The organism is Desulfuromonas versatilis, from assembly GCF_019704135.1.
Lineage (GTDB): Bacteria > Desulfobacterota > Desulfuromonadia > Desulfuromonadales > NIT-T3 > Desulfuromonas_A > Desulfuromonas_A versatilis.
Window position 1 is genome coordinate 798,487 of sequence record NZ_AP024355.1, and the last position, 56,410, is coordinate 854,896.

Consider the following 56,410-nt stretch of genomic DNA (forward strand, 5'->3'; position numbering starts at 1 on the left):
GATCGCACCGTGGTGCTGGGCGACGGCAAGCCCGGCGAGCTGACCCAGAAGCTCTACGATACCCTCACCGGCATCCAGTACGGGCGGATCCCCGACAAGCACGGCTGGGTGCAGACGATCTGATTCCTCTTGCAGGCCAGTAGCTCTAATGGCTAGAGCGCCGGTCTCCAAAACCGGATGTTGGGGGTTCGAGTCCCTCCTGGCCTGCCAGATTCACTAAAAAGCCCCCGCGGGTTGATCCCGCGGGGGCTTTTTTTCGCCTCAACTTCCATCAGGCCTGCCAAATTAATGGGCAGTTGTTCCGCAGAAAATTCTCGCCTCGGCTTTAAGTTGTTGAAAATACGTGGAACAGTCCTTGGTACGCCTCTTGCCATGTACAGCTCGTTGGATAATGAATCCTTCCATTCGAGATAACCAACGAAGCTTATGCATGGAGGTGCAACGATGCACGGCGTCTTTCGGACTATTCTGCCTGCGGTTTTTCTTCTGCTGATCTCTGCCCCGGTTCTGGCCCAGGAGGGCCCCGATACCGGCGACACCGCCTGGATGCTGGTCTCCTCGGCCCTGGTGCTGGTCATGCTGCCTGGCCTGGCCCTGTTCTACGGGGGGATGGTCCGTTCGAAAAACGTCCTCTCCACCACCATGCACACCTTCGCCGCCATGGCGATCATGGGGGTGCAGTGGGTTGTCCTCGGTTATTCGCTGACCTTCGGCGGGGAGGGCGCGTTTATCGGCGGGTTCTCCAACCTGCTGCTTAACGGCATCACCCCCGAGTCCCTTACGGGGACCATTCCCACCTACGTGTTCGTCATGTTCCAGGGGATGTTCGCCATCATCACCCCCGCGCTGATTTCGGGGGCCATCGCCGAGCGCATGAAGTTTTCCACCTACTGCGTGTTCATCCTGCTCTGGGGCACCCTGGTCTACGATCCCATCGCCCACTGGGTGTGGGGGCCCGGCGGCTGGCTGCTCAAGGACGGCGCCCTCGATTTCGCCGGGGGGACCGTGGTTCACTTCTCCTCCGGTATTACCGCCCTGGTGCTGGCCCTGGTGATCGGCAAGCGCAAGGGGTATCCCACCGAGAGAATGCTCCCCCACAACCTGCCGATGACCCTGCTCGGCGCGGGCCTGCTCTGGTTCGGCTGGTTCGGTTTCAACGCCGGCAGCGCCCTGTCGGCCGGCGGCAGCGCCGCCCTGGCCTTTACCACCACCCAGACCGCCGCCGCCGCGGGGGCGCTCTCCTGGCTCGCCGCCGAGTGGCTGCATGCCGGCAAGCCGAGCGCCCTGGGCGCCGCCTCGGGGGTGGTGGCCGGCCTGGTGGTGATCACCCCCGCCGCGGGCTTCGTGACCCCGGCCTGGGCCCTGGTCATGGGCCTGACCGCCGGTTTCGTCTGCTACGGCGGGGTGCTGCTCAAGCACAAGCTGCGCTACGACGATTCCCTCGACGCCTTCGGGGTGCACGGTATCGGCGGCGCCTGGGGGGCGGTGGCCACCGGCATTTTTGCCACGGTGGGGGCGAGCGGCCTGATCGCCGGCAATTTCCATCAGCTCTGGGTGCAGGTGGTCGGTTTGATCGCGGCCGGAGCCTACGCGGTGGTGGTCACCCTGGGGTTGCTGTTCGTGCTCAAGGTGACCATGGGCTTACGGGTGGAGCTGGAAGACGAGGTGAAGGGTCTGGACCAGACGGCCCACTCGGAGACCGGCTACACCTTTTGATCGTTGAATTCCGGTGCGATCGGGCGGCGCCCAGCTGGGCGCCGCCTTTTTTGTGTAGGTAAAGTACTTCAGCTGAGTAGACTCGTTGCATGGATGAGGTCGTGGGCAGGTTGTCCGGCCCTCGGCCTTGGGGCGAGGTGGCGCTGACCAATTATTTTAAAATACTGAATTGATTGATCAATTTCTTGTTGCTTTGAGTTGTGGAATGCAGCCCTGTGGATGTGGCCCGGGTGTTGCATATGAGTTTTGGCTGGTCCAATTTTGAGAAACTCGAAGGTACCTTGAACACTCTGCTTCCCGGGAGGTAAATGGCCATGTGTCGTATCGGAGCCATCAAGAGTCTGAATTATGTTCACCCGAGTCAGGCCCTGCTGCTGATGCAGTCGCAGCAGAAGGGGCATGACAACTCGGGTTTCGCCATGGTCATGCACGACCTGGGCGGAATATTCGAAAGCTACAAGCATCTGCCGACCCTTTCGCTGGCCTGCACCGACGAGGGGCTGAAGGTCGCCGAGGACATCCTGCATGCCGCCGGCTTCTCCCGCGTGCTGCAGTGGGTTCCCGAGACCAACGATCAGCCGGGGCTGGACATCAACGCCATGCCCAACTACGTGTTCGAGACCTTCGACTACCCCAAGCACTACCGCAAGGCCGAGCAGAAGGAGAAGGAAGAGCTGCTGCTCGACATGCGCCTGAAGCTGCGCCGGGCCCTGGAGAAGGACGAAATGGGCTTCGTCTATTCCTTCTGGCCCGACGTGGTCACCCTCAAGGAGATCGGCGACCCGCGGGACATCGGCACCTACTTCAACCTCTGGGAGCCGGACAACAAGTTCACCGCGCGGGTGATCACCGCCCAGTGCCGGCAGAACACCAACTACGACATCGTCCGCTACGCAGCCCACCCCTTCTTCCTGCAGGGGTACACGGCGCTGGCCAACGGCGAGAACACCTTCTACCTGAAAAACGTCGAGGCCCAGCGCAAGATGCACCGCGGCTACATCGGCTTCGAGTCCGACTCCCAGTGCTTTCTCTACACCCTGCACTACGTCCACCGCGAGCTGGGCTGGCCGCTGCGCTACTACAAGCACGTGATCACCCCGCTGCCCTTCGAGGACATCGAGCGGCGCGAGGACAAGGACCAGCTGCTGGCGATCCGCCAGTCTCTGGCCCACCTGGAAATCAACGGTCCCAACACCATCATCGGGGTGCTGCCCGACAACACCCTGTTCACCTGCTGCGACGCCAAGAAGCTGCGGCCGGTGGTGGTGGGGCGCTCGGCGGACACCGTGGTCATCTCCTCGGAGGTCTGCGGCATCAACGAAGTGCTCCCCGACCGTGACTGGGAGACGGACATCTATCCCCACGAGCGGGAGATCGTGGCGGTCGACAGCAATCTGGAGGTGCAGAGATGGAGACAATGAAAGTTCAGAACGTAACCCCCAACGACCTGCCCTGGAAGATCCGCTACGACGCCAGCCGCTGCACCCTGTGCGGCTCCTGCGTGGCCGCCTGCTCCTTTCGCGCCATCGAGCCGAAGGTCGAGCGGCGCCGCATGGTCTTCTCCGAGAGCGAGTTCCCGGAGCCCAAGCAGCGTTTTTCCGCGGTGCCGGTGATCCGCCAGGCTCACTCGATCAAGAACTACTGCCGCGGCTGCGGCATTTGCGAAAAGGTCTGCCCCAACGACGCCATCGGCCCGCAGCGCAACATCGACACCCGGCACCCCATCGTCACCCGCTGCCTGGGCGGCGATTCCATCAAGCGCGGCGGCCGCAAGAACCTCGAGGCGACCACCCGCACCCTGGACAAGCTACGGGTGGGGCGCATCTCGCAGATGACCGACCCGAGCCTCGACGCCCAGCGTCACACTTTCGACCTGCTGGCCCCCTTCGGCCGCATCCTGCCGCCGAAGAAGCTCCCCTTCGGGGTCGGCCCGGAAGGGCTGCTGGAGTCCAAAGACCAGGCTCCGCCGGTGCGCTGGATCTACCCGGTGATCATCGGCGACATGTCCATCGGCGCCCTCTCCTGGCGCATGTGGGAAGCGGTCGCCATGGCCACCGCCTACCTCAACGAGGAATGCGGCCTGCCGGTGCGCATGTGCTCGGGCGAGGGCGGCATGCCGGTGCGCCTGCTCAAGAGTCGCTACCTCAAGTACATGATCCTGCAGATCGCCTCGGGGCACTTCGGCTGGAACCGCATCGCCAAGGCGATGCCCCACATGACCGAGGACCCCGCCGGGGTGCTGATCAAGATCGGCCAGGGCGCCAAGCCCGGTGACGGCGGCCTGCTCATGGCGCAGAAGGTGGCCGAGCACATCCAGTCGATCCGCGGCGTGCCCAAGGCCGACCTGCTCAGCCCCCCCAACCACCAGGGGCTCTATTCCATCGAGGAGAGCGTGCAGAAGATGTTCCTCTCCTTCAACGCGGCCTTCAAATTCCGCGTCCCCGTCGCCATCAAGGTGGCGGCCAGCGCCACCAGCGTCAGCGTCTTCAACAACCTGGTGCGCGACCCCTACAACATCGTCGGCGGCTTCTTCCTCGACGGCATCGACGGCGGCACCGGGGCGGCTCATGAGGTCAGCCTCGACCACACCGGCCACCCCATCGTCAGCAAGCTGCGCGACTGCTACCTGGCCGCCGTCACCCAGGGGCGCCAGGGGCAGATTCCGCTGTGGGCGGCCGGCGGTCTCGGCAAGACCGGCGACCTGGCGGCCGACGCCTTCAAGATGATGTGCCTGGGCGCCAACGGCGTCTTCACCGGCAAGCTGATCCTGCAGATGGCCGGCTGCGTCGGCAACGACATGGGCCGCTGCAACGCCTGCAACACCGGCCTCTGCCCGGTGGGCATCACCACCCAGGAGCCGGCCCTGGTGCACCGTCTGGATCCGGAGAAAGTGGCGCAGAACATCGTCAACTACTTCCTCGCCATGGACCAGGAGTTCAAGAAGCTGATGGCCCCCATCGGCAACTCGTCGCTCCCCGTCGGGCGCTCCGACGCCCTGATCTCCACGGACAAGGCCGTGGCCGAGCGGCTCCAGATCCAGTACGTATGTTAAAGGCCGTGAGGGGTAAGGCGTGAGGGGTGAGGCGTAAAGGCCTTTCCCTCCTCACTCCTCCCTCCTCACTCCTCACAGGAGATGACTATGCCAGCCCAGATTGTTGGTTTTGAAGATAAGAAGCGTATTTCCACCCAGAAGCTGCTGCTGCAGATCTATCGCGCGCTGGAGCAGGGCGAGACCGAGTTCGAGGTGCTCTCCTCGGGTCACCACGACATCGGCGGCCCGCTCTGGACCGCCGACGGCACCCCGCTGAAGTTCCGGGTCAAGAACCCCGGCCAGCGCGTCGGCGCCTTCGGCCTCGACGGCACCGAGATTGTCGTCGAAGGCTCGGCTCCGGCCGACGCCGGCTGGCTCAACGCCGGCGCGACCCTGGTCATCAAGGGCGACGGCGGCGACACCACCGCCCACTGTGCGGCCAGCGGCAACATCTACGTCGCCGGGCGGGTCGGCACCCGCTCGGGCTCGCTGATGAAGCACGACCCGGCCTACGAGCCCCCCCAGTTCTGGGTGCTGAAGAACACCGGCTCCTTCTCCTTCGAGTTCATGGGCGGCGGCATCGCCGTGGTCTGCGGCTATGGCCGCGAGGAACTCGATTCGGTGCTCGGCGATCGCAGCTGCGTCGGCATGGTCGGCGGCACCATCTACGTGCGCGGCCCGGTCAGCGGTCTCTCCGACGAGGTCTGGCTGCTCGATCTCGATGACGCCGACCGCCAGTTTCTGGCGGAGAACATGCCGGTGTTTCTGGACAAGATCGACCGCTCGGAGATCCTGCCGGCACTCACGGACTTCTCCCAGTGGAAGAAGATCGTCGCCAAGTCCTACGAGGAGCGCAAGGCCTATCACCGCCAGACCATGCGCGAGTTCCGCCAGAGCAAGTGGGTCGAGGGAGGCATTTTCGGCGACGTGGTCCAGGACGACTACACCCTGGTCGCCGGCCTGGTCAACGCCGGAGACGACCGGCTGAAGATCCCCCATTGGCAGGACAAGCGCTTCGGCGCCCCCTGCCAGGTGGCCTGCCCGTCCAACATCCCCACCCAGGACCGCATCAACCTGCTGCGCCAAGGCAAGTACCAGCAGGCCCTCGAGCTGGTGCTCAAGTACTCGCCTTTCCCGGCCAGCGTCTGCGGCGAGGTCTGTCCCAACCTGTGCATGGACGCCTGCAGCCGGCGCTTCATCGACAAGCCGGTGGCGATGAAGGAACTGGGCCGGCTCTCGCTGGATGTCCCCGCGCCCCAGGTCAAGCCGGCCAGCGGCAAGCGCGTGGCGGTCATCGGCGGCGGCCCCGGCGGGCTGTCGGCGGCTTGGCAGCTTAGGCTGCTCGGCCACCAGGTCACCGTCTTCGAGGGCGACAAGGAGGTCGGCGGCAAGCTGCGCCAGGTCATCCCCAGCGAGCGCCTGCCGGAGAACAGCCTCAATTCGGAAATCAAGCGGATCAAGGACCTGGGGGTCGAGATCCAGGTCGACACTCCGGTGGATGCGGCCCTGTTCGAGAAGATCCAGGGTGAATACCAGGCGGTGGTCATCGCCTCGGGCGCCCACAACGCCGTGGTCATCCCCTTCCCGGGGCACGAGCGGCTGGTCAAGGGGCTCGATTTCCTGAAACAGATCAACAACGGCGAGAAACCCAAGGTCGGCGAGCGGGTGGTCGTGCTCGGCGCCGGCAACGCCGGCATGGACGTCTGCCTGGGTGCCTACGCCATGGGCGCCAAAAAGGTCACCGCCATCGACATCCAGCGCCCGGCCGCCTTCAAGAAGGAGATCGACCACGTCAAGGCCCTCGGCGGCGAGGTTCGCTGGCCGGTCTTCACCGAGAAGATCACCGAGGAAGGGCTGTGGACCAAGGATGGCGAGCTGATCGAGGCCGACATGGTGATCATCGCCATCGGCGAGCGCCCCGACCTCTCCTTCGTCCCCCGCGAGTGGCTCACCGACCGCGGCATGATGGACGTTGACGGCTGCGGCCAGGTGGTCAAGGCGCCCGGGGTCTTCTCCATCGGCGACACCATCAAGCCCGGCCTGCTCACCCACGCCATCGGCGGCGGCCAGGAGGCGGCCCTGTACATCGACGACTACCTGGCCGGCAAGCAGCTGGTGCCGGTGCAGAAGCCCGAGATGATCAACCAGAGCTGCCTCTCCAAGGAGCTGTTCAAGCCCCGCAACCGCGGCCGCTTCTGCGTCACCGACGCCAAGGACGAAACCCTGCGCTGCATCAGCTGCGGCACCTGCCGCGACTGCTCCATGTGCCTCGAGTCCTGCCCCGAAGGGGCCATCCGCCGGGTGGAAAAGGCCGACGGCAGCTTCGAATATGTCTCCGATGCCGAAGTCTGCATCGGCTGCGGCATCTGTGCCGGCATCTGCCCCTGCGGCGTTTGGGCCATGGAGCAGGTGGTCTAGGCCAGAGCATATCGGAAATGCTGCACTAACCAATAATCTCCTCCCCCTTCAAGGGGGAGGAGGCGCAACCAAATGGCACATTGAGGCAGTATTGCTGAATAGTTACATACTGCAAGAAAAACGGCGGGCCCGCAAAGGCCCGCCGTTTTTTTTCCGGGAGTTTGCAGGTCTAGCCTGCGGAGGAGGCGGCCTGCAGGTATTTCTCGGCCTGGTCCACCGGCAGAGGGCGCCCCATCAGAAAGCCCTGGCCGAGCCGGCACCCCTCGCTGCAGAGAAAAGCGACCTGGTCCTCGGTTTCCACCCCCTCGGCCACCACTTCCAGGTTCATGCTGCGTCCCAGGGCGATGACCGAGGCGGCGATGGCCGCGTCATTGGGGTCGTGGTTGATGTCGCGGACGAAGGAGCGGTCGATCTTCAATTTCGAGATGGGGAAGCGTTTCAGGTAGTTCAGGGACGAAAAGCCGGTACCGAAATCGTCGATGGCCAGATGGATGCCCCGCTTTTTGAGGTGCGCCAACGACTCGATGGTGGCTTCGACGTTTTCCATGGCGCAGCTCTCGGTAATCTCGAGCTCCAACCACCCCGAATCCAACCCCGATTGGCGCAGCACCTGGTCTACGGTTTCGATGAAGGAACTCTGCCGGAACTGCCGCGGCGAGATGTTGACCGCCATGCGTACGGGGGAAAAGCCCTGCCGTTGCCAGGCCAGGTTCTGCGCGCAGGCGGTGCGCAACACCCACTCGCCGATGGGGACGATGAGCCCGCTGTCCTCGGCCAGGGGGATGAAATCCGCGGGGCTGATCATCGGCTCTCCCGGCGGCTGCCAGCGCAGCAGCGCCTCGAAACCCACCAGGCGCCTGCTGCCTAAATCGAACTGGGGTTGATAGTGCAGCACCAGGTGCCCTTCGTCGATGGCCCGGCGCAGGCGGCCTTCCAGCAGCAGCAGCTCGTGGGTGCGGGCATTCATCTCCGGCCGATAGAACTGGAAGGTGTTGCGTCCGGCATCCTTGGCCCGGTACATGGCCACGTCGGCTGCCTTCATCAAGTCGTCGATGGTTGCGCCATCCTCGGGATGGAGGCTGATCCCGATGCTGGTGGTCAGATACATCTCGTGGTTTTCGATGACCACCGGCGCCGCCAGCTGATCGAGAATCTTGCGGGCGATCCCCGAAACGTCCTGGCCGTCGCGCAGCATCTCCAGAACGATGACGAATTCGTCCCCCCCCATGCGGGCCACCGTATCCGATTCGCGCAGCGACCCGCGGAGACGCCGGGCCACCTCGCACAGCACCCGGTCGCCGATGGCATGCCCCAGGGAATCGTTGATTTTCTTGAAGCGGTCCAGATCCAGAAACAGCAGCGCCACCGAATGCCCGGAACGGCGGGCCTTGGCCATGGCGTGCTCGAGGCGGTCCTGGCAGAGCAGGCGGTTGGGCAGATCGGTCAGCGGGTCGTGATGGGCCAGGTGATCCAGGCGGCTCTGGTTTCGCTGCAGCTGCAGGTTCTTTTCCTCCAACTCGGCGGTGCGCTCGGCAACCCGCTGCTCCAGGCTTTCCAGCAGCTTCATGTTGCCGTAGGCGATGGAGGCTCTCTGGCTGAACAGGGTCAGCAACTCGGCGTCGGTGGCGTCGAAGGGGCGCTGGCGGCGAAAGGCCGAAAGACCGCCGATCACCTGGTCGCCCTGAAACAGGGGGGCGATCAGCCCGGTGGTCACCCCCAACTCCTGGGCCAGTTCCTGCTTTACCCGGCAATCGCCCTGAAGATCCGGGAGGCAGAGGGTCTCACCGTTTTGGAAGACCCAGCCGCACAATCCCCCCTCATGGATGGGGATGCTCTGCCTGCGGACCTTCTCCGCGTGGAGACCGAGCGCCGCCTGGTAGGTGAAGGTTTCGCCGTCGTGGTCACCGATGGGGACCAGGGCCAGGTCGGCATCCACCAGCTCCCGCAGCCCACTGCACAGGGTTTCGAGAAAGGTTGGGCTATCGGCGGCAGCGGCGATCAGCCGCCGGGTGCAGCGGTCGAGCTGCTCGAGTCCGGCCTGATGGCGAAGCCGCTGCTCATCTCTGACATTGCGCTCGGCGATTTCCACCTCGAGGGCGGTACTTTTCTTGCGGATCTCGTGGATGGAAATGTCGGAAATATGAATCACCCCATAAACGAAAAACGCCCCGCCCATGAAAATCGTCCCGGTGACCAGCTCCAGGGGGAGCAGGCCGCCGGTAACCAGGTTACCGACGAACAGCAGGTAGCCGAAAAAAAAGAAGACCATCAACAGAATGATGGTCAGCCATTTGCCGCGCAGGGTGCCGGGAACCGCGCTGCGGATCCCCAGACTGCGGACAATGGAGTAGAGCATGATGGCCGCCCCGGCGAGTATCTGGGTGACGGAGAGGAGGGTGCTTACCGACATGGGGACTCCTGCACAAGGGGCCGTCAAAGGACCGACCCGGAGGGGGTTCTGGTAATTTGTGCAAAATCTGGTCCAGATGCGGGGCAGGAGGTGCGGAAGTTGGGGGGAGCCGTCAGAGGGGGGCAAGCGCGAGGAGTCGAGGTCTGGGGCAAGAAAACGGGGGCAGACCGCTTCGGGCCGCCCCCTGATTAATCACGCCGGCGAGCGCGGCGGCCGGTCAATACTCGAAATCTACCGCCACCACCCCGGATACCGCAGCCTTGATCAGCACCAGGGCCGCCTGGTGGTCGGGATGGACCTGGTAGCGGCCCATGGCCTCGAGGTCGTCGAAGGAGCTGACCAGGCCGAAGTCGTAGGAGCGCTCGGAGCGGACCACGTCGCGGCCGAAGACGAATTCCTTGATCTCGGGGATGGCATCGGGCAGGGCGCCGAGGGCCTCTTCGATGGCGGCGATCTGCGCGTCGCTGGTTTCGGGCTTGAATTTCATGAAGACAAGGTGCTTGAGCATGGGGCTTCTCCTTTGCACGGATGGTCGCCGTTTTCCGGCGGTGGTGGCTGACAAGCGAGGGATGGTCGGACCGCTATAAAAACCATTTCGGGGGAGAAAATGCAAGAACATCCTGGTCAAGGGGGCGTGTGGGGAAGATCATGGCCGGGAGGGGTGTTTCAACTCCATCAGGGCCCGCTCCAATTCGGAGCGGACCTCGTCGACCTGCTCCCGTCTCAACGCCCTGGCGAGGGCCCGCCGGGTGAGCCAGCCGGCGGCGCTTCCGCAGTTGCCGAGGGCCCAGGCGCAAAGCAGGCGGGCGGCCGGTTCGCTTTCGCCGAGTCCGGCCCGCAACTGCTTGATGCGCTCATCGGCCCGGTCGCCCAGCTTGAACAGGGCGTAAACCGAGGCCAGGCGTACCGCGGGGTCGCTGTCCGAGGAGAGGTGTTGCAATCGGGTGAGCACGCTCTGATTGGCGACCTCGATGCGCGCCAGGGCCAGGGCGACCATCTTGCGCACCTCGGCGTTGTAGTCCTGGGCCATGCGCAGCAGATCGGGTACGGCCCGGGAGGCACCGTTGCCCTTGCGGCCGATGGCGGATACGGCGTCGGCCCGGATCGCCGGGTCGTCATGATCGAGGGCCGATACCCAGGCGTCCATGGCCGAGTCGATGGCCGGGTCGATCTTGCGCAAGGCTTCGAGATAGCACTCGGAGAGCGCCCCTTCGGCGCGGTCGAGCAGGTTGGCGATCTTAACCAGGGCGCTGCGCGAGGCCTTGCCGAGGTTGCCCAGGGCCATGGCGGCATAGCCGCGCACGTCGTGGTTCTCTGCGCTCAGGCCACGCAGCAGCACCGGCAGGGCCTGGACGGTCAAGGGCTTGGGCAGTCCCGAATACTTGCCCAGGGCGCCGCATGCCGCGCGGGCCCAGTCATGCCGGCGCAGGTCGAGGCTGGCATCGACGGCGGCGATCAGCACCGGGACCGTATCGGCGGGACAGCAGCCGTGCCAGGCCAGCGCTTCGCTGGCGAGGATCCGCGCCCAGCCGTCGCCGTGGTAAATCAGTTCGCGCAGTGCCTCGCGCCATCCGGGCACCGCCGGGCCCAGCTCGCGCAGCTTCTGCCAGGCGGTAATTCGCTGGTCCCAGTCCTCGCTTTGCCGCAGCTGCCCGATCAGCCCCGCCAGGCGCGGGTCCAGTTCGAGCCGAGCCAATTCCTCCAGTCCGCGCGCCACCAGATCGGCACTTGCCCGCTGCAGGTTGAGGGTGCGAGCCTGGACCATCTCTCCGATCTGTTTGAGTTCAGTCATCTGCCGGCTTTCGGGTGAGGCCGGCCAATTCCCGGCCGGCCTCCTCGATCTGCTCCTCAATGGCCTGGGCCAGCTCCCGCAGCAGGTTGCGGCCGGTGCGCTCGGCCTCGCGGGCGCTGGCCATCAGCACGTGGAGTTCGCTGTTGCGCAACTGGTGCAGGGTCCGCTCGGTATGAGCGAGTTTTCCTCTGAGCCGCTCCCGGGTGCGCTCCAGCCTGGAGATGATGGCGGCCGTGTCCTGGCCGACCACGGTTTCCGGGCTCGATTGCCAATGGCGCAGGATCTCCTCCATCCGCTCGCGATCGCCCCGGGTGAAGGCCTCGTTGAGCTCGGCCATGAGCCGGGTGCGCAAGTCGCGGGAGGTTTCGTCGCAGGCCTTGTCGGGGTGGATCTCCGCGGCGATGTGGCGATAGAGTCTGCGGGTCTCGGCCGGGATCTCCACCTCCGGTTCCGGGGGGAGCGTTTCAGCCCGGAAGCTCTGGTAGCTTCGGGCGGTCTGTTCGGCTGCGGCGCGGGCCCGCTGCGCCCGGCCGCCGAGCCAGGGGTCCCGGGGGGCGAGCCGGGCGCGGGCCTCGGCGATGCGGGCCTTGAGATCGTCGAGCCGGGCGTAGCGGCTGCTGACCTCCTGGTGATAGCGCACCTCGAAGCGGGCCAGGGCCAGGCGCATCTCGCCGAGTTCCTGCTCGCGGCCGGCAAGCGCCTCGGCCAGTGTTGCAACCTGCCGGTGCAGCCGTTCGATATCCGCCTCGTCAGGTGGGGGGGCGACGATCAGTTCGCTGTCCATGACCTTTATCCAGGTTCCGCCCCCAGCTTTCGCGCTGCAGGCTCTGCACCACCTCCAGAGCCTCTTCCACGTGGCGCTCGGCGAACATCATCGAGTTGCAGATGTGGCGCACCACCCCCTGCAGGTCGATGACGTAGGTGACCCGCCCCGGCATGATCCCCAGGGTGCGCGGCACCCCGTAGGCTTTGCGCACCGCCGCCTCCCGGTCGCTGAGCAGGGGGTAGGGGAGGTCGTGTCCGGCGGCGAAGACGCGGTGGCTGTCCCGGGAGTCGCTGCTGATGCCGAGCACCGCGGCACCGCGGTCGAGGAACTGCTGATAAGCGTCGCGGAAGCCGCAGGCTTCCTTGGTGCAGACCGGGGTCTCGTCCTTGGGGTAGAAAAACAGCACCACCACTTGTCGGCCGCGAAACTCCGCCAAAGAAATCAGGCGGCCGTCCTGGGCTTCCAGGGTGAACTCGGGGGCGGTATCGCCGATCTGGATGGGTTTCATGGTGCAGGTCCTTTCGCTCCCGAGGCGGGAGCGCGCCCGGGGATGGTCTGTTATTTCCAAGCCGTTTCCTTTATAGTACCGCAGAATTGCCCAACGCAAAGCCGCCGCCCCGGCCGCGGCGGCGATCATTCCCATGAAGGCCGCGTCATGAACATCCTGATCCTCGAACCGTTTCTCACCGGCTCGCACGCCGCCTGGGCCAGGGAATACGCGGCCCGCAGCAGCCACCGGGTGGAGGTTCTCGGGCTTGCGGGGCACTACTGGAAATGGCGCATGCACGGCGGCGCGGTGACCCTGGCCAGAAAGTTCCTGGAGGCGGATCTGCGCCCCGACCTGCTGCTGGCCACGGACATGCTCGATCTGACCACCTTCCTGGCCCTGACCCGCAAACGCACCGCGGGCCTCCCCACGGCGCTCTATTTCCACGAAAACCAGCTCAGCTATCCCTGGTCGCCGACCGACCGGGATCCCGGGCAGGAGCGCGACATGCACTACTGCTTCATCAACTACGCCAGCGCCCTGGCCGCCGACGCGGTGCTGTTCAACTCCGGCTTCCACCTCGAGTCCTTCCACGGCGAGTTGCCCGGGTTTCTGCAGAGCTTCCCCGACTGCAACGAGGCGCAAAGTTCCGCGGCCATCCGCGCCAAGAGCCAAGTGCTCCCCCTCGGGCTCGACCTGGCCCGGCTGGACGAATTCCGGCCCCCGGAAGCCATGCAGGGGCAAAGGCCGCTGATCCTCTGGAATCACCGCTGGGAATACGACAAGAACCCGGAGGAGTTCTTCCGCGCCCTGTTCCTGCTCGCTGCGCGGGGGCTGGAGTTCGAGGTGGCGGTGCTGGGGGAGTCCTACCGGCGGGCGCCGGCGATTTTTGCCGAAGCCCGGCGGCGGCTCGGCGAGCGGATCGTCCAGTTCGGCTACGCCAGGGATTTTGGCGAGTACGCCGGGTGGCTGTGGCGCGCCGACATTTTGCCGGTCACCTCGATCCACGATTTTTTCGGCGTCAGCGTGGTCCAGGCTATGTACTGCGGCTGCCGGCCGCTGCTGCCGCGGCGGCTGGCCTACCCGGAGCACCTCCCCCCGGCGGAGCAGGGGCTGTGTTTCTACGAGGGATTCGAGGACTTGGTGGCGCGCCTCGAGAAACTGCTCGGCGACGGCTGTCGGAAGCGGGAGTCAGGGACCGGCGCGTATGTCGCCCGCTACGACTGGGGCCGACTGGCGCCGGTTTACGACCGGGTGCTGGCGGGGATCGCCGGCTGCGGCAAAGCGGGGCGGGAGGGGTGAACCGCGCGGCCCAAAGGCCGGGCGGGGGTCAGCTTTTGGCGATCTCTTCGAAGCAGTGGCGCTGGCGGTTTTTGCGGATTTTTTCCGGGTCGAAGATGCGCCCGTTCATGGCGATGTAGACCCCCTCGGGGAGCAGCTGGACGGCAGTGACCGCCGCGGAGATGTTGAAGACCGCATCGGTCTGCCGGAAGATCGCCGGCTGCATCGCGCCGGTCAGTACCACCACTTTGCCCGGGACCCCTTTGAGCACCCTGGCCGTCTCCACCATGGTGTCGGTGCCGTGGGTGACCACGATCAGGCGCTCCTGGGTGGCGGCCACGGCCTCGCGGACCCTCTGCCGGTCGGCGTCATCCAGCTCGAGGCTGTCCTTGCGCAGGAGCGCGGTGACCTCGAAATCGAAGCTTACGTTGGATTCGCGCAATACCTGGGCGATTTGCGGCTCCCCCACCTGGTATTCGCTTTTCTGGTCGAAGTAAATTTTGTCGATGGTGCCGCCGGTGGTGATGATGCGGATTTTCAAGACGTTTCCTCAGTCGGATTAAGTTTGCAAGTTGACGGTGTGCGCATGAGACACCGGCGCGGGCGGACTGTCAACGGTTTTTATATGAGAACCCAGAAGCCAGAATTCAGAATCCAGTAGATAATCTCTGCCTTGTTTCTAGAATTTCTCGTGACTCGTGACTCGTGACTCGTGACTCGTGACTCGTGACTCGTGACTCGTGACTTACGCGCCTGAGTATAGCCGATCCCCGGCAACACCCCAAGCGCTTCCCTGCTATCATTAATTACGGACGTCAGCAACTTTGCCGACCGAGGAGGGTTCCATGGGCGCCGCATTCGTCCTTTTCTTCCTGCTGATCCTGGCCCTGGGAGGGGTGTCCCTCTACCGCGCCGCCAGGTTCACCGCGCCGCCGATTCCCCGGCCCTCCTCGGGGGCCGCCCCGTTGCGGGGGGAGCCCGCGGCGCAGCGCCTTGCCGGGGCCCTGCGCTTTGCCACCCTGTCCGACCGGGATCCGGGGCGGTTGGACGCCGAGCCGTTTCGAAGGTTCCAGGCGTTTCTGGAGAGCAGCTTCCCCCGGGTTTACGCGGCGCTGGAGCTTGAGCGGGTCAACCAGCTCAGCCTGCTCTTCACCTGGCGCGGCAGCGACGAGTCGCAGCTTCCGATCCTGCTCATGGCCCACCAGGACGTGGTGCCGGTGGCGCCGGGGACCGAAGGCGACTGGAGCCATCCCCCCTTTGCTGGAGCGGTTGCCGACGGCTATGTCTGGGGCCGGGGCGCGCTGGACGTCAAATCCGGGCTGATGGGGATCTTCGAGGCGGTGGAGGCCCTGCTGGCGGAAGGGTGGCGGCCGCCGCGCACCGTTTACCTGGCCTTCGGTCACGACGAGGAGGTGGGCGGGGCCCAGGGGGCGGCGAAGATTGCGGCCCTGCTCGGGGCGAGAGGGGTGCGCCTGGCCCTGGTGCTCGACGAGGGGGGCGCGGTGCTCGAGGACGGGCTGCCGGGGGTGCCCGGACCCCTGGCCACGGTGGGGGTGGCCGAGCGCGGCTTCGTCAACCTGGAGCTGACCGCCCGGGGGCGCGGCGGCCACGCCTCGATGCCGGGGAGCGATGCCGCCATCTCCGTACTCAGCCGGGCCCTGGTGCGGCTGGAGCGCCGCCCCTTTGTCGCCGACCCGGGTTTTCTCATCGACACCTACCGCCACCTGGCCGAGCGGCTCACCCCGGGCTACCGGCTGCTGTTCGCCAATCTGCCGCTGCTCGGCCCCCTGGTGACGCAGCGGCTCGGAGCCACCCCCAAGCTCAACGCCGGCTTGCGCACCACCGTCGCTCCGACCATGGTCAGCGGCGGGGTGCAGGCCAACGTCCTGCCCGGGCAGGCCACGGCCAACCTGAATATTCGCATCTTCCCCGGGCAGAGCGTGGCCGGGGTTCTGGAGCGGGTGCGCCGGGTGGTGGCTGACCCGCGGGTGGAGGTGCGCCAGGTCGGGCCGAGCAGCGAGCCTTCGCCGGTATCCGATTCCCGGGGACGGGCCTTCGGGGTGCTCGGGGAAGTCATCCGCCAGGCCAGCGGGGATCCCGATCTGCCCGTCGCTCCCTACCTGGTGGTGGGGGCCACCGATTCCCGCTACTATGCGCCGCTGGCGGAGAACACCTTCCGCTTCCTGCTCAATCGCCTCGGCAACGGGGACTTCCAGCGCATCCACGGCACCGACGAGCGCATCTCGGTGGCGAACTACGCCCAGGTGGTCGCTTTCTATGCCCAGGTGCTGCGCCGCTCAGGGGAATTCTGAGCCGGCTGCGGGAGCGGTTTTTCGGGCTGGATACCTAGCCGGGTTTTTCCTCGAGGGCGCTGACCCTCTTGTACAGCCAGCCCCCCAGGTAAAAGCTGACCCCCAGCACCAGCAGGCAGGCGATCCTCACCAGGGGCGGCGCTCCTGCCAGGTCGTAGAGCAGCACCTTGGCCGCCGAGGCGGCAAACACCAGCAGGGAGGACTGGCCGAGGATCTTGTCCCGCCGCGCCAGGGCCAAAAACAGGCAGGCCAGGGCCAGCAGCCCCCAGCACAGGGAGACGGCCAGCTGGTTGGCAAACAGGTGAACCGCGGCCGCCATGGCGCAGACGTGCCCCCCGTAGACCAGGGCGATGGCCCATCGCTCGTTGAGCCTGGCGCGGCGCACCAGCCAGAAGCCGCCGTAGAGTTCGGCGGCATAGGCGATGACCAGCAGGCCGCTGCCCGGCACCCTGGCGAGGTCGGCCAGCAGCACCACGCGCATCAGGTTGCTGGCGTAGATGAGCCCCACGGCGCCGAGAATCGGCCAGCCCAGGGCGTAGCGCCCCCCGCGGGCCAGGGTGTGCCCGGCGACCACGGCCGCCAGCACCAGCCCCACCCAGGGTTGCCAGCGCAGGGGGACCGACTGCAGGTAGCCCGCGTGCAGCATCACCAGCGCGACATAGCTGCTGAGCAGCAGGCGCCCGCCGCTGCTCTCGCCCCCGAGGCTGCGGCGCACCCCCCAGTAGGCCAGGGCCAGGACCGCCGCGCTGGCCACGGCGATCCACGGGGCCCAGGCGGGCAGGAAGCGGTCCAGCAGGGTGTACTGCAGCACGTAGAAAATCAGCAGCGCCGGCAGATGCGCCAGGGCCGTGTTGCGGTCCAGGGGGGAGGCGCGCCTGATCGAAAAGGCGGTGGTGGCTCCGGCGAAGATGACGAACTGCACGCACTGGAAGCCGAAGGCCTCGACCCAGTGATGCCGGGCCGTTGCCGCCCAGTCGAAGCGCCACACCAGGTCGAAGATGATCAACCCCAGGTAGAGCGCCACCAGGTAAACCAGGCGCCGGCCGACCCAGACCGCGTAGATGCTGAAGACCAGGGCCCAGGCCGAAAAATAGATGGCCAGGTCGAGGATGCTGCCGCGCAGCCCCGCCAGCAGCAGCGGCGCCGAGTAGGAGCCCGCCACCGCGAACAGGGCGTAGAGTTCGCTCTCGAAAAACCGGCACAGCCACAGCGAGCCGAGGCAGACCAGGATGATGGCGCCCGCGGCCAGCGGCACCGGGATCAGCCGGTAGTAGAGGTGCGCTCCGTAGGTGGCCAGAAACAGGATCACCACCCCGCCAGCCGGCAGCAAGCTGGCATAGCCGCGGTCAGCCCGGCGCAGGGCGATGCCGGTGCCGATCAGCCCCAACGCCCCCAGCACCGTCAGGCCGATCTGTCGGGCCGGGGACAGCCAGCCGAGATCGATCCCGAGTTTGACCAGGTAGGCCGCCGCCAGCACCAGCGCCGCCACCCCGCCCCAGCCGAGGATGTTGGTGACCGAAAGTTGGCGGCTCGGCCGCGCCCGGGGGGCGCGCGGCGGGATCGTGGTGCGTTTGGGCGGGTGGGGCCGGCGCCTGCCCGCCAGCGGGGGCTCGTCCAGCGGTTCGAAGACGAAGCCCGGGTCTTCCTCGGCGGGCGGGGCGACCGGCCGGGGCGGGGCGCCGCCGGCCAGCAGCTTCTCCAGGCGCTCGAGCCGGGCTTCGAGGGCCTCCAGGCGCTTGTCCAGATCAGACATCCGAGAAATCCTTTCGGGCCGAAAAGGGTTGAACAGCCTCGCTCGAAAAAACGCCGCGGGTCAGGATCGGTGCTCCAGCGGAGCCGGAGAGGCGGGCGCATGCACCTCCAGCCAGCCTTTGCTGCGCATCAGTTCGATGGCCTCGCGGGGAACGTGCTCCAAGGCAAGCACCTCCGCGGGGGCGATCTCGCCTTTTTCCAGCTGCTCGAGCAGCCGGTGGTGGTATTCGGTGCGGGTCTTGCGCTGGTGGTAGTCGCGGTAGACCAGCGAAGAGCCGAGCACGGCGATGATCCCCATGGTCAGCCAGAAGATCCCGTGCTCGATCTCGACATGGAAGCCCTCCAGGGCGAGCTTGGTGCCGATGAAGAAGATCAGCTGGTAGGCCAGGTCCTCCAGGCGCGGCAGCTTCTCCAGCACCCGCACGAAGAGCCCGGCGGCAAAGCGCAGAAAGATGATGCCGAGCACGCCGCCGATCCAGACCACCGCCAGCTTGTCGGTCATGGCCACGGCGGTGGTGATGCTGTCGATGGAGAAGGCGATGTCGGTCAGCTCCACCACCAGCACCGTGGCCCAGAAGTTGCGGGCCGTGGCCGGCCGGGTCTGGTGGGCGTCCTCTTTCTGGAAGAAGAACATGTGCTTCATCGCCAGGTAGAGCAGGTAGCCGCCGCCGATCAGCTTGAAGAGGACGAACTGCATCAGGTGGGCGGCGAAGAGCAGGGCGATCAGGCGGAAAATAAAGGCGCCGACGATGCCGTAGGTCAGGGCCTTTTTCTGTTGCTCCTTGGGCAGGCTGCGTACCAGGATCGCCAGCACCAGGGCGTTGTCCACCGAAAGGATCCCTTCCAGGGCGGCGAGGGTGGCGATGGTCAGGGCGTCGATGGGGGCGATCAGGCTGAATTCGTGGGCGATGCGGGAAAGCAGGTCGAAGGTCATGGAAAAGGGGCGCTCCGGAAGCGGTTGGGCCGGCCGCGGTGGCCTGCGGCGAGCAGTTGAGAATGTGCCCAGATCATAAGCCAAGCCGAGACTTTTGGAAAGGGCCCTGCCGGGCGGTTGGGTCTCCTCCTTTTATGGCTATGGACTTTTTTCAGGGATTGTCCTATTGTAGAGGTCCACGAAAAAAGCCCCATTCTCGGGGCTTTTCGTCTGCCGTCCAGCCCGGACCGGCGGGATTCCCCCTTCTTTCGACGAGCAGCGAGCCTTGGCGAGCTACCCTAACCAACAGCAGACCCTGAGCGGGGGCTTTGGCCGCTGGCTTGGTGCCCTGCTGGTTCTGTGCCTGCTGGTCAATCCCCTGGGGATTACCGCGCCCAAGCGCTTCTGGCTGCCCGGCGACCTGAACCTGGTCCGCCCGGTGGCCACCTTGGCCACCGCCGCAACCGCGCTGCAGAAAACCTCCTTCGAGCAGCGCCTGCCCTGTGACCCCGAATCGCTGCCACCCATCCTGGCCCTGTGTGTTCCGGCCGCCCCTAGGCAAGTCACCTTCCTGCCCCGCGCCCTCGAGGCCGAACTGCCCGATTCGCTGTTCCTTGCCGAGCCCTGCGCCCCCCGTCCTCCCCCCGTTCGTTTCTCCTGACCCGCTTTACCGCCAACAACTGAACAAAAGCGTCATTTCCCGAGCCCGGCCGAGCCGGCAACCCAGGGAAATGGCCGGTTGTCCCTGGTCGGGACGAGCCTGTCTTCGCCACAGGCCGGCCCCCCCGACCGGGACACTCCCCTCTCTGTCAGGAGATTTTCGCCATGCAGCAATACGCTATACCGTTTTCCCTGGCCTGCGCCGCGGCCGCCATCGGCTACGGGCTGCTATCGGCCCGCTGGATCCTGCGCCTGCCCCACGGCAACGCGCGCATGCAGCAGATCGCTGCCGCCATCCAGGAAGGGGCGGGGGCCTACATGCGGCGCCAGTATTCGATCATCGCCGTGGTCGGCGTGCTGATCTATTTCGCCCTGGCCTTCACCCTGGGCCTCAAGACGGCGGTCGGTTTCGCCGTCGGTGCCGTGCTCTCGGGCCTGGCCGGCTACGTGGGGATGTTCGTTTCGGTGCGGGCCAACGTGCGCACCGCCGAGGCGGCCCGTTCGGGGATGGCCCGGGCCCTGGAGGTCGCCTTTCGCGGCGGGGCGGTCACCGGCATGCTGGTGGTGGGCCTGGGCCTGCTCGCGGTGGCCGGCTACTACTTGGTGCTGCGGATCATGATGCCCGAAGCCGAGATCAAGGAGATCGTCAATCAGCTGGTCGGGCTCGGCTTCGGCGGCTCGCTGATCTCCATCTTCGCCCGCCTGGGGGGCGGCATCTTCACCAAGGGGGCCGACGTGGGCGCCGACCTGGTCGGCAAGGTCGAAAGCGGCATCCCCGAGGACGACCCGCGCAACCCCGCGGTCATCGCCGACAACGTGGGGGACAACGTCGGCGACTGCGCCGGCATGGCCGCCGACCTGTTCGAAACCTACGCGGTGACCCTGATCGCCGCCATGCTGCTGGGGGCCATCACCTTCAATGATCCGGCCGCCGTCGGCTACCCGCTGATCCTGGGTGGCATCTCCATCCTCGCCTCGCTGATCAGCACCTTCTTCGTCCGGCTCGGCCGCGGCGGCCACATCATGCGCGCCCTCTACCAGGGGCTCGTCGCCTCGGGGGTGATCGCCGCCGGCATCTTCTACCTGGTCTCCCTGGCCATGTTTCCCGCCGGACTCGGCGGCTTCAGCGCGATCAGCCTGTTTTTCGCCTCGCTGGTCGGCCTGGCGGTGACCGGGGCCATGTTCTGGATCACCGAGTACTACACCAGCACCGGCTACGGGCCGGTGCGGCAGATCGCCCGGGCTTCGCTGACCGGGCACGCCACCAACATCATCGCCGGGCTTGGGCTGTCGAAAAAATCCACCGCCCTGCCGATCCTGGTGATCTGCGCCGGGATCATCAGCTCCTACGCCTGCGCCGGGGTCTACGGCATCGGCATCGCCGCGGTCTCCATGCTCTCGCTCACCGGCATCGTGGTGGCCATGGACGCCTACGGGCCGATCACCGACAACGCCGGCGGCATCGCCGAGATGGCCCAGCTCGGCAAGGCGGTGCGCGACGTCACCGACCCGCTGGATGCCGTGGGCAACACCACCAAGGCGGTCACCAAGGGCTACGCCATCGGTTCGGCGGGGCTCGCCTCCATCATCCTGTTCACCTCCTACCTGCAGGAGCTGCAGGTCCACTTCGCCGCCATCGGCCAGAGCTTCAGCCTGGCCGACTTCAGCCTGGCCGACCCCAAGATCATCGTCGGGCTGTTCGTCGGCGGCATGCTCCCCTACTACTTTTCCGCCCTGTGCATGGAGGCGGTGGCCAAGACCGGGGGGGCGGTGGTCGAGGAGGTGCGCCGCCAGTTCCGGGAGATCAAGGGGATCATGGAAGGATCGGGCCGGCCCGACTACTCTCAGTGCGTGGACATCGTCACCCGCTCGGCGCTCAAGGAGATGATCCTGCCGGGGCTGATCCCGATCCTCGCGCCGCTTCTGGTCGGCTGGCTGCTCGGCGCCAAGGCCCTGGGCGGGGTCATCGTCGGCTCCATCGTCACCGGCATCTTCGTCGCCATCTCCATGACCACGGGGGGCGGCGCCTGGGACAACGCCAAAAAATACATCGAGGACGGCTTCCACGGAGGCAAGGGCGGCGAGGCCCACAAGGCGGCGGTCACCGGCGACACGGTGGGCGACCCCTACAAGGACACCGCCGGCCCGGCGGTCAACCCGATGATCAAGATCATCAACGTGGTTTCGCTGCTGATCGTTCCACTGCTGGACAGGATGGGCTAGATGAAGGTTCGCATGCTGCAATGCCGGCCGGACGGCGCGTCGGCGAAGGAGGCCTGAGACCATGGAAGCCAGTCCCATGATCATTTTCGCCCTGCTGCTGGGGGCCATGGCCGCCACCGTCCCGGTGTTCATGGCCCTGTTCTTCGCCGGGCTGGCGGGCCTGGTCTGGGCCGCCGGGGTCGATCCCCAGGTGGCGGTGGAAGTGCTCTACCGCAGCATGGACAAGTTCGCCCTGGTGGTGGTGCTGTTTTTCGTGCTCTGCGGCAACATCATGACCACCGGCAGCATCGTGCAGAAGCTGATCCGCACCGCCAACACCCTGGTCGGCTTTCTCCCCGGCGGCCTGGCCATGGCCGGGGTGCTGGCCTGCGGCTTTTTCGGCGCCATCTCCGGCTCGACGGTGGCGACCATGGTGGCGATCGGCGGGGCGATGATCCCAGCGCTGGTCGAGAACGGTTACGACCGCCGCTTCAGCGTCGGGGTCATGACCACCGCGCCGGTGCTGGGGATCATCATCCCGCCGTCGATCTCGATGATCCTCTACGCCATGGTGACCAACGACTCCATCGAGGCGCTGTTTCTCACCGGCTACCTTCCGGGGCTGCTGATTATCCTCGCCATGTCGGCCTATGCCTGGCTGGTCTGCCGGCGCCGGGGGATTGCTGGGCGGCCCCGGCCGACTTTGCCGGAACTGCGCTCGGTACTGCGCGAGAGCGCCTGGGCCCTGTTTCTGCCGGTGCTGATCTGCGGCGGCATCTACTCGGGGCTGTTCACCGCCAACGAGGCGGCGGTGGTGGCCTGCTGCTACGCCTTTTTCGTCGAGATCTGCATCCACAAGGACATGAGGCTGGCCGAGGTGAAAAACGTGGTGGTCTCCTCGGCGGTCACCTCGGCCAGCCTGCTGGTGATCGTGGCCGGCGCCTCGGTGTTCGGCGAATACCTCACCTTTGCCCAGATCCCCGACAAGGTGGCGGGCGCCGTGGTCGGGGGCATCGAAACCCGCTGGGGCTTTCTGCTGGCGGTCAACCTGCTGCTGCTGGTGGTCGGCATGTTCATGGACATCATCTCGGCTACCCTGATCCTGACCCCGATCTTCCTGCCGCTGCTGCAGCAGTACGGCATCGACACCCTGCACTTCGGGTTGCTGATGACCATCAACCTCGGCATCGGTTACTGCACCCCGCCGCTGGGGGTCAGCCTCTACATCGCCAGCGCCGTGGTCGACCGTGACCTGCTCTGGGTCAGCCGCGCGGTGCTCCCCTTCGTGCTGATCCAGATCGGCCTGCTGGCGGTCTACACCTACTGGCCCGACCTGGTGCTGCTGCTGCCGCGGCTGGTCTATGGCCCTGGGGGGTGAGGCCGGCGGGCCTCGGATAGGGGAAGACAGCTAAAACCAGACTCACGCGAAGCCGCGAAGGACGCGAAGGAAAACCGAAAGGGAAAAAAGGGAAATCGGCCGCTGCCGCACCTTTGGCTCGGGTAGTTGCGCCCTTCACGGCTACGGGAATTTATTAGAAAAAGGATGGAGACAGGGCCCATGGCGGTAAATTCAGATCAAGAACGAGCACTGGCGCAGCAGCCCGCCCTTGGCGATCGGCAAAGGCCGGCCGAGGTCGAGGAGCAGATGCCCTTGACCACGCACCTCGAAGAGCTGCGCAAGCGGCTGATCATCGCCGGGGGCAGCTGGCTGGCGGCTTTTTTCGCCAGCTACGGTTTCGCCGAGCCGATGTTCCGCTGGGTGGCCGGGCCGGTGCGGGCGGCCTTGCCCGCGCAGGGTTCGCTGGTGTTTCTCACCGCCACCGAGCCCTTCTTCACCTACCTGAAGCTCGCCGCCCTCGCCGGACTGCTCGCGGCGTTGCCGGTGATCCTCTGGCAGCTCTGGCTGTTCGTGGCCCCCGGGCTCTACGCCCACGAAAAACGCCTCGGCCTGACCTTCGTCGTCTCGGGCTGCTGCTGTTTCGGCGCCGGCGCCTATTTCGGCTTCAGGTACGTCTTCCCCACCATCTTCGCCGTGCTGATCCGCTTTGGCCTGGGGGCCGGCGGGGTGACCCCGATGCTCTCCATGGACGCCTATCTCGGGTTGGCGATCAAGATGCTGCTGGCCTTCGGCGTGGTCTTCGAGCTGCCGGTGGTGATTTCCCTGCTGGCCCGCATGGGAGTGGTCGATCCCCCCTGGCTGCGCCGCAACCGCAAGTACATGCTCATCGTCGCTTTCGTCTTCGGCGCCCTGGTCACGCCCGGGCCCGATGTCATCTCCCAGTGCTCGGTGGCGATCCCCTTCGTGCTGCTCTACGAGGTGGGGATTCTCGGGGCCCGGATCTTCGGCAGAACCAGGCAGGTTCCCGGTGCCGGGTCCGCCGGCCCGGAACAGGCCAGCATCGCTACAGGGGCCTGAGGGCGCAACCTGGTCGATTCCCCTGGAGGACCTCCCGATCCCGCAGACCGTTCCGGGGTGGTAAGCTTGCTTGCACCTCGGAACCTGCCGGTTGTCTTCTGGGAGTTTCCGTGCTTCTTTCCGTCGTCAATATTGGTGATCGGATGGCTGATGCGGTTTTTCGTCGACAACTCCTTCGCCGTCTTTACCTGGTACCGGATACTTTTCGGCGGGGCAGTCGTGGTCGCCTGGTTGGCAGGTGCCTTGGGGTGGAAATGACGTTGCGGGAATTATCAGCGGGCGGGCTTCTGAAAAAATGGCAGTTGAAAAAATATAACAAGGTTATTATAATTTTGCCATGTGGGTGCGGGATCTGGGGCCGGAAAAGCTGGAGATGAAAAATGTGTCCAGTTGCTCTGGTTGGATATCCTGTACGACTGTTCACGAATTATAAACAGGTTTATATTTTCTTCGAGGCTCGGCGGCAGGGTATGTTGTGCGGCTTTTTCCAGCAACTGGGCAGGTGGCGCGGGGGGGCCGTCCCGGTTTCCCTGCTGCTGGTTGCGGCACTGCTGCTGCAGGTTCCCGCGGTGAGCGCCGAAAGGGCTGCCGGCTCCCTGGCGGATCACGCCCTTTCCCTGCTGGAAGATGAGTATCTGGCCCCCTTCGTCAAGCCGACCGGAGGGAATCAGGGTGCAGATGCATGCAGTGATCCGTATCCAGTCCTGCTGCAGACTTTTACCGGCCTGGAGTCCGAATGCCTCGCACCGCGGAGCAAGCCTCCCTGGCCGGAGGCGAGCTTTTCCTATCTCTCCATTGCTCACTTCTCTCCCTTCGCTCCTCGCTCCCCCCCTCTCTGATCCACCTGAACGGCCCTGCTACCGGGTCGGCCCCCTGACCTCCTGATCGATTTCCCGAATTGCGTATGCACCGCCGGTGGCTGCAAAAGGAGCTGTCCCCTGCGTTCCGGGCAGACCATTTCCGTTCGTGCGCCAATATCGGGGGCAGGGATCAGCTGCGAAGGGCCGTGCTCTTGCTTCAATCAAAAAATTGGTCGCATTGGTTTAAAGGGGGTGATGTCAAGCGCCGCCAGCAGACGTGTGCAAAGAGGATCGGTTGTACCGGATTCTGCCCTCCCGGGGTGAAAAAGGGCAGAACAACCAACATTCAGAAAGGAACCCAGACGGCTATGAAAACCAAAAGTTGGGCGGACATCGCCCGGCATCCCAAGTTCGTCGAGCTGCACCGCCGCAAGACCGTATTTCTGTTCGGCTGGTGGGCTTTTTCCACCCTCTTCTATTTCCTTCTCCCCATCGGGGCGGCCTACACCCCGGGGCTTTTCAAGGTCAAGGTCATCGGCAACATCAACTTCGGCTACCTGTTCGCCCTCTCCCAGTTCTTCGTGTCCTGGGGGATCGCCATCTACTACGCCCGGGTGGCCAACCAGAAATTCGACCGGCTGACCCGCGAACTCGTCGACGAATTCAAATAGAGAACGGTGAGGAGAAGACCTATGAAAAGCCTGCTTGCAGCACTCGTCATCACCCTGGTCCAGGGAGGGGCGGCCCTGGCCGCCGAGGCCCCGGCCGCGGCCGCGACCATCAAGGCCAATCCCTACATCACCATACCGTTCTTCCTGGCGATCATCGCCGTCACCCTGTGCGTGGTGGTCTGGTCGGCCCGCCGGACCCACAGCGCCGCTGACTATTACACCGCCGGCGGCGGCATCACCGGCACCCAGAACGGCTGGGCCATCGCCGGAGACTACATGTCGGCGGCCTCGTTTCTGGGGATCTCGGGCCTGATCTCCCTCTACGGCTATGACGGCTTCATGTACTCGGTGGGATGGTTGGTGGCCTACATCACCGTGCTGCTGATCGTCGCCGAGCCCTGCCGCAACGCCGGCAAGTACACCCTGGGCGACATCCTCTCCTTCCGCACCGAGCCCAAACCGGTACGGGCGGTGGCCGCCATTTCCACGGTGGCCGTTTCGACCTTCTACCTGACCGCCCAGATGGTCGGCGCCGGCAAGCTGATGCAGCTGCTGCTGGGGATCAACTACAACGTGGCGATCATCGGGGTCGGCGCGCTGATGGTGGTCTACGTGGTGTTCGGCGGCATGACCGCCACCACCTGGGTGCAGATCATCAAGGCCGGCCTGCTGATGACCGGGGCCACCCTGCTGGCGATCCTGGTGGCGGCCAAAGTCGGGTTCAACCCGCTGCGCTTCTTCGCCGAGATCGCCGGCGACCTCAACATCCAGGAGTGGGTACAGAAGGCGGTGCTCAAACACCCCACCCCCGAGGCGGGCATGGACTACGGCCAGCGCTTCCTCGAGCCGGGGTTGTTCCTGAAAAACCCCCTCGACCAGATCTCCCTGGGGATGGCTCTGGTGCTGGGTACCGCCGGCATGCCCCACATCCTGATGCGTTTCTTCACCGTCCCCACCGCCCAGGCGGCGCGCAAGTCGGTCATCATCGCCATGTTCATCATCGGCTCCTTCTACATCCTGACCACCCTGCTCGGCTTCGGCGCCGCCATCAACCTGAGCCCGCAGGCGGTCTCGGGCGTCGACAAGGGGGGCAACATGGCGGCCATGATGCTTGCCCAGAAGCTCGGCGGCGACGTGGCGCCGAGTCTCGGCGACATCTTCCTCGCCTTCCTCTGCGCGGTGGCCTTCGCCACCATCCTCGCGGTGGTCTCGGGCCTGGTGCTGGCCGCCTCGGCAGCCATCGCCCACGACATCTACGTCAACTTCATCAAGGACGGCCACGCCGACCAGCATGAGCAGGTCATGGCCGCCCGCATCACCTCGTTGTGCGTCGGCACGGTGGCGATCATCATCGGCATCGCCGCCGAGAAGCAGAACGTCGCCCACCTGGTGGCCCTGGCCTTCGCCGTGGCCTCCTCGGGCAACCTCCCGGTGGTGGTGCTGTCGCTGTTCTGGCGCAAGTTCAACACCGCCGGGGTGATCGCCGGCCTGGTGGTCGGCACGGTGGCGGCCATCGGCCTGGTGCTGGTTTCGCCGAACATGACCTATCCGAAGAAAATCGCCGCCGACGCCCAGAAGGTGGTCAGCGTGCTGCAGGAAAAACAGGCTTCCGGGGTCGCCCTGAGCGAGAAGGAACTCAAGGACCTGGACAAGGCGATGGCCGACTATGAGAAGAACAAGGACGGCTCCTCGCTGCTGGGCCTGGACGCGCCGCTGTTCACGCTGAAAAACCCCGGCATCGTCTCCATCCCGCTCGGCTTCATGGCCGCCATCCTCGGTGCCCTGGCCTTCCGCAGCCGCCGCTCGGAGGAGATGTTCGACGAGATCTACGTCCGCCAGAACACCGGCATCGGCATCTCCAAGGCCGTCGATCATTAAGATATCGAGGGGCCCTTTCCCTCGGGTCCGGGGGGGCGTAGGCCTCCACCGACCCAGTGCCGTGGCCCGGGAGTGGTTTCACTCCCGGGCTTTTTTTTCGCCCTGGCCGAGTCCGGCGTCATTCCCCCTGGCGGGGCGCCGGCAGCAATTCCGCCCGGTACAGGTCCAGGACGAACAGGGCCAGGGCCAGGATGAGCGGCCCCAGGACCACGCCGACGAAACCGAAGGCGCCGATGCCGCCGAGAACCCCGATCACCACCACGAGCAAGGGGATCTTCCCCCGGCCGCTGATGAACAGCGGGCGCAGGACGTTGTCCACCGAACTGACCAGGAAGGCGCCCCAGCACAGCAGGAATATGCCGAGGGCGATCTCCCCCCGCAGCAGCAGGTAGCCCGCCCCGGGGAGCCAGAACGGCAGGGTCCCCACCATCGGGATCAGGGCGAAAATGGCCATCAGCACCCCGAACAGCACCGGCGAGGGGAGCCCGCAGATCCAGAAGCCGATGCCGCCCAGGGTGCCCTGGACGACGCAGGTCAGGAACACGCCGTAAATGACCGCCGAAAGGATCCCCTCGACCCGGCGCCCGAGCTGCAGCCGGTCCTCCTCGCGCAGCGGCACCAGCGACCAGAAACGCTGCAGCATCCGGCTTCCGTCCCGGTAGAAAAAGAACAAGGCCATGACCAGGATCATCATCTTGAGCAGAAAGAGGAAGAAGTTCTTGAGGATCTCGGTGGTATACCCGGCCAGAAATCCCATCGCCTTCTGCGCCGCAGGCAGGAGGGCCTTCTCGGGGTCGAGGTCGACCCGGGCCAGCCAGGGCCGCAGCTTCTCCCAGGCGGGAGCGATGGCAGGATGGGCGGTCAGTTGGCCGAGGCCGAGGATCTGCTCCTTGAATTGCCCGGCTTCCAGGTACCGGTACATCTGGGTGACTTCCTGGGTCAACAGCAGCAGGATCATCACCATGGGCACCACCACGGTCAGGACCACCGCGGGGGTCATGAGGCAGGCGGCCAGCAGGTCCCTGCCCCGCAGCCAGGCATGCAGCTTTTTGTAGACGGGACGGGTCAGGATGCCGATCACCGCCGCCCAGGCCAGCACCCGCAGAAAGGGGGCGACAACCTGAAACACCAGGTTGAGGTAGAACAGCAAAAAGGCAAAGGTCAACAGGGCGAAAAACAGCTTGCGTTCCATGATTGCTCCGGGAGTCGGCTAATGTTTGCCTCAATTATTCATTGAAAAATTATTGGCGCAAGGACTATTCCGCCTGCCTGTTACGGGCTGGCCAGGCCAGTCGCCCGGGGGGCTGGAGGGCGCCGCCGGCCAGGCGCAAACTCCGGCTTCCTTTGCAATGGGAGCAAAATTCCAGTATGGTTCCGACAGATTCGTCAGGGAGGCCCTGCCTCCCCCATGAGGAGACAAAGACCATGCTGACCACCTTCATCAACGTCTATCTCAAGATGTTCATGATCCTCACCCCCTTTTTCGTCATGTCGGCCTTTTTGTCCATGACCCGGGACTACAGCCCCGCCGAGCGGCGCAAGACCGCCACCAAGGTCACCGTCGCGGTGGTGGTGACCTGTTTCGTGCTCTACGTCTTCGGCCGCTACATCTTCGATCTGTTCGGCATCACCCTTGACGCCTTCCGCATCGGCGCCGGGGCGGTGCTGTTTCTCTCGGCCATCGGCATGATCCAGGGCAAGGCCAGCGTCTCCCCCGGCGACTCCGAGCAGGAGGTGGCGGTGGTGCCCCTGGCCATCCCCATCACCGTCGGCCCGGGGACCATCGGCGCGCTGCTGGTCATGGGCGCCAGCCTCAAGACCATGCCGGAGAAGATCGTCGCCAGCGCGGCCCTGCTCTGCGCGGTGCTCTCGGTGGGCGGCTTGCTGCGGGTTGCCGGCCGGATGGAGAAGCTGCTCGGCCAGCAGGGGCTGGTGATCCTCACCAAGCTCACCGGTCTGTTCGTCTCGGCCATCGCCGCGCAGATCTTCTTTACCGGGGTAAAGAATTTTCTGGCCTGAGGCCCTCGCTCTTCATGGTCTTGGCGAAGCTGTTGCAGGATTCCGCCCGAGTCGTTATCATTAGGGCCTGGAATATCCGCTGAAACCTTTCAGCCCTGCCACCGACGGATCGCCGATGTACAACGAATATTTCGGTCTTGCCGAAACCCCCTTCTCCATCGCCCCGGACCCCCGCTACCTGTACATGAGCGAAGCGCACCGCGAGGCGCTGGCGCACCTGCTCTACGGGGTGAGCAGTGACGGGGGGTTCGTGCTGCTGACCGGCGAGGTGGGCACCGGCAAGACCACGGTCTGTCGCTGCCTGCTGGAGCAGCTGCCCGAGGATGTCGAGGTCGCCTACGTCATCAACCCCAAGCAGACCTCGGCGGAACTGCTCGCCACCATCTGCGACGACCTCGGCATCGCCTTTCCCGAGGGGAACTCCAGCATCAAGGTCTTCGTCGACCGGATCAACGCTTACCTGCTCGATGCCCATGGCCGCGGCCGCAAGACCGTGCTGGTCATCGACGAGGCGCAGAACCTCAGCCCCGATGTCCTCGAGCAGTTGCGCCTGCTGACCAACCTGGAGACCAGCCAGCGCAAGCTGCTGCAGATCATCCTGCTCGGCCAGCCCGAACTGCTGCAATTGCTGGCGCGGCCGGACCTGCGGCAACTCTCCCAGCGCATCACCGCCCGCTACCACCTCGGCCCCCTCTCCCGCAAGGAGGTGGGCACCTACGTCAACCACCGGCTGGCGGTCGCCGGGCTGCGCAGCCAGCTTTTCCCCCCCGCCACCCTCGACCGCCTGCACAAGCTGACCGGGGGAGTCCCCCGGCTGATCAACGTCCTCTGCGACCGGGCTCTGCTGGGGGCTTACGTCAAGGGGGAGGGCGAAGTCAACCGCCGGACCCTGCGTCAGGCGGCCCGCGAGGTGCTGGGCGAGATGCAGTCCCCCCCGCGTCTGACCCTGCCGGTGCGCTGGCTGGCTGCGGGGGTGATTCTGGTGGCGGCGGTCCTCGGCCTGGCGACCCTCTACTTTCGCCCCGAGCTGCTTTCCGCGGCTCTGAAGCCGGCCCAACAGGGGCCCGCGGCGCCGCTCCCCGAGCCTGCGGCCGACCCGCCCCAGGCCGCCGCCGAAGGCGAGCCGGGGGCCCTGGTCATCGTCGCAGCCGGCGCCGGCGATGCCTCCGAAAAACCGCTTTCCTGGCCGGCCGAGCTTCCCATCGAGCAGAGCAAAACCCTGGCCTTCGAGAGCCTGTTCCAGGCCTGGGGGATGGAATACCAGGGCGCCGACGGCAACGCCTGCGACCATGCCGAAAGCCTGGGGATGCGTTGCCTGCACCGTCGCGGCAGCCTGGGCAGCCTGCGGCAGCTCGACCTGCCGGCGGTGCTGCGGGTGGTCAGTGCCCCGGGCGAGGAGTTTTTCGCCACCCTGGTCTCCCTGCGGGGGGACCGGGCGACGTTCGCCCTGGGGCCGGAGACCCGCGTCGTCTCGGTGCGCGACCTGGAATCGATCTGGTTCGGCGAGTTCTCCCTGCTTTGGCGCGTCCCCGGCAACTATCGCCGCCTGGTCGCCCCCGGTGGCCGGGGCCCGGAGGTGGCCTGGCTCGACGAGCAGCTGGCGCGCATTTACAACCGGGCTCCCGATGCCCGCCGCGATCCGATTCTCGAAGGGCCGCTGCTCGCCGAGCTCAAGGCCTTCCAGCTTCGAGAAGGGCTGGAGCCCGACGGTATCCTGGGAACCAACACCCTGATCCGGCTCAACGCGGCCCTCGACCCGCGGATTCCGAAACTTTTGGCCCCGCGAGAGGAATAGGCAGGCATGTCGTTTATTCTCGATGCATTGAAGAAGTCCGACCGCAAGCGGCAGCGGGCCGGCGTCCCCGACCTGCAGACGGTGCACGCCCCGGTGCCGCCCGGCCGCAGAAAACGTCCGCTCTGGCCCTGGCTGCTGGTGGTTGCGCTGCTGCTCAACGCCGGTCTGGTCGCCTGGTGGCTCGCATCCTCCTCGCAGCGGACCCCGGTCGTCCAGGCGCCGCCGCAGCCGCAGCCCGCCCCCCAGCCGCAACCCGCCGCCACGGCGGCCAGGCCCGCTGCCGAGCCGCCGTCGGCCCCCAGGCCGGCGCCGGCTGCCCCGGCCGCCTCCGTTACTCCGAAGCAGGTGCCCGAAGCGGTCGTCCAGGCCCCTGAAGAGCCCCGGCCCCAGCCGGTTCCCGTCGCGGCGGCGAGCGAACCGCCAGCGGAGGTTTCCCCGCCCGCTCCGGCTCCGCCGCTCCCCGCGGCGCAGCCCGCTGTCGAACCCGAACCTGCCGTCGAGCCCGAGGCCGAACCCGCCGCCCCAACCCCGGTGGTGGCCGAGTCCCGCACCTATGAGTTCGATGCCCTGCCGGCTTCGGTGCGCAGCGGCATCCCCGCGTTGACCCTGTCGGTGCATTTCTACACCCCCCGGGTCAGCGCGCGGATGGTGCGCATCAACGACCGGATTCTGCGCGAAGGCGATGTCCTGAGCAATGGGCTGGTGCTCGAGGAGATCACCCCCGAGGGGGTGATATTCAGCTACCAGGGGTACCGCTTCAGAATTCTCCACCTTTCCAGCGGGCGGGCAAATTATTGAAAATTCCGCTTTCCGGTCACCGCCGGCGGGGCAGGTCGCAACCTGCCCCGTTTTTTTTGCCTTGACTTCTAAGTCAAACGTTCGTTTAAAATTATCGTATGATTGTTTCGACCCAGGTCCGAGGGGAGGGTTCATGAGCCAACCAGATACCAAGCAGCGCATCCTCGATGCCGCCGAAAGCCTGTTCGCCCGCGAGGGGTTCCACAACACCTCATTGCGCGCCATCACCGGGCGGGCCGGGGCCAACCTGGCCGCGGTCAATTACCACTTCGGCAGCAAGGACGCTCTGGCCCAGGCGGTGCTCGAGCGGCGCTTGACCCCGCTCAACGAGGCCCGCCGGGGGGCCCTGGAGCAGGTCCGCCAGCAGGCCCGGGGCGCCGGACGGCCGCCGGGGGTGGAGGAGACCCTGCGCGCCTTCATCGAGCCGACCCTGGCCTTTCGCGAATCGGGCCCGGGCGCCCGGGATTTCATCAGCCTGGTCGGCCGCGCCCTGGGCGAACCGGACGGGGCCTTGCGCAGCCTGTTCATGCAGCTGATGCAGCCCACCTTCCAGGTCTTTTTCGAGGTCATGCGCGAGGCCCTGCCCCAGCAGCCGGCGCCCACGGTCTTCTGGCGCATGGTGTTCGCCCTCGGCTCCATGGGCCAGACCCTGTGCCTGCTCGACAAGCCCCTGCCGCTGCCGCCGGGGATCGAGCCGACCCGCGATTCGCAGACCCTGCTCGGGCTGATGATCCCTTTTCTTGCTGCCGGAATGGAGGCGCCATGCGCTTGACCCTGCCTGCCCTGGCGCTGCTGCTGACCGGCCTGCTGCTGGCCGGCTGCGCGCTGCACCGCCCCGCCGAGATCAGTGCCCCGGCGCCGCTGCCGGAAGCCTTCACCCCGGCGCCCGGGCCCTCCGCCCCGCTCCCCGAGCGCTGGTGGCTCGCCTTCGGCGATCCGCAGCTCGAAGCCCTGGTCGAAGAGGCCCTGGGGGCCAACCTCGATATCGCCCGGGCCCTGGCCCGCCTGGAGCAGGCCGAAGCGGCCGGCCGCGCCGCCGAGGCGGCCCGCTACCCCTTTTTGAACCTGGAGGGGCAGACCAGGCGGGAGATGACCCCGGGGATCCTTGGCGAAGACACCGGCAACAGCTACCGGCTGTCGCTGGCCGCGGGCTTCGAGATCGATCTCTGGCAGAAGCTGAAGAACCGCAGCCTGGCCGCCGAGCTGGAAGGGCTGGCCGCGGCGGGCGAGGTGCAGACCCTGCTGCTGAGCACCTCGGCGCAGCTGGCCGATCTCTATTACCTGGTGGCCGAACAGCGCGCCCAGCTCGAGCTGACCGACCAGACCATCGCCTCCTTCGCCGACACCCTGGAGCGGGTCGAGCGGCGCTACCGCGAGGGGCTGGTGCCGGCCCTCGATGTCTACCAGGCGCGCCAGACCCTGGCCGCCGCCCAGGCCCGCCGCCCCCAGTTCGAAGCCAGCCTGGAGCAGGCCCGCCACGCCCTGGCGGTGCTCCTCGGCCGCTATCCCGGGCAGCTTGCGGCCGACACCGTGGCCCTGGCCGAGATTCCGGCCTGGTTCCCCGCCGGGCTCCCCTCGCAGCTGCTGGCCCGCCGCCCCGACGTGGAGGCCGCCCTGCGGCGGGTCGAGGCGGGCGACGCCCGGGTGGCCGCGGCCATCGCCGAGCGCTTTCCCGCCTTCAACCTGCTCGGCGGCTACGGTCGCAGCCGCACCGCCTTCAGCACCGGGGACATCACCGGCAGCTTCTGGAACCTGATTCTCAACCTGGCGCAGCCGGTGTTCGACGCCGGGCGGCGCAAGGCCGAGGTCGAGCGCAGCGAGGCCGCCTTCCGCGAAAGCCTGGCGGCCTATCACCAGGCGGTGCTGCGGGCCTTCCAGGAGGTGGAGGACGCCCTGAGCGGCAACCGCACCTCCGAGCAGCGCATCGCCCGGCTCGAGGAGCAGGTCGAGGCCACCCAGGCCTCGCTGCGGCTCTCCCTCGAGCGCTACCTGACCGGGCTCTCCGACTACCTGCCGGTGCTCACCGCCCAGGTGGCCCAGTTCAACGTCGAGAGCCAGCTGCTGGCCGCGCGCCGCCAGCTCATCGCCGATCGCATCAGCCTGGCCCGGGCCCTGGGCGGCACCTGGATGAACGAAGAACTCCAGCGCCGCCTGGCGCGGCAGTAAACCAAAGGAACGCAGCTATGAGTCGAACCACCAAAATTATCATGGCCCTGCTCGCCCTGCTCATCCTGGCCGGGGGCTTTTTCGCCATGCGCCTGATGATCGCCAGCCGCCCCGAACCTCATAAGGCCGCCCGGGAGAACCCCGGCGCCCTGGTGGAGACCCTGGCGGTGACCATCGGCGAGCGCCAGGTGCTGGTGCACGGCACCGGCACCGTCCAGCCCCGCCAGCAGGTGGAGATCGCCCCGCAGGTCAGCGGCCGGGCGCTGGAGGTTTCGCCGCGCCTGGTGGCCGGTGGCTACCTGCGCCGGGGCGAGGTGCTGTTTCGCATCGAGGATGCCGACTTTCGCCTGGCGGTGGACCGCGCCAAGGCGGCCCTGGCCCGGGCCGAGTTCGAGCTGGCCACGGTGCAGGGGCAGGCGCGGGTGGCCCGCCAGGAATGGCAGCGGCTGAAGCCCGCCGAGGCGCCGGACAACCCCCTGGCCCTCTACGAGCCGCAGCTGAAAAACGCCCAGGCGTCGCTGCTTTCGGCCGGGGCGGCCCTGCAGCAGGCCGAGCTCGAGCTCGAGCGGACCCTGGTGCGCGCTCCTTTCAACGGCATCATCCGCTCCGAGTCGGTGGACACCGGTCAGTACCTGCGGGCGGGGAGCCCGGTGGCGGTTTTCGCCGGCACCGATCAGGCCGAGATCGTGGTGCCCCTGCCGCTGCACGAGCTGGGCTGGCTGCGGATCCCCCGGGCCGGTGAGGCCGGGGAGGGTTCGCCGGCAACGGTGAAGCTCGCCGCCGGCGAGCGCGTCTACCAATGGTCCGGGCGCATCGTCCGCTCGCTGGGGGATGTCGACCCCCAGGGGCGCATGGCCCGGGTGGTGGTGGCGGTGGATGATCCCCACGGCCTGCAGGGCTCCGCCCAGGAGCGTCCGCCCCTGGCCCTGGGGAGCTTCGTCGAGGTGATACTGCAGGGGCAGACCCTGGAGAACGTGGCGGTGCTGCCCTCCAGCGCCCTGCGCGACGGCGAGCAGGTCTGGTTGATGAACGACAGCCACCTCAAATTCCGTTCGGTGGAGGTGGTGCGCCGGGCCCGCTCCGAGGTGGTCATCGGTGCCGGTCTCGAACCCGGCGACCGGGTGGTGCTGACCAACGTGGCCGGCGCCGCCGAGGGGATGAAGCTGCGCCCGGCGGCCGCCGCCGGGGAGAGCCGCCCATGAACGGCCCGGTCCGCTGGATGACCCACAACCACGTGGCCGCCAACCTGCTGATGCTGGTCTTCATCGTCGGCGGGCTGATCCTCGGTCCCAAGGTCAAGCAGGAGGTGTTTCCCGAGATCTCCCTCGACCGCATCAGCATCAGCGTCCCCTATCCGGGGGCCGGCCCCGAGGAGGTCGAGGAGGGGATCCTGCTCAAGATCGAGGAGAACCTCACCGGGGTCGACGGCATCAAGCAGATCAAGTCCACCGCCGCCGAAGGGGTGGGGACGGTGATGGTCGAGGTTCGCGAGGGGCTGGACGCCGACAAGGTGCTGCAGGACGTCAAGAGCGAGGTCGACCGCATCACCACCTTCCCCCTCGACGCCGAGGAGCCGGTCATCAGCAAGCTGCTCAACCGCCGCGAGGTCATCTCGGTGGTGGTCTACGGCGAGCTGCCCGAACGCAGCCTGCGCGAGCGCGCCGAGGCCGTGCGCGACGAGCTGCTCGAGCTGCCGCAGATCACCCAGGTCGACCTCGGCGGGGTGCGCCCCTACGAGATCTCCATCGAGATCCCCGAGCAGAACCTGCGCCGCTACAACCTGACCCTCGAGCAGGTCGCCCAGCGGGTGCGGCGCGCCTCCCTCGACCTGCCCGGCGGCGAGATCAAGACCTCCGGCGGGCAGATCCTGCTGCGCACCAAGGAGCGGCGCTATCTCGGCCCCGAGTACGGCGACATCGCGGTGCTCACCAACCCCGACGGAACCGAGGTGCACCTGCGCGACATCGCCGAGGTCAGGGACAGCTTCCGCGAGACCGACGAGAAGGCCACCTTCGACGGCATGCCCGCGGCCATGGTCAAGGTGTTCCGGGTCGGCGAGCAGAAGCCGACGGAGATCTCCGACCTGGTCATCGACTACGTGGCGCAAAAGCGCGGCAGCCTCCCCCCGTCGGTGCGCCTGGCCACCTGGAACGACACCTCCGAGCTGTTCGAGAGCCGCATGAACCTGCTGCTCAAGAACGCCGCCCTCGGCCTGGTGCTGGTGCTGATCACCCTGGGGCTGTTCCTCGAGATCCGCCTGGCCCTGTGGGTCATGCTCGGCATCCCCATCTCGTTTTTCGGCACCCTGTTCCTGATGCCGGCCATCGGCGTGTCGATCAACATGATCTCCCTGTTCGCCTTCATCCTGGCGCTGGGGATCGTGGTCGACGACGCCATCGTGGTCGGCGAGAACATCTTCGAGCACCGGCAGATGGGCAAGCCGTTTCTGCAGGCGGCCATCGACGGCACCCTCGAGGTCTCGGTGCCGGTGGTCTTCGCCATCCTCACCACCCTGGCAGCCTTCTCGCCGCTGCTGTTCGTCAGCGGGCTGATGGGCAAGTTCATCTACGTGATCCCGGCGGTGGTGATCACCATCCTGGTGGTTTCGCTGGTCGAGTGCCTGTTCATCCTCCCCGCCCACCTCGCCATGGGCAAGCGGCGGCAGAGCCCCAAGGGGCTGATCGGCGCCATCGACCGGGTGCGGCTCGCCTTCGGCCGGGGCCTGGAGCGCTTCATCGCCGGCCCCTACCGGCGCACCCTGAATCTGTGCCTGCGCTGGCGCTACGTGACCATCGCCGCGGCCATCGCCGTGCTGTTTCTCTCGGTGGGGGTGATCGGCGGCGGCATCCTCAAGTTCAACTTCATGCCCGAGGTCGACGCCGACGTCATCACTGCCACCCTGCAGATGCCTCGCGGCACCCCGGTGGAGCAGACCTCCCGGGTCCAGGAGTTCATCCGTCAGAAGGCACAGGAGACGGTAGAGGAGTTCGACCGCGAGTTGCCCGAAGGGCAGAGCGTGCTGCGCCACGTCTACGCCGTGGTCGGCAGCTCCCTGGCCGAGGGGGGGCCGGGGGGCGGGGCGGAAAGCCCCTCCGGCGCGCACCTGGCGGACATGGCCATGTTCCTGACCGCCAGCGAAAAGCGCGGCATCTCCACTACCGAGATAGCCGGCGCCTGGCGCAAGAAGGTCGGCGAGATCCCCGGCATCGAGTCGCTGGTCTTCAAGTCCAACCTGGTGCGGATGGGGGCCAACATCGACATCCAGCTGGCCCACGAGGACTTCGCGGTGCTGGCCGTGGCCTCCGAGCGCATCAAGCAGGAGCTGGGCAACTACCCGGGGGTGGGCGATCTCGAGGATACCTACGCGCGGGGCAAGCGCGAGCTGAAGATCCGCCTCAAGCCCGAGGGTCGCACCCTGGGAATCACCGAGGAGGACCTCGGCCGCCAGGTGCGCGGTGCCTTCTACGGCGCCGAGGCGCTGCGCCTGCAGCGCGGGCGCAACGAGGTCAAGGTGATGGTCCGCTACCCCGAGGACGATCGACAGAGCCTCTGGGACTTCGAGGCGCTGCGCCTGCGCACCCCGCAGGGGGGCGAGGTCCCCCTGACCCGGGCGGCCTGGGTCGAGGAGGGGCGCGGCTTCTCCGAGATCAACCGCACCGACCGCAAGCGGGTGATCAACGTCACCGCCAGCGTCGACAACCGCCAGGCCAACGCCGGGGAGATCCTCGCCGAGCTCAAGGGGGGGCTGCTGGAGCAGCTGGCCCACGACTACCCGGGGCTCTCCTTCAACATGGAGGGGGAGGAGAAGGAGCGCCGCGAGTCGATGGAGAGCATGAAGACCGGCTTTATGCTGGCCCTGCTGGCGATCTTCGCCCTGCTCGCCATCCCTTTTCGCAGCTACAGCCAGCCGCTGCTGATCATGGCCGCCATCCCCTTCGGGGTGGTCGGCGCCATCGCCGGGCACCTGATCATGGGCTACAACCTGTCGATCCTCAGCATGTTCGGCATCGTCGCCCTCTCCGGGGTGGTGGTCAACGACTCGCTGCTGCTCATCGACCGCATCAACGGCAACCGCCGCGAAGGGGGCGAGGACCTCGCCCGGGCGGTGCTCGACGCCGGCCAGCGGCGCTTCCGGCCGATCCTGCTGACCTCGCTGACCACCTTCTTCGGCCTGGCGCCGATGATCCTCGAGACCAGCGTGCAGGCCCAGTTCCTGATCCCCATGGCGATCAGCCTCGGCTTCGGCATCCTCTTCGCCACCGGCATCACCCTGCTGCTGATCCCCTCGCTCTACCTGGTGCTGGAGGACGTGCGCGGGCTGTTCGGCCTGCGCCCCGCCCACGCGGATCATGCGGTGGAGATGGAGAAGGCGGAAGAAAACTGAGGGCTTTTTGGGGAGGGCAACCACCCCGGCCGCGTCCGATCCGACCGATCGGTCCGATCCGACGGATCAGTCGGATCAAAGCGGCCGGGGCTTGCAGCTTTCGATTCTTGCCAAATATTCAGTGGCGCCCGAGATCAATCAGCAGTACATTTCTCCACACCCCAACCCTCTTCCAGCGAAAGCGCCCCGCATCGTGACCACCGAAACCGCCACCGACCCCGCGCCCGACACCCGCCCCCTGCGCCAGGGGGTTTTCTTCGGCCTCGCGGCCTACCTGATCTGGGGGTTCTTCCCGGCCTACTTCAAGGCCCTGGCCCAAGTCCCGCCGCTCGAGGTGCTGGCCCACCGCATCTTCTGGTCGGCGGCCCTGCTGCTGATCCTGGTCTTCGCCATGGGCCGGCGGCAGGCGTTGGCCGCCGCCTTCGCCGACCGCGCCACCCTGCGCATCCTGACCTGTTCCACCCTGCTGATCGCCGCCAACTGGCTGATCTTCATCTACGCCGTGGCCGCGGGGCAGGTGCTGCAGTCGAGCCTGGGGTATTTCATCACCCCGCTGATCAACGTGGCTCTCGGTTTTGTGTTCCTCAAAGAGCGGCTGCGCCCCCTGCAGAATCTGAGCCTCCTTCTGGCGGTTGCGGGCGTGCTGATTCTGACCCTCTCCTACGGCCAGGTCCCCTGGATCGCCCTGGCCCTGGCCGGCTCCTTCGGCACCTACGGGCTGCTGCGCAAGACGGCCAACATCGATGCCCTGCTCGGGCTTACCGTCGAGACCTGCCTGCTTGCGCCGCTGGCGCTGGGTTATCTGCTGGTGGTCGGGGCGGGCGGGGAGGGGCGTTTTCTCGGCGCGGATTTGAGTCTCAACCTGCTGCTGCCGCTGGCGGGGGTGGTTACCTCCCTGCCGCTGCTGCTGTTCGCCGGGGCGGCCCGCAGGCTGCGGCTGGCCACCATCGGCTTTCTGCAATACATCACCCCCAGCCTCCACCTGCTGCTGGCCGTTGCCGCCTTCGGCGAAGCCTTCACCCTGGTGCACCTGGTCACCTTCGCCTGCATCTGGTCGGGGCTGGTCCTGTTCTCTCTCGACTTCTTCCGCAGCTCCCGCACGGCCAAGACGCTGCGGAGCCGGGCGGCGCGTCCCTGAGCTGGCCCTTCAGCGGATACCGCGGCGCGAATGGCCCGCTTTTTGCTCTGTTTTCCGGCAACATTCCAGGTTTTTAGGGAGGGGTCATGAACGATAAGTCGAGCAAACGCCTGGTAGGCATCCTGTTTCTGATCGGGCTTTTTCTGGCCGGCAGCGGCTGTTCCAGGTCCATTGTGGTCACCGTGCCGCCCCGGGTCGATCTGGCGGCTTTCCAGACCATCGGGGTGATCGATTTCTCCGTGACGGGCAGCCAGCCCCTTGGCCAGCAGGCCACCCAGAGCTTTCTGCAGCAGCTCCAGGCGGCCCAGCCGGGGGTGAGGGTGCTGGAGCTGGGCCCTGCGGAGAAGTTCTCCCGGGAGCTCCTGGATCCGGCAGGGTTGCGGGCGATCGGGGAAAAATACGGGGTGGATGCGCTCCTGACCGGCCAGCTGCAGGTCTCCGAGGTGAAACCGGACCTGCGGCTCTCCAGCGCCTGGAACAGCCTGAACGCCAATGCCTACGTCAACGGCGCCCTGAACGCCAAGCTGCGCGAGACCGGCCGCGGGGCCACCCTGTGGACCAACTCGGTCCACGGCAAATGGTCCGTGGCCAACATCAACCTGGCGGCCAACGGCCCGGCCAGCTTCGGCCTCAGCAATCCCGAGGAGAAATACGGCAAGATGGTGGCGGAACTCTCCCACGCCCTGTGCGCGGACTTTCGCCCCACCTATGAGAGACGGCGGATCAGCGACTAGGGTTGGAGAATCGTTTCCTGAGGCGTCTGTTTGCGGGGGGGAGGGGGCGATTTTTGTGGTGGGGGTGGGTCAATCCGCGGTGGAAAGATGATGATTCAAGACCTGGCCTCGGGCCCGTGACCCCGGGCCCGAGCCTGGTGGACAGAGCATAGAAGCGTGTTCGGCGCGCAACCGTTCTTCTCGAACCCCCCCCTTGACGACAGTACCACTATCCGGTACCATTCTTTCATTAAACGCAAGCACCAGAAAACCCTTGAGCTTATTTTCGCCCGGCCGGTCAGCGCCAACATCAAGTGGCGCGACATCGAGGCGCTGCTGGTTGAACTCGGCGCCGAAATAACCGAGCGCGAAGGTTCGCGCATAGGGGTCAGGCTGTTCGGCGACCGCCGGGTGTTTCATCGCCCGCATCCATCGCCCGACACCGACAAAGGCGCCGTTGCCGCCATCCGCGACTGGCTCAAAGAAAACGAGGTGACACCATGATGAACATGATGGAAATCGACGGTTACCGCGCCGTCATCGCCTACGACCCGGAAATCGAAATGTTTCGCGGCGAATTCGTCGGCCTGAACGGCGGCGCCGATTTTTACGCCAAAGACGCCGACGGCCTTAAAAAAGAAGGAGCCGCCTCTCTCAAGGTCTTTCTCGACATGTGCGCCGAAGACGGGGTCAACCCCAGAAAAGAATACTCCGGCAAATTCAACGTCCGCGTCCCCGGCAAGCTGCACGCCGACATCGCCCGGGCCGCCGCCGCCCACGGGAAAAGCCTCAATCAGTGGGTGGTTGAAGTCCTGGATAAAGCCGTGCACGAATGAACTGCGCCGGCCAAAGTTTCACAGGACGAGAGGAAAAAGACCTCCCGTCCCACCTTCTCGGTGGTCATCCGGGAGCAGGACACAACCTGCACCCAAGTCAGTTGGCAGGCCTGGGGTTAAGTAAGGTGTCCTCTGAATTATTGCGGAACTATCGACGGAAAAAGTGATAATTCAAGACCTGCCCCCCCCCCGCAGCTAGGGGAATTGCAATACTTGCAGGACCTTGGACAGGCAAATTGGATTTTTGACAAACCTGTCCGCTCCTACCGTTCACTACATCATGGTGAGCAGGGCAAGCCTTTAGTCAGGGCATGTTGGCGAGCAGGCGCTTCATCTCCTCCGCAGAGAATCCACGCAGGGTCTGGGTACGCACGTTGCCGAGGGAACCTGTTTTGAGCAGGGCGGTGACGGCGGCCTCTTCGGGCCCCTCCACGACAATCACGATGTCGTAATTCCCCACGGTCCAATAGGCGCTTTTGACGGTCAGCCCCAGGGATTCGGCCATGGCCTTGAAGGCCTCGAAGCGCGCCGGCGAGTCCTTGACGTTGCGAATGCCCTGGTCGGTGAAGTTGATGAGGGTGATAAACGTTGCCATGTTGTTTCTCCCCCGCAAACTTGAGCTTTGTTAGGCTGAGCCGCCCTCTCATTCCCGCACGTAGGTGTCGATGTCGGTCTCGTGGACCATCCCCATCAGGTGGGCGTATTCCGATTCGATCAGTTCGTAGTGCTCGTGGGTCGACTCGGCGTTTTTCATGAACACGGCGCTGACCCCGGGGTTCTTGATCTTGGCAGCCATCTCGCGCAGGGCTTTTTCCAGCTTCAGCTCCTTGTCCATGGCCAGCTCCAGGGCCTTGTGCTCGTTGAGCTCCTCCATCTGGGCCTTTTCCAGGTCCGAGAGCCAGTCCGAGTCCTTCTGCGGGTCGACGGCCATGAAGGCGTCGAAGTCGGGGATGTCGTCCCCCTCGTAGATGTCGTAGAACCAGCTGGCGTGTTCGGCCTCTTCGCGGGCGAGAAATTCGAAGGTCTTCCGGGCCCGTTCGTTTTTGATGTGCTTGGCGCCCAGGCGGTAGAAATCGCGGGCATTCTTTTCGGTCTGGATGGAGCGCTTGATCGCTTCTTGGATGTCGACGTTTTCAAACATGGCTACCTCTTTTCCGCTTAAGGTTTCTTTACTTACAGAAATAATGCAAAACCGGCGGCTGTCAACCGCCGGCATCCCTGCGGGATGAAAAGCAGGGACTTTTCTGGTAGTCTTTTCTGGTGCTTGGGGCCTCTGGACCAGGGCCTTCCGGAAAGGATCGCGATGAGCAAGATGGATCAGGATAAAATCAAAAAACGCCTGGAGCGGCTGGCCTGGCTGCTGGACAACTCCATCCCGATCCCGGGGTTGAACGTCCGCATCGGCCTCGATGCCCTGATCGGCCTGTTCCCCGGCTACGGCGATACCATCGGCGCGCTGGTCTCCAGCTACATCCTCTCCGAGGCCGCGCGCCTGGGCGCCCCCAAGTCGGTGCTGCTGAAGATGGCCGCCAACATCGCCCTCGATACCCTGGTCGGCGCCATCCCCCTGTTTGGGGACCTGTTCGATTTCGCCTGGAAGGCCAACCAGCGCAACGTGCTGCTGCTGGGCGACTATTTGGAAAACCCGCGCCGGGCGGTGGCCTCGAGCCGCCTGTTCGCCGGGCTGCTCGGCCTGGTGCTGGTGGCCTTCGTGGTGTTCATCGGCATGCTCGGCTTTTTGCTGATCCGCTTGCTCTGGCAGGCGGCGAGCGGCGCCTGAGAATGCGCCCGTTTAACCTGTAACTGAGAAGGAGGGTAAGTATGAAGATGCGCAAGAAGTTTCTCGACTACGAGTACGAGGAAGTGCTCGACGTTAAAACCCGCGAAATGATCCGCGTCGCCTGCGCGGTGGCGGTGGGGTGCCCCGACTGACTCACCAAGCACTTCGCGGTCGCGAAGCAGGCGGGGGCTACCGAGGCGGAGCTGAAGGAAGCCATGGCGTACGGGATGATCGCCCCTTCGGGGCGGGCGAAGAATTTTACTTTGCGGATGATGGGGGAGTTGGGGTTGGAGGATTGAGGCTCCTTCTCTCTGTCCGCGGAGGGGGAGCGCCCCCCTTGTCAAAGGGGGCTTGAGTCGTTGGATGGTTAACCGGTAGAGGTTATGGCTTTTGCATTTTTCCAGTAGCGCCGGTGTATGACCGGTAGGGGCGAACCTATGTGTTCGCCCAGGGCTCTGGGGCAACGGGGGAGGGTCTTTTCGGGCTTTTGGATTTTTCTAGCAGCGCCGGTGTTTGCAACAGCCCAGTAGACTGCCGGCGGACCTCCAGGGCGCAGAAGAGGGGCGGGCGGAGACGCGCCGGGAGTCAGATGCTCAACCGTTACCAGTCGCACCGCCACTTCGCGACCCCCATGCCAGCGCAGCGAACGTCCTTTCTTGGTTACTTCTTTGGACGAGCAAAGAAGTAACCCGGCAGCCGGCCGGGACCGGCGGTTTTGATTCTGGTTTTGGCCGTACCAGCACATCCAAAGGTCAAAACCGGCGGGACTGGCCCCGCCCTGGCCAGTTACTTTTCTAGCCTGCCCAAGAAAAGTAACCAAAAGAAGGGCACCCGGCTCCTTGCCCGCCTGCGGCGGGTACCCTACGCTGCGCAGACATTTTGCGGCCGGGCAAAAGGGCAAACACATAGGTTTGCCCCTACAAAAAATTCGCCCGGCTGATTCGCAAAACGTCCACTCCGCTCCGGCGGCGTCACACGGGGAGGGGGGCGACGGTGTTCGCCCTGGGCGATGGCCAGCATCGCCCCTGCAGCGTCGAAGCAATACGGTGGAGGAAAAAGACCCGGGGCAGGCCTGAAAAGGCCTGCCCCGTTTTTTTAGCTGTTCGCTTCCTGCGACCGGCAAGCCCTGGGCCGAAAAAGGTAGGCGGAAAGTTCCGAGAGCAGCATGCCGCTGAGCATCAGGGCGCAGCCGAGCAGGGCCCGGGGACCCAGGGTCTCGCCGAGCAGCAGCCAGCCGCCGATGGCGGCGAACACCCCCTCGAGGCTGAGCAGGATGGCGGTATGCGCCGGGTGGGCGTCGCGCTGGGCGACCACCTGCAGGGTGTAGGCGACCCCCACCGACATCAGGCCGCCGTAGAGAATCGGCACCGTCGCCTGCAGCACCGAGTCGAGGGTGATGGTTTCCAGCAGCAGGGCGGTGAGCAGGCTGAGCACCGCGCAGACCGCGAACTGGATGGCGGAGAGCTTGAGGGCGTCCATGCGCGGCGAGAGCCAGCCGATCAGCAGCACGTGCCCGGCCCAGAAAAAGGCGCCGATCAGCACCAGCACATCGCCGAAGGCCATGGTGAACTGCTCGGTGACGCTCAGCAGGTAGAGCCCGACCAGGGCCAGGGAGGCGCCGAGCCAGGTGCCGGCGCCGGGGCGCTGTTTCCAGAAAAGGCCCAGGATCGGCACCAGCACCACGTAGAGCCCGGTGATGAAGCCGGCGTTGCCGGCGGTCGTGTAGACCAGCCCGGCCTGCTGCAGGGAAGCGCCGAGGAACAGGGCGCCGCCGGCCATCAGCCCGCCGTAGAGCAGAACCTTGCCGCCTGCCGGTGCGCTGCGCCCACCCTGCCTGCCGGCCCGCCTGCTCAGGTAGATCAGCGGCAGCAGCGAGAGGCTGCCCAGGGCGAAACGGATGCCGTTGTAGGTGAAGGGGCCGATGTAATCCATGCCGACCCGCTGGGCGACGAAGGCAAAGCCCCAGATGGCCGCAGTGAGAAACAGCAGGGCATCGGCTTTCAGGCTGTTGTTCTGCATGGGTGTTCGGTTTCGCTGAGGGTTGAAGGTTGCAGGTCGGGCGCTTCCGGCGTCGGGACGGCGGCGCGCCGGCGCGGCTTTTTCAGGGCCAACACGTTGCCGGCCAGGATCAGCAGGATACCGGCAACCGCCGAAAGGCTCCAGTGGTAATTTTCGAAGAGGGTCGACAGCCCCAGGGCCACCAGGGGAAACAGCAGGGTGGTGTAGGCGGCGCGCCCGGCGCCGATGCGGCCGACCAGGGTGAGGTAGCAGCCGAAGGCGACGATGGAGCCGAACACCGCCAGATACAGCAGTGAACCGAGGTAGGCCCCGCTGAGCTCGAAACCGAACTCCCGGCCACTGACCAGCACATAGGCGAAGCTCAGCAGCGCGCCGTAGCTCATGCCGTAGGCGTTGGTCTGGACGATTGGCAAGCCATGGCGCTGGTTGCGGGCCGAGACGATGTTGCCCAGTGAGGCCATCAGCGTGGCGAGCAGGCACAGCAGCAGCCCCTGGACCCCCTGGCCGCTGAAGTCGAAGGCGCGCAGTTCGGGCCAGAAGACCAGGCCGATGCCGAAAAGCCCCAGGGCGCCGCCGACGATCACCCGCGCCTCGATGGGGGTGCCGAGCAGCAGGGCGCCGTTGACCACGTTGAGGATCACCATGGTGGAGAAGACCACCGCCACCAGGCCGCTGGCGAGGTAGAGTTCGGCGAGGTAGAACATCCAGTAGTTGATGGCGAAGAGCAGCCCCCCCTGCAGGGCGATGAACAGGTGCTCGCGGAGGCTGAAGCGCATCCGGCGCCTGCTGAGGAGGCAGAAGCCGAGCAGCAGCAGCGCCGCCAGGGCGAAGCGGTAGGCCACCGAGGCCAGCGGGTCGACGCTGCCGAGCTGGAACTTGATGGCCAGCCAGGTCGATCCCCAGATCAGCACGGTGGCGGTGTAGAAGAGGAAGTTGCTCATGGTCGGTTCCCTTCGGGAGTTGACTCTCAGGCGTTTTTTCCGGGATCCAGCAGGATCAGCTGCTGCAGCCCACCCTCACCCCGGCCCTCTCCCTGAGGGAGAGGGGGCGCAATGGGGAAGGCGGTTATTTCTTTGCCGCCGGCTGCATCGCCGCCGCCAGCCGCCCCAGGGTCGCCACCGCCCCTTCGGTGCGCTCGGACCAGAAGGCGGCGTTGACGCGGATGAAGTTGGCGTACTTGCCGCTGGCCGAAAAGATCGGGCCGGGGGCGATGGTGATCCCTTCCTTGACCGCGCGGGGGTAGAGGGCCAGGGTGTCGACGTACTCGGGCAGCTCCACCCACAGGGAAAAGCCCCCCTTGGGCCGGGTCACCCGGGTGCCGGCCGGAAAATAGCGGCCGATGGCCTCGCTCATCTGGGCGACGCGCTTGGCGTAGTCGCGGCGGATGGTGCGCAGGTGGTGTTCGTAGCCGCCGTTGGCGAGAAACTCCGCCACTGCCAGCTGGGTGGGGGAGGCCGAGGCGATGTTCAGGGTCATCTTCAGCCGCTCCACCTGGGCCCGGTAGCGCCCCGGGGCGATCCAGCCGACCCGGTAGCCGGGGGCCAGGGTCTTGGAGAAGGAGGAGCAGAGCAGCACGCCCCCCTTCTGGTCGTAGGCCTTGGCCACGCTCGGGCGCTCGCCGGCGAAGCTGAGGTCGCCGTAGATGTCGTCCTCGATCAGCGGGATGTCGCGCGCCGCCAGCAGCTCCACCAGCTCGCGCTTCCTCTCGTCGGGCATCTGCCCGCCCAGCGGGTTGTTGAAGTTGGAGATGACCATGCAGGCGTCGACCCGGGTCTGCTCCATGGCGTAGCGCAGCGCCTCCAGGCTCATCCCTTCGCCGGGGGTGGCGGGGATCTCCAGGGCGCGCAGGCCGAGGTCCTGGATCAGCTGCAGAAAGTTGTAGTAGACCGGCGACTCCACCGCCAGGGTGGCGCCGGGCCGGCAGGTGGCGCGCAGCGCCAGCAGCACCGCCTCCATGCAGCCGGTGGTGGCGATGATGTCGTCGGGGCGCAGGGCGCAGCCGGCCAGCAGCATGCGCCGGGCGATCTGCTTGCGCAGCCGCTCGTTGCCCGGCGGGATGGCGTAGCTGACCGCCTCGCCGGGGTGGCGCCGGGCGGCGGCGGAGAGCATGCGGTTGAGTTTGTCCACCGGCAGCAGCTCGGGGTTGGGGATGGCGGCGCCGAGCTGGATCAGGCGCGGGTTGAGAATGTCGCGCATGATCATCTGCACCACCTCGCTGATGCTCACTCCGGTGGGGCTGAGCTCCGGCTCCGAAATGTCCGGGTCGCCGGGGACGGCCGGCAGCCGGGGGCAGACGTAGTATCCCGACTGGGGGCGCGCCTCGAGCACCCGGCGGTCCTCCAGATAGCCGTAGGCCTCCTTGACCGTGTTGACGCTCACCTGCATCTGCCGGCTCAGGGTGCGCAGCGAGGGGACCCGCTCGCCCGGCTTGAAGGTGCCGTTCTCCACCAGAAAAACGATCCGCTGGGCCACTTCCTCGTAGAGCGGGGTCCGCCCCGAGTTATTTTCGACGATCGTGCGCATGGTCACCATCCTAGTCCTCTCTCCAGACGAATAACAGGCACAGTTCCTGCCGATTGCAGGGGGCACAGTTGCCAAAAAGTTAAACTGTGTCGGATACAAAAGTAAAGCTCTGTATCTGTCATTAGGCGAGTTTTATCTGTAGGATGGGGGTCATTCCAGGATGGAGGAGGCGAACATGGACATGCTGCTGAGAGAAGGCGAAATACTCACCCTGCAGGGGGATGCCCGGGGCGTGCGGCTGCGCTGCGCCGACGGGGTGCTTTGGATCACCCAGCCGGGGGACAGCAACGACTACCTGCTGCGCAACGGCCGGGAGTTCACCGTGGCCCGCCGCGGCACCGTGGTGGTGCTGGCCCTGCGCGAGGCCCGGGTGGCCGCCCTGCCGCGGCGGGCCGCAAACCCCGGCCGGGTCCCCTGGCAGTTGGCCCGGGCCGGGGCCTGAGCGTTCCAGTGGGGCGGGGAGGGTGGTAGCGGGAGCGCCGCCGCCCCGCCTTACATCGGCTGCGGTTTGCAGACGTGGGAGGCCTCGTTGGCCTTGGCCCCGCAGTTGCCGCAGACGAACTTGGGGTTGCTGGAGCGTTTTTTCATCTCATCGGTCATGTTGTTCTTCTTCAGGGCGCACATGTGCATCTTGTGCTCGGCCGGTGACGGACATTCTTCCTTCTTCGGCATGTCGATCTCCTTTCGGGGCTTTCGGGAAAGTCTTTCCTGAAGCATAATCCCGATCCCGGTCCGCGCAAGGGGCGGGGCGCGCCGAAAAACTTGCATTATTTCTCCGGATAGATTAAAAAGACGTCCAACGTCTCGAAATATCGGAGAAAACCTTTGGCGCTCATAGAAGATTCCCTGTACCGCAAAATCAAGAAGCAGGTCGGCAAGGCGATCGGCGATTTCAACCTCATCGAGGAAGGCGACCGCATCGCCATCGGCGTGTCGGGGGGCAAGGACTCCTACACCCTGCTGCACATCCTCGAGTCCCTGCGCCGCCGCGCGCCGGTCAAGTACGAGCTGGTGGCGGTCAACGTCGACGCCGGCTACCCGGGCTACCGCACCTCGGTCATCGAGGAGCACCTGCGCGAACACGGCTTCACCCACCGTATGGAAACCACCAACTGCTACCAGATCATCGAGGAGAAGCGCCGCCCTGGCTCCTCCTATTGCTCGTTTTGCGCCCGGCTGCGGCGCGGGGTGCTCTATTCGCTGGCCGAGGAGCTGGGCTGCAACAAGATCGCCCTGGGGCATCATCTTGACGATTTCATCGAGACCCTGCTGCTCAACCAGTTCTACGTCGGCACCCTGGCGGCGATGAGTCCCAGGCTCAAGGCCGACAACGGCAAGCACACCGTGATCCGCCCGCTGGTCTACGTCGAGGAGCAGGACATCATCGCCTTTACCCGCCAGAACCGCTTTCCGGTGGTCTGCTGCGCCTGCCCGGTGTGCGGGGTGGTCGACCAGAAGCGCAAGCGCATGAAAAAACTGGTCCGCGAGCTCTCCCAGGAGAACCCCCAGCTGCGCCGCAGCATGATCGGAGCCATCGCCAACGTTCACCCCCGCCACCTGATGGATCCGCGGCTCGGCGAATTTTAAGGTTTCCCCTGGCGGAATCTGCGGTAGAATAGGGGGGATTTTGTCCCGGAGGGAATCTATGGCACATCAATGCGGATGTGGGCTGGATCTTAACCTGGCGAGCGAGGTGCAGCAGCTGCTGCTGCCGAAGAGCTCGCCGCTGTGCAATTGGTGCTGCATCGGCGCCCGCAACCGGATGGCCAACGGCCTGGGCGGCGACTATTTCGATTTCATCGAGATGCCCGACCAGTGTCAGATGGTCTTTCTCGGCGACGTCACCGGGCATGGGTTGCAGGCTTCGGTGGTCATGTCGCTGCTCTACGGGTTCCTGCATCGCTCCACCCGCAACGGCTGCAAGCCCATCGACACCATCCTCCAGGTCAACGAGTTTCTCCAACGCTTCGCCCAGCGCTCCCGGGAGTACGACCACTTCTTCTCCACCACGCTGTTTTTCAGCATCATCGATCCCGATACGCTGCAGATGCATTATGTCAATGCCGGACATCCGGCGCCCATGGTCCTGCGGGGCGACCGGGTCCAGCTGCTGACGCCCACCGCGCAGCCGCTGGGCTTTTTCGATGACCTGCAGGTGGAGATGCGCTCCTTCCAATTTGAAAAGGAGGACCGCTTTCTGCTCTTCACCGACGGCATCACCGAGGCCACCGACGGGGCGCAGACTATGTACGGCCGGCAGCGCCTGGAAGGCATCCTGCGCAGCCACCGGGGGGACCACATGGAGTTTCTCGAGGAAATCTTCGACGATCTGCGGGATTTCGGCGCCATGGACCCGCCGGAGGACGACTGCACTGCCATCGTCATCGATTTCCACGGCGGCCTCTGATCGCCGGCGACACGACATTGAACTGAAAAGGCCCGACGGGAGATCCCCGCCGGGCCTTTTGCTTATTCATTTAATGCCGGGACCCCCGTTAGAGACAAGGCAGGCAGGGGACGTCCGGGTCGAGGCAGCCGCAACCGGCCAGGGCCATCAGCGTGGCGATCAGCAGGGCGGCCATCAACAGGCGCTTCATCACAAACTCCTTTCTTTGTTTCCGGATGGACACGAGGCTAGGACTTGAATACCTTGCCCAGCAACCCCTTGCGTTCGGTCTGGGGTTTGCGGCGCAGGTCGAGCAGGCGCAGCTCGCGCAGGGCCTCGTGGCAGTCGGGATTGCACTGGATGGCCTTTTCAAAGGCCCGCTCGGCTTCCTTCTCCTTTCCTTCCCGTTTGAGCAATTGCCCGAGATAGAGATGGGTAAGGTCGAGGCTGGGATTGAGTTCCCCCGAGCGCAGCAGGGCGCAGCGCGCCTCCATGGCGCGGGTCGGGTCCTCGGGGTGGCTTCGGTAAAGGGCCCAGGCATGGGCGGTGAGGTATTCGGGTTCTTCGGGGCAGAGCTTGACCGCCCAGCTGAGCTGTTCGAGGGCCGCGGCGAAATTGCCCCGCTTGAGCAGCACCGACCCCTTCACAAAGGCGGTTTCGGCCCGCAGAACTTCGGCTACCTCCACCCCCTGCGGCTGTTCGGCCGGGCGGGAGAGCTCCGCCAGGTAGGCTTTTCGCCGGTTCGGATCGGTTAAAACCCCGTATGCCTCGTTGATGCGCTGGAAAAGATCGTTGACCTTCTCGTGCAGGTCGGGGGAGAGGTTCTGCTGGAGAAAGTGGTCCGGGTGATACTTGCGGGCCAGGGCAAAGTAGGCCTTCTTCACCTCCTCGCGGCCGCTGTCGCGGCCGACCCCGAGCAGGCCGAAATGATCCTGGGCGGCAAGCCGCTCGTAGTCGCGCAGAAACCGGTAACGCAGCTTGCGCTGTTCGATCGCGGGGTCTTCCTCCGGCGGCGCGGCCGCTTCGACGGGGGCGGGCTCGGCGGTGCTCTTGACCATGCCCGCCAGCAGCAAGGCCGCCAGCAACTGCTCGGTCTCGCGGCGCAGCAGCGGGTGGCGCGTGGCCAACTCCTCCAGGGTCCGGGTTCCCAGGCATTCGCCGAAAACCCCGGCGTCTCTTGGGGACAGGGCCATCTCCTGGAAGCGGTAGTGGGGGTTCTCGGCCTGGGAGATGTAGCGGTTGCGGTGGCTGGCCAGCAGCGCGGCAATCCGCTCGTCGCTGTAATGGCGTCGCACCCCCTGGAGGATCAGGTTGGCCGGCGACAGCACGATGGCGGTCACTTCCTTCTTGAAGCTCTTGCCGGCCTCGAAACGGAAGCGCCCCTGGGGCCAGGAAAAGACCTCGAGAAGCTTCTCCAGCATCTGGTGCTCGAGGGCATCATGGAGCTGTTGGGGGGTGAGCCTCCCCATCTCGATCAGCACCGTACCCTGCAGGCGTCTCGATTCCCTGGCCCGCTGCAGAGACTGCTGGCAGTCCTCCGCCGTAATCAGGTTCTGGCGGACCAGCATCTGCCCCAGGCATTCGCCGAGCACGTTGGAGCGGATGAAGATGGGATAGCCATCGCGGATGGCGACGATCTTTTTGACCCCTTCGCGCTCCAACTGGAGCAGGCCGGCTTCACGCAGGGTATAGAGGTTGTGCAGCAGGCGGGCGAAGGAGGTCTCGGCCAGGGTCCCCTCGATGGTGGGGCGCTGCTCGGTGGCCAGCGGGGCGGTGCCGGTCAGGGCCTCGATTTTCTCGAACAGAAGATTGAGGGTGAAGGGCTTGAGGATGTAATCGGTGGCGCCGTAGTTTTCGCGGGCCTCGCGGATGTGTTTGGCGTCCCGGTAGAAGGCCGTCATGATGATGACCGGCAGGTCGCGGGTCTTGGGGTAGCTGCGCAGGGCCCGGCAGACCTCGAGTCCGGAGAGCCCGGGGATCAGCACGTCGATGAGCGCCAGGTGGTAGCTGCCGTTGAGCAGCTCGTCCATTCCGGGCTCGGCGGAGGGGAAGCTTTTTACCCCGAATCCCTTGAGTCGCAGGTATTTTTCGAGGAATCGCCGGATGTTGGGATCATCGTCGATGATCAGGATGTTTTTTCCCATGCCCGCCCCTCCCCCTGCGGCCGAGCTGTCTCAACGGGTTTGCGTCGTCTGGTCCGGCCCGAGAAAGCGGTCGAACACGGTGCGGATCTTCTCGGTAACCTCACGATAATCCTCGAGGAAGACCTCCTCGGGGCGGCGCGGCCGATCCGGGTAGCCGAGGCGCCGGGCCAATTTGACCAGGTAGCCCCGTTCGCCCGAGAGGTCGTTGATCGACTGGTCGTGAACCAGGCGCAGTTTGTTCTCGAGCCGGCGCAGGAATTTGTAGCCCCCCTGCAGGGTGTCGAAATCGGCGCGGTCGAGAATCCCCTCCTCGTGCAGCCGTTCCAACGCCGTCAGGGTGTTGCACTGGCGCAGGGCGGGGCGCTCACCTCCGTGGAGAATCTGCAGGTATTGGGCCAAAAACTCAACGTCGACCATGCCGCCGCGGCCGGTCTTGATGTTGAAGTGCTCCTGGCTCTCCCGGGCGATCTCGCTCTCCATGCGCCCCCGCAGCCGGTAGATCTCCTCCCTCAGGCCCTCGGGCACCGGCCGCTGGTAGACGATCTGGCGGTTCAATTCGTCGATGCGCCGGCTCAGGGGCTGCGACCCGTACACCACCCTGGCCTTGGTCAGCGCCTGGCGCTCCCAGAGCTGGGCCGATTGCTGATGGTAGCGCTCGTAGGCGGGCAGGCTGGTGACCAGCGGTCCCTGGTTGCCCGAGGGCCGCAGGCGGGTGTCGATCTGGTAGACGTAGCCTTCGCGGGTCATCAGGGTGAGCACCGAGATGATGCGCTGGGCCAGCCGCGAGAAATACTCCTGGGTGGTCTGCGCCCGGAAGCGCTCCGGGTCGGTCCCCTCCACCGGCCGGGTTTCCCCCTCGCCCTCGAAGACGAAGATGATGTCCAGGTCCGAGTGGTAGTTGAGCTCCATGCCGCCCAGCTTGCCCATGCCGACGATGGCGAAGTGGGCCGGGTGTTCGCGGTCCTGGTCATCCCTGCAGAAGGGCAGCCCGAAGCGGGGGATCAGCTCCTCGCGGGCGATGTGCACCGCCTGCTTGAGGCAGGCATCGGCCAGGTAGGAGAGCTGGGCCGTGGTCGCCCCCTGGGGGGTGTGGCCGTGGATGTCGTTGAGCGCCAGGCGCAGGAACTCCTCGTTGCGGAAGCGCCGCAGCACCTCGAGCTTGTCTTCGTAGTTTTCGGCGTGGCTGAGCAGGTCGGCGAGGTCCTTTTCCATGGTTTCGGCGTCCTTGACCGAAACGGCGTAGGCGCGCGAGACCAGCGAATCGAGGATCTCCGGGTGCTGGATGAAGATGCGCGAGAGAAACTGGCTGGTGCCGAACAGCGAGACCAGCACCTTGATGATCTCCCGGTTCTCGGCCAGCACCGCGTAGAAGGTGCCGCGGGCGCGGCGCACCGCCATGGCCAGAAAACGCTCGGTGTTGAGCAGGGCCATGTCCGGCTCGGGCGAGTCCAGAATCTCCTGCATCAGGCGCGGGGCGATGCGCTCCAGGTGCCGGCGCGCCCGCTCGGTGAGGTAGGAGTGGGGTGCCCCCTGGCGCAGCACCAGCAGTGAGTCGTAGGCCGCATCGGGATTCTTGAAACCCTTTTCCTCGAGCAGATCCTTGACCAGGTCGGGGTCGGCCGCGGCGTCGAAGAGGAAACTCACCTCGGGGCGCACCTCTTCTCGGATCTCCTGCTCGGCGGTATAGAACAGGGTCCGGTAGATGGCGGCCACCCCACCGCGGTGCTTGTCCAGCGCCTGGTTGAAGGCGGGGACGTCAGCGAAGCCGCAGCGCCGGGCCAGTGCCAGCAGTTCGCTCTTGCGGGTCGGCAGGTTGTGAGTCTGGCGCTCCTGCACCACCTGGATGCGGTGCTCGACGTTGCGCAGGAAGATGTAGGCTTCGCGCAGCGTCCGGTACTCCTCGGGCTTGATCAGCTTCTCACGCTGCAGTACCTCGAGCGCCTTGAGCGAGTTCTTTTCCCGCAGCACCGGGTTTTTACCGGCGTTGATCAGCTGCAGGGCCTGGATGAAGAATTCGATCTCGCGAATCCCCCCGCTGCCCAGCTTGAGGTTGAGCTCCCCCTCGCGTTCGCGGGCCAGGCTGCGGTCGATCTTCTGCTTCATCAGCTTGATGTCCTCGATCATGCCGAAATCGAGGTACTTGCGGTAGACGAAGGGTTCCAGGTTCTTCAGCAGGCGCTCGCCCAGGGAGATGGAGCCGGCCACCGGCCGGGCCTTGAGCATGGCGGCGCGTTCCCAGCTCTGTCCCCAGCTCTCGTAGTAGGTCTCGGCGCTGCGGATCGAGTTGGCCATCTCGCCGCTGTTCCCCTCCGGGCGCAGGCGCAGGTCGACGCGAAAGACGAAGCCGTCCTCGGTCGCCTCGCCGATGGCCTTGGTCACCAATTCGGAGAGCTTGCAGAAGTATTGGTGCAGGTGGATGCGCCCCTTGACCTCCCCCCAGGGGGTCGGGGTTCCGGCGGTCATGCCGCGTTCCGAGGAATAGAAGTAGATCAGGTCGATGTCGGAGGAGAAGTTGAGTTCGTGGCCGCCGAACTTGCCCATGCCGAAGATGGTAAATTCGGGTTCGGCGGGTTCGCTCTGCTCGCCGCCGTCGAGCAGCGGGGCACCGAAATCGGCCCGCAGCAGGCGGTCGCAGACTTCGTAGGCCAGCTGCAGGCTGGAGGCCGCCAGGGCGGAGAGCCCGGCGGTGGTCTCCACCAGGCCGGCCAGTCCGCACAGGTCGCGGGCGCCGAGGCGCAGGATCTCGCGGGATTTGTAGACGCGCACTTCGCGCTTGAGAGCCGGCAGGGCGATTTCCTCGCCCAGCCGTTGGCGAAGCTCTTCGAGCATGACCTGCTCCGGCTTGTCCCGCAGGATTTCCCCGCGGGTGAACAGGTCGTGGAAGAATGACTTGCGCCGGCAGAGGATGCCGGTTAGAAACGGCGAGGCGCCGAGGATGGTGAGCAGGTGACCGCGGCCGGCGGCATCGGCGAGGACGGCCTGCAGGTCGGCGCCATCGGCGGTTCCGGTGAGCCGCTCCAGGCTGTTGAGGCACAGGTCGGGGTCGGCGGTCTTCAGGGCTTGGAGCGCAATGGCCGCAAGCAGGCCGTCGTCGCCGAGGTACTCCCGCAGCAGCTCCAGGTTGGTGGCGCTTTTGCCGGCCTCGGCAAAACCGAGCTCGGTGGCCAGCCCCTGCAGGGGCGCCCCTTGCTGTTTGGATCCGGCCGCAGCCAGGCGGCGTGCCAGCGTCGCCTGGTCCATTCAGCGACCTTTGCCGAAAAGGGCCTGAAGGCCGCTCTGGTAATCGCCCTGGACCACCCCCTTCTCGGTGATGATGGCGGTGACCAGCCGGGCCGGGGTGACGTCGAAGGCCGGGTTGCGCACCTCGATCCCCTCGGGGGCGAGCTGCCGCTCGCCGCTGTGGGTCACCTCGCGGCGGTCGCGCTCCTCGATGGGGATGTGGCTGCCGTCGGGGATGCTCAGGTCGATGGTCGAAAGGGGCGCGGCGACGTAGAAGGGCAGGCCGTGCTCCTTGGCCAGCACCGCCACGGTGTAGGTGCCGATCTTGTTGGCCACATCGCCGTTGGCGGCGATGCGGTCGGCGCCGACGATGACGCAGTCGATCTCGCCCTTGCTCATCAGGTAACCGGCCATGTTGTCGCAGATCAGGGTGACGGGGATCTTGTCCTTCTGCAGCTCCCAGGCGGTCAGTCGCGAGCCCTGCAGAAAGGGGCGGGTCTCGTCGGCGTAGACCGCGACCTTCTTGCCGGCGGCCACCGCGGCGCGGATCACGCCCAGGGCGGTGCCGTAGCCGCCGGTGGCCAGCGCCCCGGCGTTGCAGTGGGTGAGCACCCGCGCCTGCTCGGGGATCAGCGCCTGGCCGTGGCGGCCCATGGTGCGGTTGAGCCGGTCGTCCTCGTCGGCGATGGCCATGGCCTCGAAGAGCAGGCCGGTCTTCAAGTCCGCCGGCGGGTAGGCGGCGTTGGCCCGGGCGAAATGCTTCATCCGGTCGAGGGCCCAGAACAGGTTGACGGCGGTGGGGCGGGTCGCGGCCAGCAGCGCGCAGACCTTTTCGAACTCGGGGTAGAAGGCCTCGAAGTTCTCCGCCTCGATGTCGCGGGCGCCGAAGGCCGCGCCGAAGGCCGCGGCTACCCCGATGGCCGGCGCGCCGCGCACCACCATGCTGCGGATCGCCTCGGCGACCTCGCGGTAGTCGGTGTACTCG

General features: G+C 65.9%; 49 protein-coding genes and 1 tRNA gene (2 of these 50 running past the window's edge). 31 read left to right on the plus strand and 19 right to left on the minus strand.

Annotated elements, in window-relative coordinates; translation table 11 throughout:
- From DESUT3_RS03495 to DESUT3_RS03520, 6 genes are all read left to right on the plus strand, one after another.
- Window positions 1-123, plus strand: the end of a protein-coding gene (locus DESUT3_RS03495; protein ID WP_221252451.1) for a branched-chain amino acid aminotransferase. 942 nt of this gene lie to the left of the window's left edge; only the last 123 of its 1,065 coding nucleotides appear in the window; its start codon lies off the left edge, out of view; its stop codon occupies window positions 121-123.
- Between the two features lie 10 nt (window positions 124-133).
- Window positions 134-210: transfer RNA gene (locus tag DESUT3_RS03500), tRNA-Trp, on the plus strand.
- A gap of 234 nt (window positions 211-444) precedes the next feature.
- Entirely contained in the window at window positions 445-1,716 is a 1,272-nt protein-coding gene (locus DESUT3_RS03505; RefSeq protein WP_221251086.1) for an ammonium transporter, read from the plus strand.
- 314 nt (window positions 1,717-2,030) lie between these two features.
- On the plus strand, window positions 2,031-3,137 hold the full coding sequence (locus DESUT3_RS03510) for a class II glutamine amidotransferase (protein ID WP_221251087.1): 1,107 nt from the start codon (window positions 2,031-2,033) through the stop codon (window positions 3,135-3,137).
- Window positions 3,125-4,768 carry a glutamate synthase-related protein gene (locus DESUT3_RS03515; RefSeq protein ID WP_221251088.1) on the plus strand — a complete coding sequence of 548 codons (1,644 nt, stop codon included), beginning with the start codon at window positions 3,125-3,127 and terminating at the stop codon, window positions 4,766-4,768. The genes DESUT3_RS03510 and DESUT3_RS03515 overlap by 13 nt, the downstream gene beginning before the upstream one ends.
- An 87-nt stretch (window positions 4,769-4,855) precedes the next feature.
- The gene (locus DESUT3_RS03520; RefSeq protein WP_221251089.1) at window positions 4,856-7,165 is read left to right on the plus strand and encodes an FAD-dependent oxidoreductase; all 2,310 of its coding nucleotides are present in this window, start codon (window positions 4,856-4,858) and stop codon (window positions 7,163-7,165) included.
- Between the two features lie 169 nt (window positions 7,166-7,334).
- Here DESUT3_RS03520 and DESUT3_RS03525 read toward each other — a convergent pair whose 3' ends face one another.
- The 5 genes from DESUT3_RS03525 to DESUT3_RS03545 form a co-directional block, all read right to left on the minus strand.
- Complete coding sequence (locus DESUT3_RS03525) at window positions 7,335-9,575, minus strand: putative bifunctional diguanylate cyclase/phosphodiesterase (RefSeq protein ID WP_221251090.1); 2,241 nt, start codon at window positions 9,573-9,575, stop codon at window positions 7,335-7,337.
- A 217-nt stretch (window positions 9,576-9,792) separates the two neighbouring features.
- Window positions 9,793-10,083 (minus strand): Dabb family protein, encoded by a 291-nt coding sequence (locus tag DESUT3_RS03530; RefSeq protein ID WP_221251091.1) that lies wholly within the window; start codon window positions 10,081-10,083, stop codon window positions 9,793-9,795.
- A gap of 138 nt (window positions 10,084-10,221) precedes the next feature.
- A complete protein-coding gene (locus tag DESUT3_RS03535) occupies window positions 10,222-11,367 on the minus strand; it encodes a HEAT repeat domain-containing protein (protein ID WP_221251092.1) in 1,146 nt (381 codons plus the stop codon).
- Window positions 11,360-12,151, minus strand: coding sequence for a hypothetical protein (locus DESUT3_RS03540; protein ID WP_221251093.1), 792 nt, complete (start codon window positions 12,149-12,151; stop codon window positions 11,360-11,362). The genes DESUT3_RS03535 and DESUT3_RS03540 overlap by 8 nt, the downstream gene beginning before the upstream one ends.
- Entirely contained in the window at window positions 12,117-12,641 is a 525-nt protein-coding gene (locus DESUT3_RS03545) for a peroxiredoxin (RefSeq protein ID WP_221251094.1), read from the minus strand. Before DESUT3_RS03545 ends, DESUT3_RS03540 begins: the two co-directional genes overlap by 35 nt.
- Window positions 12,642-12,788: 147 nt before the next feature.
- Between DESUT3_RS03545 and DESUT3_RS03550 the strand changes: the two genes are divergently transcribed.
- On the plus strand, window positions 12,789-13,922 hold the full coding sequence (locus DESUT3_RS03550) for a tRNA-queuosine alpha-mannosyltransferase domain-containing protein (protein ID WP_221251095.1): 1,134 nt from the start codon (window positions 12,789-12,791) through the stop codon (window positions 13,920-13,922).
- Window positions 13,923-13,950: 28 nt separating this feature from the next.
- Here the strand turns inward: DESUT3_RS03550 and DESUT3_RS03555 are convergent, their stop codons facing one another.
- Window positions 13,951-14,442 carry an asparaginase domain-containing protein gene (locus DESUT3_RS03555; RefSeq protein WP_225911608.1) on the minus strand — a complete coding sequence of 164 codons (492 nt, stop codon included), beginning with the start codon at window positions 14,440-14,442 and terminating at the stop codon, window positions 13,951-13,953.
- A 304-nt stretch (window positions 14,443-14,746) separates the two neighbouring features.
- Here DESUT3_RS03555 and DESUT3_RS03560 point away from each other — a divergent pair, with 304 nt between their 5' ends.
- Window positions 14,747-16,213 (plus strand): M20 family peptidase, encoded by a 1,467-nt coding sequence (locus DESUT3_RS03560; protein ID WP_221251096.1) that lies wholly within the window; start codon window positions 14,747-14,749, stop codon window positions 16,211-16,213.
- Window positions 16,214-16,247: 34 nt separating this feature from the next.
- Here DESUT3_RS03560 and DESUT3_RS03565 read toward each other — a convergent pair whose 3' ends face one another.
- A complete protein-coding gene (locus DESUT3_RS03565; RefSeq protein ID WP_221251097.1) occupies window positions 16,248-17,966 on the minus strand; it encodes a DUF2339 domain-containing protein in 1,719 nt (572 codons plus the stop codon).
- A gap of 60 nt (window positions 17,967-18,026) precedes the next feature.
- A complete protein-coding gene (locus DESUT3_RS03570) occupies window positions 18,027-18,899 on the minus strand; it encodes a TerC family protein (RefSeq protein WP_221251098.1) in 873 nt (290 codons plus the stop codon).
- 265 nt (window positions 18,900-19,164) lie between these two features.
- Here DESUT3_RS03570 and DESUT3_RS03575 point away from each other — a divergent pair, with 265 nt between their 5' ends.
- The 7 genes from DESUT3_RS03575 to DESUT3_RS03605 all read left to right on the plus strand — a co-directional run bounded on the left by DESUT3_RS03575 (window position 19,165) and on the right by DESUT3_RS03605 (window position 27,505).
- Complete coding sequence (locus tag DESUT3_RS03575) at window positions 19,165-19,539, plus strand: hypothetical protein (protein ID WP_221251099.1); 375 nt, start codon at window positions 19,165-19,167, stop codon at window positions 19,537-19,539.
- Window positions 19,540-19,703: 164 nt separating this feature from the next.
- Window positions 19,704-21,761, plus strand: coding sequence for a sodium-translocating pyrophosphatase (locus DESUT3_RS03580; protein ID WP_221251100.1), 2,058 nt, complete (start codon window positions 19,704-19,706; stop codon window positions 21,759-21,761).
- Window positions 21,762-21,822: 61 nt separating this feature from the next.
- A complete protein-coding gene (locus DESUT3_RS03585; RefSeq protein WP_221251101.1) occupies window positions 21,823-23,118 on the plus strand; it encodes a TRAP transporter large permease in 1,296 nt (431 codons plus the stop codon).
- Window positions 23,119-23,298: 180 nt separating this feature from the next.
- The gene (gene tatC / locus DESUT3_RS03590; RefSeq protein ID WP_225911609.1) at window positions 23,299-24,156 is read left to right on the plus strand and encodes a twin-arginine translocase subunit TatC; all 858 of its coding nucleotides are present in this window, start codon (window positions 23,299-23,301) and stop codon (window positions 24,154-24,156) included.
- 380 nt (window positions 24,157-24,536) lie between these two features.
- Entirely contained in the window at window positions 24,537-24,995 is a 459-nt protein-coding gene (locus DESUT3_RS03595) for a hypothetical protein (protein ID WP_221251102.1), read from the plus strand.
- 329 nt (window positions 24,996-25,324) lie between these two features.
- On the plus strand, window positions 25,325-25,627 hold the full coding sequence (locus DESUT3_RS03600; protein WP_221251103.1) for a DUF485 domain-containing protein: 303 nt from the start codon (window positions 25,325-25,327) through the stop codon (window positions 25,625-25,627).
- Between the two features lie 21 nt (window positions 25,628-25,648).
- Complete coding sequence (locus tag DESUT3_RS03605; protein ID WP_221251104.1) at window positions 25,649-27,505, plus strand: solute symporter family protein; 1,857 nt, start codon at window positions 25,649-25,651, stop codon at window positions 27,503-27,505.
- Window positions 27,506-27,623: 118 nt separating this feature from the next.
- Here DESUT3_RS03605 and DESUT3_RS03610 read toward each other — a convergent pair whose 3' ends face one another.
- Window positions 27,624-28,697, minus strand: a complete 1,074-nt coding sequence (locus DESUT3_RS03610; protein ID WP_221251105.1) for an AI-2E family transporter — start codon at window positions 28,695-28,697, stop codon at window positions 27,624-27,626.
- A gap of 233 nt (window positions 28,698-28,930) precedes the next feature.
- Between DESUT3_RS03610 and DESUT3_RS03615 the strand changes: the two genes are divergently transcribed.
- The 11 genes from DESUT3_RS03615 to DESUT3_RS03665 all read left to right on the plus strand — a co-directional run bounded on the left by DESUT3_RS03615 (window position 28,931) and on the right by DESUT3_RS03665 (window position 41,354).
- Window positions 28,931-29,524 carry a MarC family protein gene (locus DESUT3_RS03615; protein ID WP_221251106.1) on the plus strand — a complete coding sequence of 198 codons (594 nt, stop codon included), beginning with the start codon at window positions 28,931-28,933 and terminating at the stop codon, window positions 29,522-29,524.
- A gap of 115 nt (window positions 29,525-29,639) precedes the next feature.
- On the plus strand, window positions 29,640-31,319 hold the full coding sequence (locus DESUT3_RS03620; protein WP_221251107.1) for an ExeA family protein: 1,680 nt from the start codon (window positions 29,640-29,642) through the stop codon (window positions 31,317-31,319).
- Between the two features lie 6 nt (window positions 31,320-31,325).
- Window positions 31,326-32,117: a general secretion pathway protein GspB gene (locus DESUT3_RS03625; protein WP_221251108.1), complete on the plus strand. Its 792-nt coding sequence runs from the start codon at window positions 31,326-31,328 to the stop codon at window positions 32,115-32,117.
- Between the two features lie 133 nt (window positions 32,118-32,250).
- Window positions 32,251-32,889 carry a TetR/AcrR family transcriptional regulator gene (locus DESUT3_RS03630; protein WP_221251109.1) on the plus strand — a complete coding sequence of 213 codons (639 nt, stop codon included), beginning with the start codon at window positions 32,251-32,253 and terminating at the stop codon, window positions 32,887-32,889.
- Window positions 32,880-34,283 (plus strand): efflux transporter outer membrane subunit, encoded by a 1,404-nt coding sequence (locus tag DESUT3_RS03635; protein WP_221251110.1) that lies wholly within the window; start codon window positions 32,880-32,882, stop codon window positions 34,281-34,283. The genes DESUT3_RS03630 and DESUT3_RS03635 overlap by 10 nt, the downstream gene beginning before the upstream one ends.
- A 17-nt stretch (window positions 34,284-34,300) precedes the next feature.
- A complete protein-coding gene (locus tag DESUT3_RS03640; protein WP_221251111.1) occupies window positions 34,301-35,485 on the plus strand; it encodes an efflux RND transporter periplasmic adaptor subunit in 1,185 nt (394 codons plus the stop codon).
- Window positions 35,482-38,667 (plus strand): efflux RND transporter permease subunit, encoded by a 3,186-nt coding sequence (locus tag DESUT3_RS03645; RefSeq protein ID WP_221251112.1) that lies wholly within the window; start codon window positions 35,482-35,484, stop codon window positions 38,665-38,667. Before DESUT3_RS03640 ends, DESUT3_RS03645 begins: the two co-directional genes overlap by 4 nt.
- A gap of 193 nt (window positions 38,668-38,860) precedes the next feature.
- Entirely contained in the window at window positions 38,861-39,805 is a 945-nt protein-coding gene (rarD, locus tag DESUT3_RS03650) for an EamA family transporter RarD (protein WP_225911610.1), read from the plus strand.
- Window positions 39,806-39,891: 86 nt separating this feature from the next.
- The gene (locus tag DESUT3_RS03655) at window positions 39,892-40,539 is read left to right on the plus strand and encodes a hypothetical protein (protein ID WP_221251114.1); all 648 of its coding nucleotides are present in this window, start codon (window positions 39,892-39,894) and stop codon (window positions 40,537-40,539) included.
- A gap of 228 nt (window positions 40,540-40,767) precedes the next feature.
- Window positions 40,768-41,022 carry a type II toxin-antitoxin system HicA family toxin gene (locus DESUT3_RS03660; protein WP_221252454.1) on the plus strand — a complete coding sequence of 85 codons (255 nt, stop codon included), beginning with the start codon at window positions 40,768-40,770 and terminating at the stop codon, window positions 41,020-41,022.
- Complete coding sequence (locus tag DESUT3_RS03665; protein WP_221251115.1) at window positions 41,019-41,354, plus strand: type II toxin-antitoxin system HicB family antitoxin; 336 nt, start codon at window positions 41,019-41,021, stop codon at window positions 41,352-41,354. The genes DESUT3_RS03660 and DESUT3_RS03665 overlap by 4 nt, the downstream gene beginning before the upstream one ends.
- 304 nt (window positions 41,355-41,658) lie before the next feature.
- Here DESUT3_RS03665 and DESUT3_RS03670 read toward each other — a convergent pair whose 3' ends face one another.
- Together DESUT3_RS03670 and DESUT3_RS03675 are read right to left on the minus strand one after the other, a co-directional pair.
- On the minus strand, window positions 41,659-41,949 hold the full coding sequence (locus tag DESUT3_RS03670) for a GYD domain-containing protein (protein WP_221251116.1): 291 nt from the start codon (window positions 41,947-41,949) through the stop codon (window positions 41,659-41,661).
- A gap of 48 nt (window positions 41,950-41,997) precedes the next feature.
- The gene (locus DESUT3_RS03675) at window positions 41,998-42,495 is read right to left on the minus strand and encodes a ferritin family protein (RefSeq protein WP_221251117.1); all 498 of its coding nucleotides are present in this window, start codon (window positions 42,493-42,495) and stop codon (window positions 41,998-42,000) included.
- 162 nt (window positions 42,496-42,657) lie between these two features.
- Here DESUT3_RS03675 and DESUT3_RS03680 point away from each other — a divergent pair, with 162 nt between their 5' ends.
- Window positions 42,658-43,134, plus strand: a complete 477-nt coding sequence (locus DESUT3_RS03680) for a DUF4112 domain-containing protein (RefSeq protein WP_221251118.1) — start codon at window positions 42,658-42,660, stop codon at window positions 43,132-43,134.
- Between the two features lie 41 nt (window positions 43,135-43,175).
- Window positions 43,176-43,433 (plus strand): GSU3128 family (seleno)protein, encoded by a 258-nt coding sequence (locus DESUT3_RS21095; RefSeq protein ID WP_264082186.1) that lies wholly within the window; start codon window positions 43,176-43,178, stop codon window positions 43,431-43,433.
- 796 nt (window positions 43,434-44,229) lie between these two features.
- On the opposite strand, the gene DESUT3_RS03690 is transcribed toward DESUT3_RS21095, so the two are convergent.
- From DESUT3_RS03690 to DESUT3_RS03700, 3 genes are all read right to left on the minus strand, one after another.
- Window positions 44,230-45,153, minus strand: a complete 924-nt coding sequence (locus DESUT3_RS03690) for a DMT family transporter (protein ID WP_221251120.1) — start codon at window positions 45,151-45,153, stop codon at window positions 44,230-44,232.
- Entirely contained in the window at window positions 45,135-46,094 is a 960-nt protein-coding gene (locus DESUT3_RS03695) for a DMT family transporter (protein ID WP_221251121.1), read from the minus strand. Before DESUT3_RS03695 ends, DESUT3_RS03690 begins: the two co-directional genes overlap by 19 nt.
- A 124-nt stretch (window positions 46,095-46,218) precedes the next feature.
- The gene (locus DESUT3_RS03700) at window positions 46,219-47,676 is read right to left on the minus strand and encodes an aminotransferase-like domain-containing protein (protein WP_221251122.1); all 1,458 of its coding nucleotides are present in this window, start codon (window positions 47,674-47,676) and stop codon (window positions 46,219-46,221) included.
- A 175-nt stretch (window positions 47,677-47,851) separates the two neighbouring features.
- On the opposite strand from DESUT3_RS03700, the gene DESUT3_RS03705 reads away from it, so the two are divergent.
- Entirely contained in the window at window positions 47,852-48,118 is a 267-nt protein-coding gene (locus DESUT3_RS03705; RefSeq protein WP_221251123.1) for a DUF2917 domain-containing protein, read from the plus strand.
- A gap of 50 nt (window positions 48,119-48,168) precedes the next feature.
- Here the strand turns inward: DESUT3_RS03705 and DESUT3_RS03710 are convergent, their stop codons facing one another.
- Window positions 48,169-48,348 (minus strand): hypothetical protein, encoded by a 180-nt coding sequence (locus DESUT3_RS03710; RefSeq protein ID WP_221251124.1) that lies wholly within the window; start codon window positions 48,346-48,348, stop codon window positions 48,169-48,171.
- 153 nt (window positions 48,349-48,501) lie between these two features.
- Here DESUT3_RS03710 and ttcA point away from each other — a divergent pair, with 153 nt between their 5' ends.
- Entirely contained in the window at window positions 48,502-49,263 is a 762-nt protein-coding gene (gene ttcA / locus DESUT3_RS03715; RefSeq protein WP_221251125.1) for a tRNA 2-thiocytidine(32) synthetase TtcA, read from the plus strand.
- 58 nt (window positions 49,264-49,321) lie between these two features.
- Complete coding sequence (locus tag DESUT3_RS03720) at window positions 49,322-50,083, plus strand: PP2C family protein-serine/threonine phosphatase (RefSeq protein ID WP_221251126.1); 762 nt, start codon at window positions 49,322-49,324, stop codon at window positions 50,081-50,083.
- 88 nt (window positions 50,084-50,171) lie between these two features.
- Here DESUT3_RS03720 and DESUT3_RS03725 read toward each other — a convergent pair whose 3' ends face one another.
- The 4 genes in view from DESUT3_RS03725 to mtnA are tightly spaced (at most 37 nt apart) and all read right to left on the minus strand, a layout consistent with a single transcriptional unit that may run on beyond the window.
- Entirely contained in the window at window positions 50,172-50,273 is a 102-nt protein-coding gene (locus tag DESUT3_RS03725; RefSeq protein WP_221251127.1) for a YgdI/YgdR family lipoprotein, read from the minus strand.
- A gap of 37 nt (window positions 50,274-50,310) precedes the next feature.
- The gene (locus DESUT3_RS03730; protein WP_221251128.1) at window positions 50,311-52,206 is read right to left on the minus strand and encodes a DUF4388 domain-containing protein; all 1,896 of its coding nucleotides are present in this window, start codon (window positions 52,204-52,206) and stop codon (window positions 50,311-50,313) included.
- 30 nt (window positions 52,207-52,236) lie between these two features.
- Window positions 52,237-55,446, minus strand: a complete 3,210-nt coding sequence (gene glnE, locus DESUT3_RS03735; protein ID WP_221251129.1) for a bifunctional [glutamate--ammonia ligase]-adenylyl-L-tyrosine phosphorylase/[glutamate--ammonia-ligase] adenylyltransferase — start codon at window positions 55,444-55,446, stop codon at window positions 52,237-52,239.
- Window positions 55,447-56,410, minus strand: partial view of an S-methyl-5-thioribose-1-phosphate isomerase gene (gene mtnA, locus DESUT3_RS03740; protein WP_221251130.1) — the 3' portion only. 83 nt of this gene lie beyond the right edge of the window; only the last 964 of its 1,047 coding nucleotides appear in the window; its start codon lies off the right edge, out of view — the gene reads right to left on this strand; it ends in the stop codon at window positions 55,447-55,449.

What these genes read in the sequence shown, in the direction of transcription:
- DESUT3_RS03585 (WP_221251101.1), top strand. Translation starts at nt 21,823, where the DNA reads ATGGAAGCCAGTCCCATGATCATTTTCGCCCTGCTGCTGGGGGCCATG.
- DESUT3_RS03710 (WP_221251124.1), bottom strand. Translation starts at nt 48,348, where the DNA reads ATGCCGAAGAAGGAAGAATGTCCGTCACCGGCCGAGCACAAGATGCAC.
- DESUT3_RS03700 (WP_221251122.1), bottom strand. Translation starts at nt 47,676, where the DNA reads ATGCGCACGATCGTCGAAAATAACTCGGGGCGGACCCCGCTCTACGAG.
- DESUT3_RS03720 (WP_221251126.1), top strand. Translation starts at nt 49,322, where the DNA reads ATGGCACATCAATGCGGATGTGGGCTGGATCTTAACCTGGCGAGCGAG.
- tatC (WP_225911609.1), top strand. Translation starts at nt 23,299, where the DNA reads ATGGCGGTAAATTCAGATCAAGAACGAGCACTGGCGCAGCAGCCCGCC.
- DESUT3_RS03635 (WP_221251110.1), top strand. Translation starts at nt 32,880, where the DNA reads ATGCGCTTGACCCTGCCTGCCCTGGCGCTGCTGCTGACCGGCCTGCTG.
- DESUT3_RS03655 (WP_221251114.1), top strand. Translation starts at nt 39,892, where the DNA reads ATGAACGATAAGTCGAGCAAACGCCTGGTAGGCATCCTGTTTCTGATC.
- DESUT3_RS03580 (WP_221251100.1), top strand. Translation starts at nt 19,704, where the DNA reads ATGCAGCAATACGCTATACCGTTTTCCCTGGCCTGCGCCGCGGCCGCC.
- DESUT3_RS03515 (WP_221251088.1), top strand. Translation starts at nt 3,125, where the DNA reads ATGGAGACAATGAAAGTTCAGAACGTAACCCCCAACGACCTGCCCTGG.
- DESUT3_RS03625 (WP_221251108.1), top strand. Translation starts at nt 31,326, where the DNA reads ATGTCGTTTATTCTCGATGCATTGAAGAAGTCCGACCGCAAGCGGCAG.
- glnE (WP_221251129.1), bottom strand. Translation starts at nt 55,446, where the DNA reads ATGGACCAGGCGACGCTGGCACGCCGCCTGGCTGCGGCCGGATCCAAA.
- DESUT3_RS03705 (WP_221251123.1), top strand. Translation starts at nt 47,852, where the DNA reads ATGGACATGCTGCTGAGAGAAGGCGAAATACTCACCCTGCAGGGGGAT.
- DESUT3_RS03530 (WP_221251091.1), bottom strand. Translation starts at nt 10,083, where the DNA reads ATGCTCAAGCACCTTGTCTTCATGAAATTCAAGCCCGAAACCAGCGAC.
- DESUT3_RS03540 (WP_221251093.1), bottom strand. Translation starts at nt 12,151, where the DNA reads ATGGACAGCGAACTGATCGTCGCCCCCCCACCTGACGAGGCGGATATC.
- DESUT3_RS03665 (WP_221251115.1), top strand. Translation starts at nt 41,019, where the DNA reads ATGATGAACATGATGGAAATCGACGGTTACCGCGCCGTCATCGCCTAC.
- DESUT3_RS03600 (WP_221251103.1), top strand. Translation starts at nt 25,325, where the DNA reads ATGAAAACCAAAAGTTGGGCGGACATCGCCCGGCATCCCAAGTTCGTC.
- DESUT3_RS03695 (WP_221251121.1), bottom strand. Translation starts at nt 46,094, where the DNA reads ATGAGCAACTTCCTCTTCTACACCGCCACCGTGCTGATCTGGGGATCG.
- DESUT3_RS03545 (WP_221251094.1), bottom strand. Translation starts at nt 12,641, where the DNA reads ATGAAACCCATCCAGATCGGCGATACCGCCCCCGAGTTCACCCTGGAA.
- DESUT3_RS03610 (WP_221251105.1), bottom strand. Translation starts at nt 28,697, where the DNA reads ATGGAACGCAAGCTGTTTTTCGCCCTGTTGACCTTTGCCTTTTTGCTG.
- DESUT3_RS03595 (WP_221251102.1), top strand. Translation starts at nt 24,537, where the DNA reads ATGTGTCCAGTTGCTCTGGTTGGATATCCTGTACGACTGTTCACGAAT.
- DESUT3_RS03630 (WP_221251109.1), top strand. Translation starts at nt 32,251, where the DNA reads ATGAGCCAACCAGATACCAAGCAGCGCATCCTCGATGCCGCCGAAAGC.
- DESUT3_RS03620 (WP_221251107.1), top strand. Translation starts at nt 29,640, where the DNA reads ATGTACAACGAATATTTCGGTCTTGCCGAAACCCCCTTCTCCATCGCC.
- DESUT3_RS03680 (WP_221251118.1), top strand. Translation starts at nt 42,658, where the DNA reads ATGAGCAAGATGGATCAGGATAAAATCAAAAAACGCCTGGAGCGGCTG.
- DESUT3_RS03535 (WP_221251092.1), bottom strand. Translation starts at nt 11,367, where the DNA reads ATGACTGAACTCAAACAGATCGGAGAGATGGTCCAGGCTCGCACCCTC.
- DESUT3_RS03510 (WP_221251087.1), top strand. Translation starts at nt 2,031, where the DNA reads ATGTGTCGTATCGGAGCCATCAAGAGTCTGAATTATGTTCACCCGAGT.
- DESUT3_RS03645 (WP_221251112.1), top strand. Translation starts at nt 35,482, where the DNA reads ATGAACGGCCCGGTCCGCTGGATGACCCACAACCACGTGGCCGCCAAC.
- DESUT3_RS03570 (WP_221251098.1), bottom strand. Translation starts at nt 18,899, where the DNA reads ATGACCTTCGACCTGCTTTCCCGCATCGCCCACGAATTCAGCCTGATC.
- DESUT3_RS03560 (WP_221251096.1), top strand. Translation starts at nt 14,747, where the DNA reads ATGGGCGCCGCATTCGTCCTTTTCTTCCTGCTGATCCTGGCCCTGGGA.
- DESUT3_RS03525 (WP_221251090.1), bottom strand. Translation starts at nt 9,575, where the DNA reads ATGTCGGTAAGCACCCTCCTCTCCGTCACCCAGATACTCGCCGGGGCG.
- DESUT3_RS03690 (WP_221251120.1), bottom strand. Translation starts at nt 45,153, where the DNA reads ATGCAGAACAACAGCCTGAAAGCCGATGCCCTGCTGTTTCTCACTGCG.
- DESUT3_RS03520 (WP_221251089.1), top strand. Translation starts at nt 4,856, where the DNA reads ATGCCAGCCCAGATTGTTGGTTTTGAAGATAAGAAGCGTATTTCCACC.
- DESUT3_RS03615 (WP_221251106.1), top strand. Translation starts at nt 28,931, where the DNA reads ATGCTGACCACCTTCATCAACGTCTATCTCAAGATGTTCATGATCCTC.
- DESUT3_RS03730 (WP_221251128.1), bottom strand. Translation starts at nt 52,206, where the DNA reads ATGGGAAAAAACATCCTGATCATCGACGATGATCCCAACATCCGGCGA.
- DESUT3_RS03725 (WP_221251127.1), bottom strand. Translation starts at nt 50,273, where the DNA reads ATGAAGCGCCTGTTGATGGCCGCCCTGCTGATCGCCACGCTGATGGCC.
- DESUT3_RS03550 (WP_221251095.1), top strand. Translation starts at nt 12,789, where the DNA reads ATGAACATCCTGATCCTCGAACCGTTTCTCACCGGCTCGCACGCCGCC.
- DESUT3_RS03605 (WP_221251104.1), top strand. Translation starts at nt 25,649, where the DNA reads ATGAAAAGCCTGCTTGCAGCACTCGTCATCACCCTGGTCCAGGGAGGG.
- DESUT3_RS03565 (WP_221251097.1), bottom strand. Translation starts at nt 17,966, where the DNA reads ATGTCTGATCTGGACAAGCGCCTGGAGGCCCTCGAAGCCCGGCTCGAG.
- DESUT3_RS03640 (WP_221251111.1), top strand. Translation starts at nt 34,301, where the DNA reads ATGAGTCGAACCACCAAAATTATCATGGCCCTGCTCGCCCTGCTCATC.
- DESUT3_RS03670 (WP_221251116.1), bottom strand. Translation starts at nt 41,949, where the DNA reads ATGGCAACGTTTATCACCCTCATCAACTTCACCGACCAGGGCATTCGC.
- DESUT3_RS03675 (WP_221251117.1), bottom strand. Translation starts at nt 42,495, where the DNA reads ATGTTTGAAAACGTCGACATCCAAGAAGCGATCAAGCGCTCCATCCAG.
- DESUT3_RS03505 (WP_221251086.1), top strand. Translation starts at nt 445, where the DNA reads ATGCACGGCGTCTTTCGGACTATTCTGCCTGCGGTTTTTCTTCTGCTG.